The organism is Streptomyces sp. NPDC026377 (genome assembly GCF_055567715.1).
The window spans coordinates 1-55,938 of the sequence record NZ_JBVHPV010000017.1 but is presented as its reverse complement, the minus strand read 5'-3'; the positions used below and the strand labels follow the sequence as shown (position 1 = coordinate 55,938).

Sequence of the window (55,938 nt, the reverse complement as noted above, 5' to 3'; positions counted from 1 at the left end):
AGGGTGATCTCGACGCGGAGCGGCAGGTGGTCGGAGGCTTCGCTGTCGAGGACCCGCGCCTGCCGGGCGGCGACGGTGGACGAGGCGAGGACGTAGTCGATGCGCTTGCGCGGGTTGCGGACGTCGAAGGTGTATCCCGCGCCCTCCCCCGCCTTGCGCCACACATCGCCGAGGAGCCGGGTCAGCACGCCGACCTCCCCGGCCGCCGGTGGGGCGTTGAGGTCGCCCATCAGCACGGTGGGACGGCTGGAACCCTTGATGACGTTGCCGACGGCGTCGGCCTGGGCGAGGCGTTCGGCCTGCGAGGTGTGCTCCAGATGGGTGTTGAGGACGCGCACCGCCGTGCCGTTCACGTCGATGTCCGCCTCCAGCAGACCGCGTTGCTCACCCTGGCGCGGGCGGGGCAGCGGGGTGTTGTGCGCCGCGACGACCGGGAACCGGGACAGGATCGCGGTCCCGTACTCCCGGCGCGGAGCTCCGGCCTGCGGCGGGTCGAGGCTGAGGTTGGCGCCGTAGACCACCTGCATCCCGAGCCGCTCCGCGAGCCAGCTCGCCTGGTCCACGAAGTCGCTGCGCGCGTCGTAGTGCCGGTCGACCTCCTGCAGGCCCACGACATCGGCACCGCTGTCCTTCACCACCCCGGCGATCCGGTCCAGTGCGAGGGTGTTGTCGGAGTCCGCGCCGTGGTGGATGTTGTAGGTCAGTACGGTCAGGGGCTGAGGTGCGGCCGCCGCCGAGGACGTCGGTGTGACGGCCAGGGGGATGAGCATCAGGGCGAGGGCCAGCGCGGGCCTGGCGCACACACGGATCACGGAACACCTCTGTCTTCTTCGAAGTCTGCGGAAGTCGTCGTACGGGGCCGCGCACGACCCGGAGCATGCCGACACGCCCTGACGGGTGGGGGCTGTCCGGGACCGTCAGAGCGACATCGGCGCGGGCGTGGGCGGGACGGGATGGGTTCGCTGCCTTGCTGTCTAACTCCCCGCTTACCGAGCAAGGTTGACAAAAATCATCCGATCGGATGGAAATTCGCCCTCGCGGCACGGGTGGAGCGACGACAGCGAGGAGCTTTTCGGCGCCTTGCGGGCGGACCCGGTCCCGCCTCCCGGGGATGCCCTCAAGATCCACTTTGACCGTGCACGGTCAACGCTATGATCCGTGCGCGCGTACCCGGCCGACCGGGGGGTCGGCTTTCCGCCAACGGGTACGCGCACCCCCCTGACCAAGGAGAAACATGACCTCACAGGTCGCACGGGCGCCGGGGCGCCCGCAGAGCGTGTGGCACCGTGCCCTCGCCATGGCCGCCGGTCTGATCATGGCCATCGGCACCCTGCTCTTCACCGGCACCACCACCGCCCACGCGGACGACGCGCACGAGCTCACCTACACCCTGGCATCCGTCGACAAGGGGTCCGCCGAGCCCGCGGCGTGGCAGGTCGCGGCGATGGCCGAGTGGCGGTTCGCGCAGTACTTCGCCTTCGACACCGACTGCAAGGGGCAGCTCAAGCCCGGCGCGAAGTGCATGCTCTCCTACCTCGGCACCGAGAACCCGGTGCAGGCCACCGACGTGTACACCACCGGTTTCCGGCTGGTCTCGCTGCCCGGACACTCCGAGGGCGCGGGCCGCGCCATCGTGTTCTGGATCGAGCGCACGGACAGCGCGCTGCTGCTGCACGTACGGGCGGACGGGCCGTGGAGCCTGAGCGAGTGGCTCACGTACAACACGCCGGTCGCGAAAATCATCTGGGACCAGTACGCCAAGAACCTGTCGTACGGGATCACCCACGGCGAGTGGCACCAGTGGGCGTATCCCGACGGCTTCCTCGAACACCTCGACTCGCAGTGCCGCTACCCGGTCGACCTGGCGCGCAACGCCCACATCCCCTGCGAGATGGGGCACCTGTACTGGCCGTGGCAGTACGGTCCGCCGGACGGGCAGAACACCTGGGGCTGCGCCGCCCACGGCGGCGCGGTCTCCCCGGCCGCGAACCGGGCGATCGACGCGGCGTGTTCGCAGGTCGCGGCGGGCACCTGGTACAGCTGGGGCGGTGGCCACGGCGCCTCGCCCGGCGCCTCCTACGGGTGGGTGGACCAGTCGGATCCCGAACGCAGCAGGAACGACCCGTACCGCAAGGGTTTCGACTGCTCGGGCCTGGTGCGGTGGGCCTGGTCGCAGGCGGTGGGATACGACGTCATGGGCAACACCACCGCCGCGGGCATCTTCAGCCTGCCCGGCCAGCGGCTCGGCACGGACACCTCGGCGCTCAGCCCCGGCGACATCGTGTTCTGGGGCAGACGGTCGGTGCACCACGTCGCCATCTACCTCGGCGCGGGAAAGATCGTCGAGGCACGGGAGTCCGACACCCATGTGATGGTCTCGGACCTCAACAGCCACAACATGGGTGACTACGCCGGTGGCCTGCGGTTCATGGGCGGGGCCGGTTCCGGCAACCACATGACGTGGGGCACGGGCATCAACGTCCGCTCGTCCGCCTCCCGTTCGGCCTCGGTTCTCACCACCTTCCCCGGCCCGACGGCGATCGCGATCGACTGCCAGAAGCACGCCGAGACGGTCACCGCCGAAGGCATCACCAACGACGTCTGGTCCCATCTGCCGGACTACGGCGGCTGGGTCAGCAACATCTTCGTCAAGGGCGCCTACTGGCTCGACGGTGTGCCCGACTGCGGCGGCGCGGGCGGCTCCGGGGAGCACTCGACCTGGGGCGACAGCGTCAACGTACGCTCCACACCGTCGCGCTCCGGCTCGGTGGTCACCACCTTCTCCGCACCCACCGCCATCCACATCGACTGCCAGAAGCACGCGGAGTCGGTCACGGCCGAGGGCATCACCAACGACGCCTGGTCGCACCTGCCCGACCTGGGCGGCTGGGTGAGCAACATCTTCGTCAGGGGCGCGGCCTGGCTCGACGGTGTGCCGGACTGCGGCGGCGGCACCTCGACCGGCTCCAACGGCACCTGGGGCACCGATGTGAACACCCACGCCCACCCCACCACCACGTCCGAGGTGAAGAGCACCTTCTCCGGGCCCACCCCGGTGAAGATCAGCTGCCAGAAGCACGCCCAGTCGGTGACCGCCGAGGGCGTCACCAACGACGTGTGGTCGTACCTGCCGGACTACGGGGCGTGGATCAGCAACATCTACCTCAAGGGCCCGGCCTGGCTGGACGGGGTGATGGACTGCACCCGGCCGCCGGCCCTGGACCCGGACACCGGTAGCGGGGGCGGCACCAGCGCGGGCGCCGACGGTATGTTCAGCACCTGGGGCACCGGGGTGAACACCCATGCGCGCCCGTACGTCACCTCCGACGTGAAGAACACCTTCAGCGGCCCGACCCAGGTCAGGATCGGCTGCCAGAAGCACGCGCAGACGGTCACGGCCGAGGGCGTCACCAATGACGTGTGGTCGTATCTGCCGGACTACAAGGCGTGGATCAGCAACATCTACCTCAAGGGCCCGGCCTGGCTGGACCGGGTGATCGACTGCACCCGGCCGCCCGCCCTGGACCCGGAGACCAGGGCCTGACCGCTGTGCGGTGACGGCAAGAGGCCCGGGCGCCCGCTCCCTTAACGGAGTGGACGCCCGGGCCTTTCGTTGTTCGCGGGCCCGCGGCCTCAGAACGCCGAGGTCCAGCTGTGGCAGCCTCAGAAGGTCAGGCTCCAGCTGTCGATCCGGCCGGTGTCACCACCCGCGTTGTCGTTGACCCGCAGCTTCCACGTGCCGTTGGCCACCCGCGCGGAGGCGTCGACGGTGTACGTCTGGTGGATGTCGTCCGCGCTGCCGCCGGTGTGGTTGTGCAGGGTGTACACGGTGCCGTCGGGGGCGACGAGGTCCACCTTCAGGTCACCGATGTAGGTGTGCACGATGTTCACCCCCACCTTGAGTGCGGCCGGGGCGTTTCCGGTCACCCCGGTGACGGTGAGGGGACTCTCCACGGTGGTGTTGTCGTTGACGGCGACATCCGCCGTGTTCTCGAAGTACTTCCCCGGCGGGACGGTGGTGCCGACCGCCTTGAGCGCGTCGACCTGGCCCTCGCCGAAGAACGCGTTCTTCGCGGTGGTGCCGGTGCACCGGCTGTCCGACGGGCAGGCGACGTCGTTGGCCTGGACGGCCAGCTTGTCGCGGAGCTGGGCCGGGGTGAGGCCCGGGGTGGCGCTCGCCAGGAGCGCGGCCACACCCACGACGTGCGGGGAGGCCATCGAGGTACCGCTCTTCGTGCCGTACTTGCCGCCCGGCAGGGTGGAGTAGACACCGCTGGAGCCGTCGCCGCCCGGGGCCGCGACGTCGATGACGCCGTTGCCGAAGTTGGAGTAGGACGCCTTCACGTTGCCGCTGCCCATCGCCGAGACGGTGACAACGCCCGGCAGCTCGGTCGGGATGTCGAGGCAGGCGTTGGTGATACGGCGGGTGGTGGGCGTCGAGTCGTTGGGGCTCTCGGTGTCGGTCGTCTTGTTGGCCAGGTCGTAGTCGGCGTTGCCCGCGGCGGCGACCTGGAGGGACCCCTTGCCCTCGGCGTACACCTGGGCGCGCCGCACACCCTCGATGATGGCGGCCTGGTCGGCGTTGTCCGGGCAGTTGAACTGCCACGGATCGGTGTAGTAGCTGTTGTTGGTGACCTTGAAGCCGTGGTCACCGGCCCACACCAGACCGCAGACGGTGTTCTCGGCGTAGAAGAGGGTGGAGCCCGGCTCCGCGAGACGGACCGAGGCGATCTTCACCCCCGGGGCGACGCCCACCACGCCCTTGCCGTTCCTGGCGGCGGCGATCGTGCCCGCCACGTGCGTGCCGTGGCTGTCGACGTCGCGCCAGGCCCCGGCGCGGGTGTCCGGCTTGCCGTAGGCGCAGGAGACCGAGTCGGCGGTGTCGAAGTTGGCGGTGAGGTCCTGGTGCTGGTCGTCCACACCGGTGTCGAGGACGCCCACCTTCACCGACGACGATCCCGTGGAGACGGCCCACGCCTGGTCGGCCTTGATCTGGCTCATGTCCCAGCGCACCGGCTCCCCGGCCGGGGTGGTCGACTGCGCGGGGTTGGCGGGGAGCGCCGGATTGTAGGCGTCGGCCGGGACGTCGGCGGTACGGGTGGCGCCGACCTGCTGGACTCCGCTGACGCCCCGCATGGTGGCGGCGAAGGTGCCGGAGGCGGAGTGGGCGACGATGACGCCGATCGCGTCGAAGGAGGAGAACACCGTGCCGCCGTTGGCGGTGACGGCCGAGCGCACCGCCGAGGTGTCACCGGGGGCGGTGATGACCAGGTAGGCGCGGGTGCCCGCGGCCCAGGCCGCCGTGGTGCGGGCCGTGACCGACGCGGCCGCGCGGGCCGGGCCGGTGGCGGACGGGGCGACGGGCTGGGTGCTCGCGAGGGCGGGAGCCGCGAAGGTCAGCGCGGCTCCGAGGGCGACGGCCCCGGCCAGGAGGCGTCGGGGGCGTCTGGATATGGGGGGTATCAATGCGTCCTCCGATGACCCGGCGGGCACGGGTGGCACCTACCGGGTCGTACGAAACGAGTGGTGGACGCAAGATGTCAGATGATCAGCCGGGGAGGGAAGTGTCTTTCACGGTCCGGGTGTTCATCTGCGGCGCTCGCCCCGGCCCCCCACGCACATGATCGCGGCGCTTCGGGCCGGAGCCGGCCCCATTGCCGCGTTGAGCGGGGGGGGGAGGCGTCCGGCCGGTGGGTCAGCCGGCGCAGTAGGTGTCCCGCTCCGGTCGCTCCCCCGTGGTGAGGAAGGCCGTGACCGCGCGGTCGCCGCACGCGTTCCCGTTGTCCAGGTACATCCCGTGGCCGCCGTGGTCCACCGTGACCATACGGGCCCTGTCGCCCCACGCCTGACGCATCTTCAACGCGCCGAAGTAGGGCGTCGCGGGGTCGCGCAGCCCCTGGATCATCAAGACGTTGGACGGGCCGTCGTCGGTGATCCGGACCGGCTTCTCGGCGGGTCCCTCCTTGGAGAAGGCGCAGGGCACGATGTTGACCGGGCTGCCCGCCGTGAGGGGGTGGCGGGCCCGGTCGGCGGCGACCGCCCGCTCGTACGAGGAGATGGACTTGGGCCAGCTCACGTCGTTGCAGAGCACCGCCACGGTGGCCGCCGCGTCCTGGTCGCTCATGGGCTCGGCGAGCGGCGGGGGCAGGACCGGGGTCGCGCCGGGGTCCTGGGCCTGCTGGATGAGGCGCGCCAGCATGGGGAAGGAGCGGTCCGAGTCGAACGCCAGCTGAAGCGCCTGGCGCAGGTGGTTGCCGGTGAGTGCGACACCGTCCGTGGTCGTCCGCCTCGGCCGCACGTCGAGCTCGGCCGCCAGCGCGAGGAACAACGGCCGTACGTCCGCGGCACGTTGGGCCACTCGCAGCCCCTGGGCGTCCCTGGCCGGGTCCGAGGCCCACGCCGCGAAGTCCGGGAAGCGGATGTCGGCCGCCGGTGCCATGTTCGCCAGCCAGCCGCGTTCGACGCGGCTCGGGTCGGGGTCGCCGTTGCTGTCGAGCACCCAGCGGTCGGTGTGCTGCGGGTACGACTGCGCGTACACCGCGCCCACGTAGGTCCCGTACGAGACGCCGTACGCCGAGAGTCTGCGCTCGCCGAGCGCCTGGCGGAAGCGGTCGATGTCGCGGACCTCGTTACGGGTGGTGAAGCTGCGCAGTACCGCGCCCCCGTTGCGTTCGCAGGACTCGGCGACGCGGCGGGACCTGGCGGCGTTCTCGCTGATGTCACCGCCGGGTCCCGGCCAGGACCGCAGGTTCACCAGCATGCGGTCGTCGGCGGCGAGCCCACAGCTCGCCGTGGTGCTGGCGCCCACGCCGCGCGGGTCGAGGCTGACGATGTCGTAGGCGTCGCCGGTCTTCTCGCGCAACGCGGCTCCCTGCTCGGCCAGTTGCCGCACTCCGGAGCCGCCGGGCCCGCCGGGGATCACCAGCAGGGCCCCGCGCCGCTTGTCCGTGTCCCGACTGCGCAGCCGGGACACAGCGACGGTGAGGCCGTGGCCCCCCGGGTGGGCGTAGTCGAGCGGCACGGGCAGCGAGGCGCACTCCTGCCCGCTCACGGCGTCGTCGAAGGCGCAGGGCTTCCAGTCGAGGACGGGCGATCCGGAACCGGCGGAGCGGGCCGGGGCGGCGGTGGCGGTGGCGGTGGCGGTGAGGACCGTGGTGGCGGCCGCGAGGGAGAGGGCGAGCGCAAGGCCTCTGGTGCGGTAAGTCGTCATGTGACAAGGGTGGTTGAGGGCCGCACGTGGTCCCATCCGGCAGGCAGGCCGACCGGAGTGGGGTTATCCCCCGGGCTGCCCGGCAGGGGGACCGGGGGACCACTTGCGGCCCAATTCCGGGCAACCCCGGGACGTATGCGGGTCAGCGTACGATCTGGTCGCCGTCCGGCACGTCCTCGACCGTCACGATGGCGCGCGGCTGCCTCAGCCCGAGTGCCACCGCCTCCGCCAGTCCCTCGAAGTCCCGGCCCGCGGGCTGCGGTACCGCTTCCCCGTCGCCGTACGCCTCGATCGCCCGTGTGAAGTAGCCGGGGTGCCAGGCGCCCACGGCGCCCCGGACCTCGACGGCGGCGACCCGGCGCCCTGCCACGGCCTCGCGCAGCGCGGGCAGGACCGCGTCGGACCGCAGTTCGCCCGGCACCTGGAACAGGCTGGCGTGGGCACCGGCCAGTCCGCCCCCGCGCAGCCGGACCGTCACCGTCAGACAGCTGGTGACGGAGGGGTAGGTGAGCACGCCGCCCCTGGCCACCTCCCTGACCTGCCCCTCGGTCACGGTGGCGGTGGCGGGCGCCACGTGGGCAGGCAACGCGGCCCCTGCACTCCGTGGCTGCGCCGGGGCCGGGGCGGTCGCGACGGCCGCGAGGAGGGGCAGGGCCAGGGCGAGTACCACGGCGCGTGATCCGGTACGGGGTAGGGAGGTGTGCCGGGGCGTTCGGCGGGAGGACAAGAAGGCTCCTGTTCGAGGTGGGACGTGGACGGGCGACCAACGCTCGCGTCGGTTGCCCGGCTCCCATCATCCGAGGTCGGGGCGGTGGAGAACAAAATGGCCCGGCGCGGCCCCGGCCGGGGTTGCGGCGCCGGGCCACCGCTCGGCCCCGCGCGGCCTGCCGGAGCCGCCGCCGTTCCCCGGCCCGGGGCCGGGCCGGTCCGGCCGCGTCGGGGGGCGGAGATCCACGGGTATCGACAGAAGACACCTGGGTCGTCCACAGTGGCCTCCCGTCGTCGTGACACGAGCCAGCAAGCGCCGAGGAGCCACCGTGACCCAGTGGGCAGGCCGGACCGCCGTCGAGATGGCCGAGGCCGTCCGGCGGAAGGAGGTCACACCGCGCGAGGTGGCCGCCGACCACCTCGCGGCGATCGCCGCGCGGAACGGGCGCGTCGGCGCGTTCCGCGTGGTGCGCGCCGCGGCCGCGCTCGCGGAGGCGGACGCGGTCGGCGCCCGTGCCGACCTGTCCCGGCTGCCGCTCGCCGGTGTTCCCGTGGCCGTCAAGGACAACCTGCCGGTACGCGGCGAGTCGACCCGCAACGGCTCGGCGGCCACCCCCACGACCCTCGCGGCCGAGGACCATGTGACCGTCGCCCGGCTGCGGGCGGCGGGCGCTGTGGTGGTGGGCCTCACGCACGTACCGGAGCTGTGTGTCTTCGGAACCACCGACGGGGTCCACGGCATCGCCCGCAACCCCTGGGACCCGTCGCGTACGGCGGGTGGCTCGTCCGGGGGCGGCGCGGCGGCGGTCGCGGCGGGCCTGGTGCCGCTCGCGCTCGGCAACGACGGTATGGGGTCCCTGCGGATACCGGCCGCGCACTGCGGCCTGGTCGGACTCAAGCCCGGCACCGGGCGCGTTCCGGCCGACCTCGGCGGCGGCTGGTTCGGGATGTCGGAGAACGGCCCGCTGGCGACGACGGCCGCCGACGCACGGCTGATGTTCTCGGTGCTGGCGGGCGAGACACCGCGCGGGGACGACGAACCGGCGAGCCCGTCACGCCCGCTCAGGATCGCCGTATCCACGCGCAGCCCGATCGCGGGGGTGCGGGTGAGCGGCGCGCACGCCGCCCTCGCCCGCCGGGCGGCCCGGGCGCTCGCGGCGGCCGGCCACCGCGTCCGCGTCGCCCATCCGCCCTACCCCCTCACGTTCGGCGCGGTCGTCCTGGCCCGCTGGACGGGAGGCACCGCGCAGGACGCCGAGGGACTCGACCCGCGCCTGCTCACTCCGCGCACCCGGCGCCACGCGGCGATCGGCCGGGCCGCGGGTCGGCTCGGGATGCTGCGCGCGGACCACCGGGGCGCGCTGAACCGGCGGTTGGCGCCCTTCTTCGAGGAGTACGACGTCCTGCTGACGCCCGCGCTGGCCCGGCGCGGCCCGGCGGCCGACGCCTGGCACGAGCGCGGCTGGCTGGCCAACGTCGCTGTCAACACGGCCTGTTCGCCGATGACCCCGCCGTGGAACCTCTCGGGGCACCCCGCTCTCTCGATGCCGTTCGGGTCGCTGCCGACGGGTCTGCCGGGTTCGGTCCAGCTGGTCGGCCGCCCGGGCTCCGAGCACCGACTCCTCGGCCTGGTGGCGCAGCTGGAGGGTTCACACCCCTGGAAGCGCACCGCGCCGGTCACCGGTCGGGGCCGGGCGTGACGGTGCGCGCGGCTTGACTGAGAGCGCGTACGAGGACTGCGGCGTCGCCGAACCCGCGGTGTCGGCTGACGATCCGACGGACGGTGAGGTCGCGCGACGCTCTCACCACCGGTGTCAGCGCCCACGCGACCGACCCGGTACGAGCCGCGCGGCTGTGGCGGCTCTCCGCCGGACTGACCGGGGTCGACGCGTTCGCGCGGAGCGCCTGACGGGGAGGGGCGGTCCGGGCCCCCGGGCCGCCGCGCCCGCGCCTGAAGCCCTGCCTCCTTTACGTAAATGAAGCTTCAACCGTCCTGGCACGCCCACGAGTTGGCGGGAACTCAAGATGACTGGCGTCCCGCGCGCATGACATGATCACCTTCGCGTTACTCCCGAGTAGCGACCCCCCTCCTCCCATCCGAAGGTCACCATCTCCGTGCGCACGTTCACCACCCGCCTCCTGGTGCCGGGCCTGGCCACCCTGGCCCTCGCCGCCACCGGCTGCTCCTCCTCCGGGCACAGCGACGCGGCACAGCCCGGCAGCACCGCCACCATCGCGGTGGCCGCCGACGACACGCGGCAGCTAGACGTGGCCGCCGCGCCCCAGGAGCCGTCCGCGCCGACGGCGGTGGCCCGCCCCGGCACGGGCCAGGGCCGCCCGCGGACGTCCTCGCTGAAGGTCGCCTCCTACGACCGGACGAGCCGACGGGCCGTCATATCCACGGCCCCGCGGCGTCCCACCGGCGCACCCGGCCACTCGCCCGCGCCCGCGCCCGACAAGCCCGTCGCCGTCGGCGACGTCATCGCCAGCGCCCCGGCGCCCGGCGCCCCCGACGGACTGCTCGCCAAGGTCACCGAGGTCGGCAAGAAGACCGACCGCGGAACCGAGGTCAGGACCGCCCCCACCACGCTGGCCTCCGTCCTCAAGGACGACAAGGCCGACGGCAAGGTCCCGGTCGACCCGTCCTCGGTGAGGGTCGAGCCTCTGATGAAGGGCGTCACCTTCTCCTGGGCCAAGGGCAAGGGCCTCACCTTCGGCCCCAAGGGCGCCAAGCTGCCCCTCGGCAACCTGCGCCTGGACGTGAACGCCGCCGTCGACACCGCCGAGGACGCCCCGGCCTCCGCCGGCGCCTCGGTCTCCGGCTTCGTCCAGCTCGCCCCCGAGGTGGAGTTCTCGTACGACGGCGGTACCGGTGCCGGGCCGCGCTCCGCCTTCCTCGGCATGAGCGGCGACTGGTCCTCGCAGTGGGCGCTCAAGGGCCGCGCCGCCGCCACCACCGGCGCCCCCAAGCGCATCCCGTTCGCCAAGCTGCACAGCGCGCCCGTCATCCAGGTCGGCCCCGTCCCGGTCGTCGTCAACCTCGACCTGACCTGCTACGTCCAGGTCGAGGCGGACGGCCGCGTCACGCTCGACGTGGCGCAGGACGTCAAGGGCGGCTTCCGCGTCGGCGGCAGCTACGCCTCCGGCAAGGGCTGGAGGCCGGTCAGCACCTCCGCCGTGCACAGCTCGCCGGTGACGGCCACCGTGACCGCGGCCGGACGCGTCAAGGGCGCCATGGGCGCGGAGGCCTCCGTCGGCCTGTACGGGGCCGTCGGCGTCAGCGCCGACTTCGCGCCCCACCTGCGCGGCGAGGCCGACGCGAAGGCGACCGCGTCGACCGGCGGCAAGGCGTCCGTATCGGGTGCCTGGGCCGTGTACGGCGGGTTCGACCTCAGCGGACGGCTCCACTTCCAGCTGTCCCTGTTCGGCACGCCGGTCTTCGAGCGCCGCATCCCGCTCGGCGCGCTGCACCGTGAGTGGCCGCTGGCCGAGGGGCACGCGGCGCGCTAGGGCGCGCACTCGTCCGGCGGGGGGCCCACGAGGTGCGGGCCCCCCGCCCCGTGGCGCATTCTTGCTGTACCACCTACCGCGCGGCGCGCGGACGAGGGCAGACGAGATGACCGAGAGCGCCGAGAGCCGGCGCCGGGCGCCGGGAAAGCTGACCGCACTGCTCACCGGGGCCGTGGCGGAGGGCATGCGCGCCGTCGGCGGCCATGTGGGCGGTGTGTACCTGCGCTCCAGCACCCCCGGGCTGCTGCGGCTCGCCGTGCTGGCCGGGCTGCCCGGGCCGCTGTTCCGCCCCTGGTGGCGCATGCACGTGGACCGCCCCTTCCCGGTCGCCGACTCCCATCGGCTCGGCGTCGAGATCCAGCTCGCCGACCCCACCGAGACCATGCGCCGCTACCCCCAGCTCGCGGCCGGGCTGCCGTTCCGCTTCGGCTCGGTGTACGTACCGGTCGTCGGGGCGTCGACGGCGTACGGGGTCCTGAGCGTGCTGTGCCCCGCCGCGCCGGACGCCACCTCCGCGCCCCGGGACCGCGACCGCCTCACCGAGGCCGCCCAGGGCCTGGGCGCCGCCCTGCTCGACCTGGAGGCGGAGGGACCGGCGGTCGTCTGGGACGGCGAGCCGCTGTGCGTACCGCCCCCGTCCGACGGGGCACCGGCCGACCGTCCGGCCGGGGAGCACGCCGCCGACCAGCTCCCCGAGGGTGTCTTCACCCTGGACCGGCTGGGCCTGATCAGCTACGTCAACCCACGCGCCGCCCTGCTCCTCGGCCACCCCCGCAGCGAACTGCTCGGGCAGCCCCTCGACCACGCCGTGCCCTGGCTGGCGCAGCCCTCCTGCCAGGACCACCTTCGCGGCGCCCTGCTCTCCAGGGACCCGGTGCACTTCCAGGTCAGACGCCCGCAGCCGCCCGGCGCGGACCCGCGGACCGGGGAGGGTTACGGCGACCGGCTCGCGCTGTCCGTCTACCCCGGCCCCGACGGGCTGACGTTCACCGCGGTCCCCGTGGGCCGGGAGGCGGACGCCGCCGGGTCCGCCTCCACGCCCGGGGCCGCTGCCCGCGAGGGACGGGAGCCCGGCCAACCGCCGTTCGGCCCGCCGCCGGCCCCGGCGGCACCCGACGGCCTTCCCCCCGCGCCCGCCGACCGGGCGGGTGGCGCGGAATCCCTCTACCCGCCGGTCTTCCTCGCCCTGGCCCTGAGCGAGGCGGTCACCGCCCGCCAGGTCTCCGCGGTGGTGATGCAGGAGCTGCTCCCCGCGTTCGGCGGCCGCCGCCTCGCCCTCTATCTGCTCCAGGACCGGCACCTCTATCTGGCCTGGGAGAGCGGCTTCCCCCAGGGCTTCCTCGACCCCTTCGACGGGGTCGCGCTGGACGTGCGGCTGCCCGGTGTCGACACCCTCACCCACGGCCGCCCGCTCTTCTTCGAGTCGATGGAGCAGCTCGCCGCGGCCTATCCCGGCATCCCCCTCGACGCCGAGGAGGGCGCCCGCGCCTTCCTGCCGCTGATCGCCTCGGGGCGCCCGGTCGGCTCCTGCATCCTCGGCTTCGACCGGCCGCGCGGCTTCAGCCCGCAGGAGCGCACGGTCCTCACCGCGCTCGCCGGTCTCATCGCCCAGGCCCTGGAGCGGGCCCAGCGCTACGACACCGAGGCCGCCCTCGCCCGCGGGCTCCAGGCGGCCCTGCTTCCCCACCGTCTGCCCGCCCACCCGCGGGTGGAGACGGCGGGACGGTATCTGCCCGGCACCCAGGGCATGGACGTGGGCGGCGACTGGTACGACGTCGTGGAGGCCGGGGACGGTCTGGCGCTGGTCATCGGCGACGTCCAGGGGCACGGGGTGCAGGCCGCGGCCACCATGGGCCAACTGCGCAGCGCGGTACGGGCCTTCGCGCTCGGCGGGCATCCGCCCGAGGAGGTGATGAGCGGCACCAACCGGCTGCTCATCGACCTCGACCCGGGCCAGTTCGCCAGCTGCTGCTACATCAGGCTCGACCCGCTCACCGGCGAGGCGCGGGCGGCCCGCGCCGGGCATCCGCAGCCGCTGCTGCGCCACCCCGACGGCCGGGCCGAGGTCCTGGACCTGCCCGGTGGTGTGGTGCTGGGGGTGGCCCCGGACGCGGTGTATCCGGTGGCGGACCTGCGCCTGGAGCCGGGCGCGGTGCTCGCCCTGTACACCGACGGGCTGGTCGAGCGGCCCGGCACCGACATCGACGAGGGCGTGGAGCGGCTGCGCGCGTCGCTCTCCCGGGCGGCCACGCCCACCCGGCGCACCGGCCCGTCCCTGGGCGGCACCGCGGACCTGCTGATCGAGGAGGCCCGGCTGGCCACCGACCGCCCGGACGACATCGCGCTCCTGCTGACCACCCGCCGCGCCCCGCGCTGACGCGCCCCGCCCGGCGGACCGTGACCTTCGCCGCAAAGCGTGCCCGCCCGTTGTGGACAGCCCCGGGAGCTGATCGAGTACGTACGGCAACGCACGAGCGCGCCGCGCGACCGTCCGCCGAGCGGGAGACCAGGAGAACGCCCCATGACGACCGGGTACTTCACGTCCGTGGACGACGTCCGCACGCGCCTGGCCGAGGCCGGTTATCTGGCGTCCCCGGCCGTGGCCACCACCGTCTTCCTCGCCGACCGGCTGGGCAAGCCGCTCCTCGTCGAGGGCCCGGCGGGCGTCGGCAAGACGGAGCTCGCCAAGGCGGTCGCCCAGGTCGCGGACGCCGGACTCATCCGGCTCCAGTGCTACGAGGGCGTCGACGAGTCCCGGGCACTGTACGAGTGGAACCACGCCAAGCAGTTGCTGCGCATCACCGCGGGCCGCGACGAGTCGTGGGACGAGGCCCGCACGGACATCTTCGGCGAGGAGTTCCTGCTGCCCCGCCCCCTGCTCACGGCCATCCGTGGCAGCGATCCCAAGGTCCTCCTCATCGACGAGGTCGACAAGGCGGACGTGGAGGTCGAGGGGCTGCTCCTGGAAGTCCTCAGCGACTTCCAGGTCACCGTGCCCGAGCTGGGCACGATCACGGCGACGCGCCGCCCGTTCGTGGTGCTCACCTCCAACGCGAGCCGCGAGCTCTCCGAGGCCCTGCGCCGCCGCTGCCTCTTCCTGCACATCGGCTTCCCCGAGGAGGAGCTGGAGCGCCGCATCGTACGGATGCGGGTGCCCGGGCTCGACGGGGCGCTGGCCGCGTCCGTGGTGCGGGTGGTGGGGGCGCTGCGGGCGATGGACCTGCGCAAGGCGCCCTCGGTCGCGGAGACCGTCGACTGGGCCCGTACGCTGCTGGCGCTGGGCGCGGGCACCCTCGACGAGAACGTCGTGCGCGACAGCCTGGGCGTCCTTCTCAAACACCAGGACGACGTGCTGAAGGCCGCCGCCAAACTCGACCTGGACGCCGTGTGACCGCGCTGCCCGACCGGCTCACGGATCTGGTCCGCACCCTGCGCGCCCACGGGCTGCGGATCGGCCCGGGCGAGACGGTCGACGCGGCGGCCGCCCTTGAGGTGCTGGGCTTCGACGACCGCGAGCGGATGCGGGAGGGGCTGGCGGCGGCGCTGCTGCACCATGAGGGGCAGCGGGCGGTCTTCGACCCCGTCTTCGACCTGTACTTCCCGCTGCGCGTCGGCGCCCCCGCCGTCACCGGAGGTGACCCGGCGGACCTGCGCGACCGGCTGGCCGCCGCGCTCGCCGCCGACGACCGGGCGGCGCTGGGGCGGCTGGCGGCCGAGGCGGTGGACGCCCTCGGCGGATACGGCGCCTCGCCCGGCCCGGACGGTTTCTCCGCGCACCAGACCCTCGACCGGCTGCGCCCGCAGACGCTGCTCGCCCGGGTGCGGTCCACCCTCGCCCAGGAAGCCCAGGACGCCGGCTTCACCGACCGGCTGACCGACGACGAGATCCGCCGCCGCATCCAGCTCTTCCGCGAGCAGGTGGGCACCGAGGCACGCCGCCGGGTGGCGGAGCGGCGCGGCACCGACGAGATCGCGCGCCGCGCCCTGCGGCCCACCGCCGACCGGGTCGACTTCCTGGTGGCCGGTCGCGCCCAACTCGACGAGCTGCGCCGGTCGGTGCAGCCGCTGGCACGCAAACTGGCCACCCGCCTCGCGGCGCGCCGGCGCCGTGCGGCCCGCGGCCGTATCGATCTGCGCCGCACCCTGCGCGGTTCGCTGTCGACGGGCGGCGTCCCCATGCGCCCGGTCCTGCGCCGCCGCCGTCCCGTACGCCCCGAACTCGTCCTGCTCTGTGACGTGTCCGGCTCGGTCGCCGGGTTCGCGAACTTCACCATGCTGCTCGTGCGGGCGCTCCACGACCAGTTCGCCAAGGTGCGGGTGTTCGCCTTCGTCAACCGCGTAGACGAGGTCACCGGGCTGCTGCGCACCGGAGCGGCGGACCCGGCGGGCCTGGGCGGGCGCATCGCCGGGGAGGCGGCGGTGACCGGCTGGCACGACAGCAGCGACTACGGCACCTCGCTCGGGGAGTTCGCCGAGCGCTACCTGGACGCGGTCGGCCCGCGCACCGCCGTCTTCGTCCTGGGGGACGCCCGGACGAACATGAGCGACCCCAACCTCCCGGCGCTGCGGCGCATCGCGGAGCGCGCCCGCCGGGTCTACTGGCTCAACCCGGAACCGGCGTCCCTGTGGTCGACCGGGGACTCCGCGGCGCTCGCCTACGCCGAGGTGGTCGAGATGCACGTGTGCCGCAACGCCCAGCAGCTCGGCGGCCTCGTCGCCCGGCTCCTGCCGGTGTGACGCGCCCGGCCCGGCCGCCGGCCGGCGCTAGCCGCGGGCGGGTTCGATGTTCTGGTTGGCGTGGAAGAGGTTGTGCGGGTCGTAGGCGCGCTTCACCGCGGCCAGCCGGTCGTACTGGTCGCGGTAGGTGGCCCTGACCCGCTCCTGGCCCTCCCCCGCGCCGATGAAGTTCACGTAACTGCCGCCCATGGAGTGCGGGTGCAGCTCCTCCCAGTAGTCCACGCACCACTGCCGGACGGTCTCGGCGTTGGCCGGGTCGGGGTCGATGCCGCCGATGACCCCGGACCAGACGGCGTCCCGGTAGCCCCAGGCGGTGTCGCCCGGCTTGACGCGGTGGGCGGCGCCGTCCACCGGGTACAGGTGCATGGTCGACAGGTCGGTGGGAATGCCCTCGGCGTACTTGGCGTGGACGTCGACGGCCCCGTCGGTGATCCGGTCGAAGAACGCGCCGCGCCAGTACCACTGAAGGCCGGCGGGGATCAGCTCGTCGAACATGCTCTGCACCATGGGGTACGGCATCGGCGCGGTGAAGTGGAAGGCGGGCGGGCCGGGTTCGGCCACCGGCGCGAACACCTTGCCGGCCTCGTCGGGATCCCCGGTCCAGCACCACACCACCCCGCACATCTTCTGCCCGTGGATCTCCTCCGGGAACGGCGGCCCCGGCGGGACGACGAGCACCGCGAAGAACCCGTTCAGGTCCTCGGGCGCCTGCGGCAGGAACTCGCGGTACCACCGCAGTACGTCACCGATGCGGTCCAGCGTCCACACGGTGACGCCGAGCACCACGGTGTGCACCGGGTGCACCGAGAAGGTGAAGGAGGTGACGACGCCGAAGTTTCCGCCGCCGCCGCGCAGCGCCCAGAACAGGTCGGGGTGGCTGCGCTCGTTCACGGTGACGAAGCTGCCGTCCGCGAGCACCACGTCGGCCGCCAGCAGGTTGTCGATGGTCAGCCCGTACTTGCGGGTCAGATGGCCGTGGCCGCCGCCGAGGGTCAGCCCCGCGACGCCGGTCGTCGACATGATGCCGCCGGGCGTGGCCAGACCGAACGCGTGGGCCGCGTGGTCCAGGTCGCCCATCAGGCAGCCGCCGCCGACCTGCGCGATCTCCGACGAGGGGTCGACGCGCGCCCAGCGCATGGGCGACAGGTCGAGGGTGACCCCGTCGTCCACCAGGCACAGGCCCGCCCCGCTGTGCCCGCCCCCGCGGACCGCGAGTTCGAGGCCGTGGTCGCGGACGAAGTCGACCGCGTCGACGACATCGCCCGCGTCCGCGCACCGCACGACCGCGGCCGGCCGCCGGTCGATCATCGCGTTGTAGATCGTGCGGGCCTCGGTGTACCCCGGGTCCTGCGGGCCGATCACCGGACCGCGCAGCACGGTCCGCATCGCCTCCAGCGTCGTGCCGTCCATGACGGTCTCCCTTGCCGTGGCACGGCAGGCGAGGTCCGTGTACGCGCGGGCCCGCCCGGCCCTTTCCCTGCTGGGCCGCCGGTGGGTTCTCGCGCGCCGGTGCCCCGGCGCCCCCACGGGTCTCGGCCGCTGACGGGCGCCACAGGGCTGACACCTCAAGCGTCTCCCCGCGGCCCGGGACACGCAATCCCCGGCCCGCCCCGCCGCCCTTGGAGATGACCGGGCCCGGCCACGGGCGCACGATGGGGGCATGGACGCCCGTTTCGGTGACATCAGCACCCCGGGCCGGATCGCCGGGCCGGCGGAGGGCATCAGCCCCGAGGAGCTCGCCCTCGCGGCCCGCAACCACGGCCTGCCCCTGGAGGCCCTGCGCTACGACGTCACCCCGCCCGGGCTGCACTACGTCCTGGTGCACTACGACATCCCGTACGCCGACCCGGACACCTGGGAACTCACCGTGGACGGCCGGGTGCGCAGCGCGCTCACCCTGGACATGGCGGCCCTGCGCGCCTTCCCGGCGGTCACCCACCGGGTGACCATGGAGTGCGCGGGCAACGGCCGGGCCCTGCTCTCCCCGCGTCCCGTCAGCCAGCCGTGGCTGACCGGAGCGGTGGGGACCGCGGAGTGGACGGGGGTGCCGCTGCGCACGCTGCTGCTCGCCGAGGCCGGGGTGGAACCGGACGCGGTGGAGGTGGTCTTCACCGGCGCGGACCACGGCGTCGAGCGCGGTGTGGAGCAGGACTACCAGCGCAGCCTCCCCCTGGCCGAGGCCCTCGGCCGGGACCCCGAGGTGCTGGTGGCGTACGAGATGAACGGCGCCCCGCTGCCGCCGCAGCACGGCCGTCCGCTGCGGCTGGTCGTGCCGGGGTGGTACGGCATGGCCCACGTCAAGTGGCTGCGCGCGATCACGCTCACCGCGACCCCGTTCACCGGCTTCCAGCAGCAAGTGGCCTACCGCTACCGGCAGTCGGCGAAGGAGCCGGGCGACCCGGTGACCCGGATCGCCCCGCGCGCGCTGATGATCCCGCCCGGCTTCCCGGACTTCATGTCCCGCACCCGTGTGGTGCGCCCCGGCCGCGTCCTGCTGGAGGGCCGGGCCTGGTCGGGGCGGGCGCCGGTCACCCGGGTCGAGGTGAGCACGGACGGCGGGCAGGGTTGGTTCGAGGGCGAACTGGCCCCGGCGGTCGGACACGGCTGGGCCTGGCGCCGCTGGCGGGCCCTGTGGACGGCCACCCCGGGCAGCCACGTCCTGAGCGCCCGCGCCACCGACGCCACGGGCGCCACCCAGCCGCTCATCCAGCCCTGGAACCGCGGCGGCTTCGCCAACAACCTGGTTCAGCGGATCGAGGTGTTCTGCCCCGAGGACGGCTGAGCGGACCGGACCTCGGGTTCAAGAGGGCTTGGTGGCCGAGAGCGCGGTGACCTTCACCTTGTTGTCGCACTCGGCGAACACCCCGTCGTCCAGGGCCGTCTGGTGACGCCCGGCACCCGGCACCCCGAGGACCAGGGTCGGGTACGAGGACGGCTCGGCCCCCGACACGCAGTACCCGTCGGCCTCACCCTGGACCTGCACGAACGTCAGCTTCGTCCAGGCGCGGCCGCCCGGGGCGAGCAGGACCGTGGAGGCGGTGCCGACAGGGGTGACGGCGAGGGGGGTGTTCTTGTCCGGGGCGCCGTTGCCCGCACCGGCCACCGTGACGAACCCCTTCACCGAGCAGGGGTGCGCGGAGGTGTTGGCGAAGCCGACGACGGCCGCGCCAATGCCGGTGCCCTGGGGGCGGTCGGCCGCCTGGTGGGCCGGGGTGACCTTCAGGTCGGTGATCGCGCACTTGGGGGCCGCGTGCCTGGGCTTGGTGCTGCCCGCGGTCCCGGGGTGGGTGGGGTGCTTGGTGGTGGGCGCGGTGGTCTGCGGTGTGGCTTTGGCGGTGGGGATCACCGGGGACGCGGCGGCGCCCGACCCGGATCCGCTGCCGCCACCGGGCTCGCAGCCGACCACCAGGACACCGGCCACCGCGGCCGTCGCCGCCACCGTCATCACCCGACGCATATGTGAGTAGTCCATGACTCCCCCGAGGATATGGCCGGTACACCCCGGCACTCGCCGAACAACACACCGGGGCGGCGGCGATGGTTCGCGCGGACGGGAAGGTGTGGCACGACGGTGACAATCCGCCGCCCGAGACCTGCGGACGCACCCGCCCCCGCCCGGTCACCGGGGCCGCCCCGCTCTCCCCCGCGGGTTGACACCCCCTCGGCCCCGACCCCATGATTCCACTAGTCAACTAGTGGAATCATGGAAAGGGGGGAGGCAGTGCCCGACATGAACGCTCCTGGCGCGGCCGACACCCGCTGGGCCCTGGAAGCGCGTGGGCTGGGGAGGAAGTACCGACGGGGCTGGGCCCTGCGGGACTGCACCTTCCGGCTCGCGGCCGGCCGCATCTGCGGCCTCGTGGGACCCAACGGCGCCGGAAAGAGCACCCTGCTCAACCTGGCGACCCGGCTCGTCCGGCCGAGCACCGGCGAGCTGCGGATCTTCGGCATCCCGGCCGGCTCCCCCGCCGCACTGCCCCGGATCGCGTATCTCGCTCAGGACAAGCCGATGTTCAAGCGCTTCACCGTGGCCGAGTCGCTGCGGCTGGGCCAGGAGCTCAACCCGGGCTGGGACCAGGCCGCGGCCGAGCGCATCGTGCGGGGCGGGCCCGTCCCGATGAACGCCAGGATCGGCACCCTCTCGGGCGGCCAGCGCACCCGAGTGGCCTTCGCGCTCGCCTTCGGCAAACGGCCCGACCTGCTGCTCCTGGACGAGCCGATGGCCGATCTCGACCCGGTCGCCCGTGACGAGCTCAGCTCGCTGCTGATGTCCGAGGCCGTCGAGCGCGGGACCACGGTCCTGATGTCCTCGCACATCCTCGGCGACCTGGAGCACATGTGTGACCACCTCCTCGTCCTGGCCGAAGGACGGGTCCGGATGGCGGGCGAGACGGACGAGCTGGTGCCGATGCACACCCTGGTCACCGGTGTCACCACCGACCGGGGCCTGCCCCCCGCCCTGCGCACCCACACCGTGATCGAATCCCGCACCGCGGGACGGCAGTTCACGGCGATGGTCCGCACCGAGGGCCCGCTCACCGGCAACTGGCAGCTCGCCGAGCCCAGTATGGAAGAAGTGCTGCTCGCCTACCTCCGCAACCCCCAGGCGCCCGCGCTGCTGTCCCCGGCCGCCGCTCCCGGCCACCAGGAGGAGTACGCGATATGAGCACCCTCACCCGTCCCTCCGCCACCGGCGAGCCGGCCCGCACCCGGCCCAGGAGGCTGCGCGGACCGCTCTGGCTCGTGACGCGCCAGCACCGGGCGGTCCTGATCGTCTGCGCGGCGGCGACCGTGATCGGCGCGGCCCTGATCATCCACCAGCGCGGCGCCATGCTGGACGAGGCGCACGCGGCCGGCTGGCCCGCCACCGCCGTGGACGACTTCGACGGCGCCCGGCGCATGCGGATGTCGGACACGTTCAACGACTTCGCCACCTACGCGGGGTATCTCCCGCTGCTCTTCGGCGTCTTCCTCGGCGCCCCCCTGCTCGCCGCGGACCTGGAGAACGGCACGGCACGGCTGGCCACCACACAGTCGGTGCCCCGCTCGCGCTGGCTGCTGTGGAAACTCGGCTTCGCGCTGAGCCTCGTCCTGGTGACCACCGCGGTCCTCGGAGCGCTGCTGACCTGGTACTGGCACGCCGCGCGGCCGTTCGTCTCCAGCGACTGGCTGGACGGGACCATCTTCAACAACACGGGGCCGGTGCTGCTCACCTCCGCGCTGTTCACGACCTCGCTCGGCATCGTCATCGGCGCGCTGGCGCGCCGTGCGGTGACCGCGATGACGCTGACCTTCTTCGGCGCCTTCGCCTTCTCGGTGGCCTTCGACTACATCAAGCCGCACCTCGCCACACCCCGCCGGGTCGCCTTCCCCCTGGACACTGCCCAGCCGGCGGTGCTGGACGGCTCGGTCCAGGTGGACCAGTGGATCGGCACCGCGTCCGGCAAGCTCTACGGCTGGGGCACCTGTGTCCATGACGCGAGCCCGGAGCGCTGCCGCGCCCAGAAGGGCATCGTCAACAGCGTGTGGGACTACTTCGGTTACGACCAGATGGCCACCCTCCAGTGGACCGCGGCCGCTCTGCTGACCGCGGGAGCCGCGGGCCTGCTCGCACTGGCCGTGTGGCGCACCCGCAGCCAGGCGTTCTAAGGGCGTCCGGCCCGGCCGGGCGACCGGCCGGGCATAGGCTGTACGCCACCGTACGCAAGGGAGCCGCGCCCCGGATCCCGTGACGTCCGGGGCGCGAACGGCAGGGATTCCAACCGAAGGAAGGCAGGTGCGATGGTCGCGTTCCGTGTGGACCGCCGCGGCGGCCTGCCCGCCTACCTCCAGATCGTCCACCAGGTGGAGCAGGCGCTGCGCATGGGCGCCCTGGCCGAGGGCGACAAGCTGCCGACCGCGGCCCAGGTGGCCGCCACCACGAAGGTCAACCCCAACACCACCCTCAAGGCCTACCGCGAACTGGAGCGCGCCGGTCTGGTCGAGGTGCGCCAGGGTGCGGGCACGTTCATCACCCGCTCGCTCGCCACCCCGCAGACCGCCCCGGAGTCTCCGCTGCGCGCCCGGCTCGGGGAGTGGCTGCGCGAGGCGCGGGCGGCGGGCCTGACCGAGGACGACGTGACGACGCTGTTCGACGCGCTGCTCACCGAGGTCTTCCCGGCGAGCACGCCCACCCACACCCCGGCCCGCTGAGCGCCGCCCGGCCCGGCCGGGCGGCGCCCGCGTGCGGTTGCGGCTAGGCGGAGCGGCGTACGCGGGCCGCCTTGCGGGCCTCGGCGAGCTGCTGGGCCTCGGTGGTCCGCCGGCTTCCGCCGGAGCGGCCGGGGCGGCCCGGGGTGGTGCCGATGCCCCGGAACGGGGCTCCGCCGCGCTTGGGCCGCTCGGCCGCGGGCGCGTTGCCGATCGGGACGCCCGACGGCGCCTGGGCGCCCGTGATCCGGTTCAGCTCGGCCTCGCCGGAGCGGACCTGGGTGATCTGCGGCCGGATGCCCGCGTCCGCCATCAGCCGGGTCATGTCGCGGCGCTGGTTGGGCGTGACCAGGGTGACGACGCTGCCGGACTCACCCGCGCGGGCAGTGCGGCCGCCCCGGTGCAGGTAGTCCTTGTGGTCGGCGGGCGGATCGACGTTGACGACCAGGTCGAGGTCGTCGACGTGGATGCCACGGGCCGCCACGTTCGTCGCCACCAACGTGGTGACCTGTCCGTCCTTGAACTGGGCCAGGGTGCGGGTGCGCTGCGGCTGCGACTTGCCGCCGTGCAGCGCGGCGGCCCGTACACCGCTGCTCATCAGGTGCTTGGTGAACTGGTCGACGGCGTGCTTGGTGTCCAGGAACATGATCACCCGGCCCTCGCGGGCGGCGATCTCCGTGGCGGTGGCGTACTTGTCGGCGCCGTGCACGTGCAGCAGGTGGTGCTCCATCGTGGTGACCGCCGCCGCCGAGGGGTCGACGGAGTGGACCACCGGGTCGCTCAGATAGCGGCGCACCAGCAGGTCCACGTTGCGGTCCAGGGTCGCCGAGAACAGCATCCGCTGCCCCTCGGGACGGACCAGGTCGAGCAGCTCGGTGACCTGCGGCATGAAGCCCATGTCGGCCATCTGGTCGGCCTCGTCCAGCACGGTGATGTCCACCCGGTCCAGCCGGCAGTCACGGCGCTCCACGAGGTCCTTGAGGCGCCCGGGGGTGGCCACGACGACCTCGGCGCCCGAGCGCAGCGCCCCGGCCTGCCGACCGATCGACATCCCGCCGACGACGGTGGCCAGGCGCAGCCGGAGCGACCTGGCGTACGGGGTGAGCGCGTCGGTGACCTGCTGGGCGAGTTCCCGGGTGGGGACGAGGATCAGGGCCAGCGGCTGCTTGGAGTCGGCGCGCTTGCCGGCCGTACGGGCCAGGAGCGCGAGGCCGAAGGCGAGGGTCTTGCCGGAGCCGGTGCGGCCCCGGCCGAGGACGTCACGGCCCGCGAGGGAGTTCGGCAGGGTGGCGGCCTGGATGGGGAACGGCTCCGTCACGCCCTGGTCGGTGAGCGCCGCCAGCAGCGGGGCGGGCATGTCCAGGTCGGCGAACGCCTCGGCCGCGGGCAGCGCCGGGGTGACGGTGACCGGCAGGGTGAATTCACCCTGCGGGGCGGCGGGGCGCCGACTGCGGCCCGCGGAGCGGCTCTGGGCCTGGGCGCGGTAGCGGGCGCCACCGCGTTCGGCGCCGCCGGATCCGGATCCGTTGCGGGCGCCGTAGGAACGGTCATTCGTGCGAGCTGATCGGTTCATGCAGAACCTTCCTCGATATGGCACGTATCGAGGAATTCGCGGCAGATATGACTGCCGGGGAATCGCAAGAACGAGCCGGAAGAAAAGACGAGAACGAGCCCGGTTCGGCCGCGTCGTCGCGGGCCGCCGCCGGGCCTCGGAATACCTGCCGTGCGCCGGCCGGCGGGAACGGTCCCGGCGGGGCGGTGGCGCGTGCGGCGGTACCCGGTGTGCCGCGCGTCGTGGAGTGCCGTCCACGGCACGCCGGACACGCGCCGCAGGGCGGCGTGTCCTGGAGACAGCAACGAGCTGGGGCCCGTACACAAGGTGCGGGCCCCAGCTGCGTCATACCTGCGCTTCAGTGGCGTCAGGCGGGGGTGATGTTCTCCGCCTGCGGGCCCTTCTGGCCCTGCGTGACGTCGAAGTTCACCTTCTGGCCTTCCTGAAGCTCACGGAAGCCCTGGGTGGCGATGTTCGAGTAGTGGGCGAACACGTCCGGGCCGCCACCCTCCTGCTCGATGAAGCCGAAGCCCTTTTCCGAGTTGAACCACTTCACGGTGCCAGTAGCCATGTCATATCTCCTTCGGGGCATTGCCCTTGGGATCCACACTGTGTGAACCCCGGCGTCGCCGCGATGATTACCCCGTCCGGAAAGCCCCGGAAATACAAAAGTGCCCGGCGGAAGATTGCCCGCCCAGGCACTTGAAGTCTTTGGGAACCACAACTGCAACTGAGATCAACAGTAGCACGGGTCGGCCGCCGCGTACAGCAAATGCCGAACTTTTCAGCCGTACGCCGCAGAATCCCTGATCCGCCGGGGAAAGCACGCCCCACCACGCCCCCAACCCGGCCACCCGGCCCTTTGCTTATGTAAAGCATACTTTCGGGGGTACGGGGAGAGGATGCGGGGCGACTCCCGGAAGGCGCCCCGGCGCGCCCCGCGCCTGTGCCAGAGTGGTGCCGTGCTCCCCGAGGCCCCGCGGTCCCCCGTCCTCACCGCCGACTTCACCTCCCCCGCGCAGTGGGTCGCGGGCCGATCCTGGGCGTATCCGGACGGCGGCCCCGTCAACCCCGGCGACGACAAGCTCGACCATCTGGTCCCCGACGCCGAGTACAGCCGCAGCGGCACGTTCCTGGCGAGGCGCCGCGCCGACGGCGCGTGGAACACGGGGCTGCTGACCACCGAGGGCAGCGACGAGGACTTCATGGTGCGCGCGGGTGACGTCCTGGAGGCCCGGGTCCGGCTGCCCCGCGAGCAGGGGGCCTGGCCGGCGATCTGGACCTGGCGGGACGGCGGCCAGGAGGTCGACGTGTTCGAGTACCACCCCGACAACCCCGACCTCCTGGAACTGACCAACCACGTCCGGGACGCCCACCACTCCCACCGCGACCCCTCCGTCGCGCCCGGCGCGCTCCTCGATCTGCGGGTCGAGTTCGGCGCGCGCTCGGTGACGTGGTGGGTGAACGGCACACCGGTCTTCGCCGACCACAAGGGGGTGGGCCGCCGCTGGCACGCCCACCTCATCGTCAACCTCTCGGTCAGCGCGGGCCGTTTCCACCCGCGTCCCGCTCCCGAGGTCTCGGAGATGTCGTTCGAGGTGCCCGCGCTGCGGGTGTACCGGGAGCCGTCAACCACCGTATGAGAACGGCTTCGTGACACCTCGTCACCCGGTCGACGTCCGACGGCGCCTCAGGCGCGGGCGTCCGTACGGAAGGTGACGTCCTTGCCGGAGAGGGTCGCGGTGAGTCCGTCGGGTGTGGTGGTGACGGAGGTGAGCGCCAGACCGTCCGGGATGCCGTCGAGCCTCACCTCGCGCTCCAGCATCCCCGTGACGATCGTGCGCATCGCCTTGGGCAGACCGTCGTCCACCTTCACGGACCGCAGCTTGAGCGTGCGCCCGTCCGCCATCTCCACGCGGGCACTGGCCCCGACCCCACCGATGAGCGGCAGCGTGGCGGTGGCCGCCACGCGCGGCTCGGCCCCGGTGCTGTCCCGGCTGTAGCCGATGTCGATGCCGAGCGCGCCGGAGAGGTCCCGGTAGGAGACGAAGGCGGTGGCCCTGGCGGAGGCGGCGTGGGCCTCGGAGGCGTCGGAGGAGCGGCGCAGGTGGTCGAGTTCGACGTTCAGCTTGGTGATGGGGAGCCGACCGCCGTCGCGGCCCGCCGGTATGTCCGATGCCTCGATGTCGACGCGGTCGAGGGTGCCCCCGGCCAGCTGGGTCAGTACGGGGAAGCCGTGCACCCGCACCTGGGGTGCGGACGGGAGCCCCTGGGCCTCCTGGAACGCGTCGGCCGTACGGTGTTCCGTCCAGGCCGCGGCGGCACGGTCCCCGGCCACGCCCAGTCCCGCGAGCACGACCACGGCGACGGCGTACTTGCGCCATCCCCGCAGGGCCCGTCCGGCCGCGGCACGCGCCTTCAGCACGGGGCCCCCTCGCCGGGGACGGGGTGCGCGCAGATCCCGCACGCGGCGCGGAAGGCGCTCAGGAGCGGGGCGCGCAGCAGCTCGTCCGGGATGTCCTGACGCGCGGCGACGGTGCTGACCAGGCCGGTCACGGCCAGCTGCGCCCGGATCGTGCCCACCAGGTCGTCCGCGTCGGCGAAGGCGGCCAGGGTCTCCGTGCGGTGGTCGCCCAGATCCCCCATGCCCTCCACTCCGGCGAGCGCCCCGGGCAGCAGCGGCAGCCCCGAGTTGAAGAGCAGGGCGAGCCGCGAGCGGTGGCGCAGGGCCAGATCGACCAGGTCGGCCGAGGCGCGCAGGCGCCGCTCGGGCCCCTGCGGCAGGGCGCCCCAGGTGGCCCGGAGCGCGGCGAACTCGGTCAGCGGACCGATGAGCGTCGCGGCCAGCAGCCGTTCCTTGGAGGGGAAGCGGTGCAGCAGCCCGGTCTTGGAGTAGCCGACCCGGTCCGCGATCTCCTGCACCGAGGTGCCGAGGTAGCCCTGGGCGGTGAAGAGCGCGGCGGCAGCCTCGACGATCTCCGCGTCGAGTTCTGCGCGCGTCGGGCGTGGCATGCGGTCCTCCCCTGAGCCTGGTCACGTCACCGTAACAGACCATCTGGTCCCAGATGGACCAGGTGGTCCGCAGCGGTGGCGTGCGGCCGCAGAGAGGCGTCGATCAGATCAGTACGGGCCGTTCACGTTGTCGATCGAGCCGTACGTCTTCGCCGCGTAGTTGCACGCGGCGACGATGTTGGCGACGGGGTCGTAGCTGTCCGTCGACGTACCGGGCACATGGAAGGCCTGGAAGGTGGGGTCGATGACCTGGAGGAGCCCCTTGGAGGGGGTACCGGCGACGGCGTTGGAGTCCCAGTTGTTGATGGCGAAGGGGTTGCCCGACGACTCGCGCATGACATTGCGGTAGATGCCGTCGTAGGAGCCGGGGATGCCGTGCTGGGCCATGATGTCCAGCGACTGCCGGATCCAGCCGTCCAGGTTGTCGCCGTACGTCTTCGCCACGGCGGCGGTCGCCTGCTGGGGCGGCGTGCCCGTCCGCGCCGAACGGTCGGCCCGGGCCGGGGTGGCGGGGCGGTCGGCGGACGCGGCCTTCGCCTTCTTGCCCACCGCCAGCTGGAGGCCGGGGTGGATCAGCGCCGGGTTGCCACCGATGGCCTGGCGGTTGTCCTGGTAGAGCTTCTTCCAGCCGCCGCTCACGTCGAGGTCCTGGGCGATCTTGGAGAGGGTGTCCCCGGCGACGACGGAGTAGGTCGTCCCGGCCGCCTTCGCCGCGGGGGCCTTCTTCGCCACGATCGGCTGTGCGGACACCGCGCCCTTGGCGGCGACGGCGGGCGCGGCCTTCGGGAGCCCGGCGTGCGGGGCGGCCGAGGGCGCTGCCCCGGCGCTCGTCGCGCCGATCACCGGAATGATGAGCGCGGCGCCGCCCGTGCCCGCGGCGGCGATGCCCCGGGTGAGGGTGCTGGACTTGGGGCGGCGGTGCTTACCCTTTGCAGGCATGGCGAATTCCTCTCCTTCGCCTGCGAGGTGAGCTGTCGGGTTCGGGCGAGAGCTGCCCGGCCGCGCTGCACGCGGCTTCACCCCGAGCCGTTCCGTCATCCGGATCCGGCGACTACCTGGGTCCCCCGCTCCTGCCTTTTCGTGTGTGGGAGGTATCCGGACAGCGGCAGGATTCGGCGGTCCATCCGGATTTGAGCGTGACCGTAATCGAATGGGCCCGACGGAAACAAGAGCTCGAATTCATTCCGACACCGGAGAGAAAGATCCAGCAGGGCCGGGGATACGGGCTCCCTTCTTCCCGTATCCCCAACTCGCCTTCCGGGAAAGGGAATGAGGACGTCATGATCGGCCTGCCCACACGGACCCGGAGTGACTCACTTCACTTCTTCGGGCGTCTTGGGGAGGGATTCCTGGGCGCATCCACCGAGAAAGAACCGGCACCGGCCGCACCCAAAAGAAAGGCTAAGCCCCTTTATCATTCCCAATGAATAGATTGACGACATAAAAGCGAAACAGGCCGTCGGTGGTTCATATCGGACATCTGGGCAGGCCTCGGCGGACCTGGCCGGGCCCGGGCGGCCTCAGACGGGCGTCTCCAGCAGGGCCGCCTCCTCGTCGGTGAGCCGCAGCCCGCCCGCGGCCACGTTCTCCACCAGGTGGTCCGGGTTGCCCGTGCCGGGGATGGCCAGCACGTGCTCGCCCTGCCGGAGTGTCCAGGCGAGGCGGATCTGCGCGGGCGTCGCATGGTGCGCGCGGGCGACCGCGAGGACCGCCTCGCTCTCCCCGGCGCCCGTCTGCCCCGCGCCGCTCTCGCGCCCCTCGCCGGCGATGGCGAAGAACGGGACGAACGCGATGCCCTGCGCGCCGCAGAGCCGCAGCACCTCGTCGGAGCCCGTACGCCTGCTGTCCAGGCCGTACCGGTTCTGCACGCAGACCACGGGCGCGATCGCCTGGGCCTCCGCCAGGTGCTCGGGGCCGACGTTGGAGATGCCCAGGTGGCGGATGAGCCCCGCCTCGCGCAACTCGGCCAGCGCCCCGAAGTGCTCCGCGAGCGAACCGGGCCCGTTCAGGCGCAGGTTGACCACGTCGAGGTGGTCGCGGCCGAGCTGACGCAGATTCTCCTCCACCTGGCCGCGCAGTTGGTCCGGACGGGCCCAGGGCAGCCAGGCGCCGGAGGCGTCGCGTCCCGGACCGACCTTGGTGACGATGACCAGATCGTCCCGGTAGGGCGCGAGCGCCCGGTTGATGAGCTCGTTGGCGGAACGGAGCCGGGAGAAGTAAAAGGCCGCGGTGTCGATGTGGTTGACACCGAGTTCGACCGCGCGCCGCAGCACGCCGAGGGAGCGCTCGCGGTCGCTCGGCGTGCCGAGGTCGAACGCGGCGCTCCCGGTCAGGCGCATCGCGCCGAATCCCAGGCGGTTGACCGACAGGTCACCGAGTTTCCAGGCGCCCGCGGCCGCCGCGTCGATCGTCTCCGTAGTCATGATCGCAGTGTGCCATCCGCACCCATGCGATCGGAACGCCCAACTCCACGGAGTCGACGCACTCCTGGGAAAGGTACGACCGGAGAGCTTTCTTGCCGCCATCACCCTCAACGGGGCGCGTTTTGACTTCGACTACCGCGCCTTTCCCCCTTCCCTTCTCTTCCCTTCACCTTTCCGCACAAGGACGGCCGAACATTCGCGCCGCATCACGTGAATTCACGGCAACGCGGTGAGGCGGTAAGGGGACTGTTTACTCCGCGCGCCACAGCGCGGGGACGTTCGGGGGTTCCCAGCCCGGCTGGGCGGTGTGTGCCTGGAGGCAGACGTACCCGCGACCGCCATAGGCGGCGCGGTCGCCCGAGCGGTAGGCGGTGCCGACGGACCAGGTGGTTCCGGGGGGCGGGCCGGTGGGGGTGGGGGTCGGTGACGGCGACTGGGCCACGTCCAGGACGAAGTCGAACGCCGCCTCCTTCGCGCCGCCCGCGTCCCGTACGGTCATCAGCAGGCGGGCGTCGAAGATCGAGTCGGTGTTGTTGCGCGGCTCGCCGGGGAAGTACAGCTGGGTGGTGAGCACCGGCCGGCCGGGCGCCTGGGCCTTCACATGGATGTGGCGGGTGCGGCCCGGGTAGAGGCCCGGCACGATCGTGGTGAGCTTGAACGCCCCTCGCGCGTCCGTGTACTGGTGCCCACGGAAACGGAAGCCGGTGTTGTCGTAGGCCCCGTTGGTGTCGGCCTGCCAGAAGTCGAGCAGTACGCGACTCAGCGGCAGGCAGGCCCGGCCGAAGACGTATCCGGTGACGGTGAGGCGGGTGCCTGGGGTTCCCGGTTCGAGGAGCGAGGTGCGTTCCGGGGAGTTCGGTTTGAAGTACGGGCCCTCGGTCTGTGCCGGGGTGGGGTGGTCGCCGTCGTCGCACGGCGGGGTGAGCTGAGGGGCGGTGCCGCTGCCTGCGGCGCCTCGGGCCAGGGCGGGCACCCCGGCCAGGGACACGGGCACGGCCACTCCGGCCGCGAGCGCGGCCCGCAGCACGGTCTTGCGGCTGGGCCGGGGGCGCCCGCCGTTGTCCGTGGGGCGGTTCTCGTCACGCCTGGTCACGTCGCTGTCGCCGTCCATGGCTGCTCCTTGGGGGGGAGGGTTGGGGACGGCTACGACGCTAGGCGGACGATCGTGTCCGGGCGATGGACGCGATGCGGTGGTCGTGGTGATAATCCCCGCCGCCGCGCCGGAAGTCACCGGGGCTGGTGCCGGTCTCCCGGCGGAAGAAGCGGCAGAAGTAGGCGGGATCGGTGAACCCGACCCGTCCGCCGACCTGCCGTACCGTCAACTCGGTGTGGAGCAGCAGCCGTTTGGCCTCGTGGGTGCGGGCCTGGCGGATGAGCTCACCGGGAGTGCGGCCGGTGGCCTCCTTCACGGCCTCGGTCAGATACCCCACGGACACCCCGATCCGCTCCGCACACGCCCGTACGGACGACGGCAGGTCGTCGGCCCGCGCCAGCAGGGCGGTGAACCGCCCCGCGACACCGCTCGCGCGGGCGAGGTCGTGACCGACGGGGGGTGCGGGCAGTCGCGCGGCCCGTACGAGCAGGACGTGCAGCAACGCGCGCAGCACTCCGTGGAACCCCTCGGCCCCCGTCCGGTACTCCTCGTACATCTCCCCCACCAGCGAGGAAGCCCAGCCCTCCGCCTCGCGGTCCAGCTCCAGCCAGGGGCGGGGCCCGAGTCCGCGCAGCAGGGCGACGTCGTCGGGGTGGTCGAGCAGGAAGTCCTCGGTGAAGAGGATCACCCATCCCTCGGGCCCGTCCGCGCACTCCCACTGATGGACCTGTCCGGGGGCGATGACGCACAGGTGCGGTGGCCGCAGCGCGAACCGGGCGAGGTCGAGCACATGGGCGCCGGTGCCGCCGGTGATGTGCACGATCTCGTAGAAGGTGTGCCGGTGGGGGAAGTCGGCACGGGACATCGCGCCGATGGTGTCGAAGGTGCCCATGGCGAAGGGCAGCGAGTTGGGCATCGGCACTTCCAGCCGGTGCAAGGGCGGCACCCCGCCCTCTCCCCCACACCCGTCCCCACCCGCCCCCGGCAACACAGCCGCCCCACGCATCCCCACTCCCACCCGTGACCCCACACAACTACCTGGTGCAGACCACTGAACCCGAGCCTCACGATGCCACGCCCGAGGGGGATGCGGAACACCGCCGGCAACCGCCGGGGCGCCCCTGCACCCCCACCGTCCACCATAATCAAACAAAATCTTCCAACAAAGGTGTTCAGTTTCTCGCCGCTGAGGCGTAGGTTCCGTTCCGATCAGTTCGCTCGACGAAGCGGGTACGCATGCAATCTCTGGCCGCAGGGCTCCGGCTCCCCACCAACGGGCTCGACTACACGATTCTGGCGATCTACTTCGTCGTCGTTCTGGGCATCGGTTTCGCCGCCCGGGCGAGTGTGAAGACCAGCCTCGACTTCTTCCTCTCCGGGCGGTCGCTGCCCGCCTGGGTGACCGGGCTCGCCTTCGTCGCCGCCAACCTCGGGGCGACCGAGATCCTCGGGATGGCCGCCACCGGTGCCCAGTACGGTGTGGCGGTCGTCCACTGGTACTGGATCGGCGCCATCCCGGCCATGGTCTTCCTCGGCCTGGTGATGATGCCGTTCTACTACCGCTCGAAGGTCCGCTCCGTGCCGGAGTTCCTGCTCCAGCGGTTCGACGCCTCCGCGCACCTGCTCAGCTCGGCCCTCTTCGCCTTCGCCGCGATCCTGATCGCGGGCGTGAACCTCTACGCCCTGTCGATCGTCGTGGAGGCGCTGCTCGGCTGGCCGCAATGGGTGGCCATCGTGGTGGCCGGGCTCTTCGTCCTCGCGTACATCACCGTCGGCGGACTCTCCTCCGCGATCTACAACGAAGTGCTCCAGTTCTTCGTGATCCTCGCCGCGCTCATCCCGCTGGTCGTCCTCGGCCTCAAGCGCGTCGGTGGCTGGGGCGCGCTCAGCGACGACCTGGAGGCCGCGCACGGCCACAACTACCTCACCGCCTGGGGCGGCACCGGCATCGGGCAGAGCAACCCGCTCGGCGCCAACTGGCTGACGATCATCCTCGGGCTCGGCTTCGTGCTCTCCTTCGGCTACTGGACCACCAACTTCGCCGAGGTCCAGCGCGCGCTGTCGGCGAAGAACCTCAGCGCGGCCCGGCGCACCCCGCTGATCGCCGCCTTCCCGAAGATGTTCATCGTCTTCCTGGTGATGATCCCGGGGCTGGTCGCCGCCGCCCTGGTGCCGAAGATCGGCACCCCGGGCTCCGACCTGACGTACAACGACGCCATCCCGTACCTGATGCAGGAACTGCTGCCCAACGGTGTGCTCGGCATCGCCGTCACCGGTCTGCTCGCCGCCTTCATGGCGGGCATGGCGGCCAACGTGTCGTCGTTCAACACCGTCTTCACCTACGACATCTGGTCCAAGTACGTGAAGAAGGACCGGCCCGACGCGTACTACCTGCGCTTCGGGCGGCTGATCACGGCCATCGGTGTGCTGGCCTCGATCGGCACCGCCTTCATCGCGTCCAGCTTCTCCAACATCATGGGATACCTCCAGACGCTGTTCTCCTTCTTCAACGTGCCGATGTTCGTGGTCTTCGTCATCGGCATGTTCTGGAAGCGCGCGTCCATGAAGTCCGGTGTCTGGGGCCTGGTCGCCGGCACCACGGCCGCGATGGTCAACTACTTCTGGATCTACAAGCAGGGCGTCGTCTCCATCCCCACCGACCAGGGCGCCAACTTCGTCTCCGCGATCGTCGGCTTCGCCGCCGGCGCGATCACCATGGTCGTGGTGACGCTCTTCACCGCCCCCAAGCCCGAGGCCGAACTCGCCGGTCTGGTGTACGGGACGGTCTCGCCCGGTCTGGAGGAGGCGCCCGGCGAGGGCGACGGCGCCTGGTACCGCAGGCCCGCGCTGCTCGGCTGGGGAGCGGTGGTCCTCGCCGCGCTCTGCTACGTGCCCTACTCGCTCTGATCGGAGGCCAGGACCATGTCTGAACTGCAACGCGAAGTCTCCGAGCTGGAGAAGAAGTCCGCCACGGCGGCCCGCCTCTTCGACATCCGCCGGATCATCGGCGGGCTCTTCACCCTGTACGGAGTGATCGTCACCATAGCCGGGCTGACGGCCTCCGACGCCGACCTGGACAAGGCCCAGGGCGTCAACATCAACCTCTGGACCGGCCTCGGCATGCTGGCCCTGGGCCTGTTCTTCCTGGTCTGGCTCTGGCTGCGGCCGCTCGCCCCACCCGTCCCGCAGGACGGCGAGGACGGGCCGGAAACGGTCTGACCCACGGCTCGGCTCGGGCGCGCGGGGCCCTCCAGGAGGGTCCCGCGCGCCCCTCTCCTTCTCCTCCCGCTCCCCCTCCGCCTCCCGCGCCCCGTCACATTTCCCCGTTCGATTCCGTCAGGGAAGTGATCGCGAAAGCCGGCCGGGGCGGTTCCGGGGGCACACGCGGAACGAGGAAGTAGGGAAAGAACCATGACGACGAGCGCTCTCGCCGAACTGCGGTCACAGGTGCGCGGCCGTGTCCTGCTGACCGGTGACGACCACTTCGACCAGGCACGACAGCCGTGGAACCTCTCCGTTCAGCAGCCCGTGTCGGCGGTCGTCGAGGCGGCCGACGCCGACGACGTCGCGGCCGTGGTGCGGTACGCGGCGGCAGCGGGGCTCGTCGTCGCGCCCCAGCCCGGCGGCCGGGGCGCCAGCGGTGACGTGGAGGGCGTGATCCTGCTGCGCACCGGCAAGCTCGACGAGCTGCACGTCGACGCCGCCGCCCGTACCGCGCGCGTGGGCGCGGGTGTGCTGGGCGGGCAGGTCCAGGCCGTGGCGGGCCCGCACGGTCTGACCGGGCTGCCGGGCAGTTCCCCGCTGGTCAGCGTGGTCGGCTACACCCTCGGCGGCGGGCTCAGCTGGTTCGGGCGCAAGTACGGCTGGGCCGCCGACAGCGTCACCGCCTTCGAGGTGGTCACCGCCGACGGCGCCCGCACCCGGGTCACCGCCGACTCCGAGGCCGACCTCTTCTGGGCGCTGCGCGGCGGTGGCGGCGACTACGCCCTGGTCACGGCGATCGAGTACGACCTGCACCCCGCGCCCGCCCTCTTCGGCGGCCGGGTGGTCTGGCACGCCGGCCAGGCGCCCCGCGTCCTGGACGCCTTCCGCAGGATCACCGCGGACGCGCCGGACGAGCTGACCGCGTGGATCAACCTCCTCCAGATCCCGAACGGCCCCTCGCTGGTCACCATCGACAGCACCTTCCTGGGCGAGGAGGCCGAGGGCCGGGCGCTGCTCCGCGCGCTCGACGAGATCGAGGGCGCCAACACCGACACCCGGGGCATGCTGCCGGTGGCCCAGCTGGGCGAGATCACCGGCGAGCCGACCGAGCCGGGTCCCAGCGCGACCCGCGCCGAGCTCCTGACCGACCTGGACGACAAGGTGGCGGCGGCTCTCCTCGCGGAGCCGATCGACCCGCTCTTCGGTGTGCACATCCGCCACCTGGGCGGCGCCTTCGCCACGCCGACGGAGAACCCGCAGGGCCCGCTGACCGAGCCGTACACGCTGTCCATGTTCGGTGTGCCGTTCTCGCCGGAGCGCGGGGCCGAGATCGCCGCCCGCCAGGAGGCGCTGGTGCAGTCGGTCGCCCCGTACATCAGCGGACGCAAGCCGTACACCTACCTCTCCCCCGGCGACACCGCCGCGACGGCCTTCAGGCCCGAGGCGCTGGCCCGGCTCCAGCAGGTCAAGCGCGACCGCGACCCGCGCGGCGTCTTCCGCAGCAACTTCCCGGTCCTGGGCTGACCCCCGCGAGCGAGCACGGGCGGCGCCCCACGGTCGTGGCCGTGGGGCGCCGCTGTGCGGCCGGGGACGGTCAGGACAGCTTGCCGTCGTAGTCCGGGAGCTTGAAGGTGCGCTCGGCGTGGCCGCCCACCAGGTCGGTGGCGTTGTTGCCGATGTTGGCGATGATCGTGTAGCCGCGCGCCTCGATCTCGGCCCGCTTCTGTGTCTTGTACGTGCTGACCTCGTGGAAGAGGTCCGGCAGATCACGGACGTACAGACCGGTGACCGGGTAGCCCACCGCCTTGAGGTTGTACGAGGTGAGGGACTCGATGATGCCGGGGCGGGCCGTGACGAAGAAGACGGCAGCGCCCTGGGACCCCGCCTCGCGCACCAGGCCGCGGACGGAGTCGATGGCCGGGGTCGGGAACGTCCAGAAGTGGTGGAAGTCCGTCTCCAGCGAGGTGTTGTCGATGTCCAGGACGATCGCCGGCTTCTCACCCGCGGGCGAGGCGGCCATGCGCTCCTTGAGGTAGGGGCGGGCGGTGTCCACGACGCTCTGGACATCGCGCAGCCAGGCAGCGTGGTCGACGCCTCTGAGCGCGGCGGTCCCACCGGATGCGGAGGTGCGGGCCACGGCGGAGTACGGGGCGGCGGCCGGCGGGGAGGCCGCCTGGGAGGCGGTCGGCGCGGCGAGGAGTGCGGTCGCGGCGGCGGCCACGGTGACGGCCGTGCGCGTGGTCCAGGCAGTGCGGGGCATGGGGGGTCGGTGCTCCTCTGTCGCGAGGGTGGGAGTCCGGTGCAGGGGTTCTGACAGGTGCAGGGACTGGCCCGGCCAGCGGTTGGCATGTTCACGACCAACAATGATCAGCCCCTGGCTCAATGTCTACCGGTCGGTAGGAAACTTCTCGTTGCCGGGGGATGAATCCACGGGAGGGGCACCGGCCGCCACACAGGACCGCCGCATGCGGAAGCCCAGCGGCCGGATCCAGCCCCGTTCCGTGCGTCGGGAATTTAATTTCCTACGTCAACTGTTGGTATATACATCGAGCCGGACGCGGCTCGTCCCGACGCCCGACAGGGCGGACCGACGGGTCCGCCACCCCCAGCAGCGAGGCACCATGAACCCCACCCCGGAGCAGCCCGCCGACACCGTGGCCCGGCTGCGCGCCACCTTCCGCACCGGTCGCACCAAGCCCGTCGAGTGGCGCACCACGCAGCTGCGACGGCTGCGCGAGATGCTCACCGAGCGCGGCGCGGAGCTGGTCGAGTCGCTCCACGCCGACCTCGGCAAGAGCCCGGCCGAGGCCCAGCGCACCGAGATCGGCTTCGTCGTCCGGGAGATCGACCACACCCTGGAACACCTCGCGGGGTGGCTGCGTCCCGAGCCCGCTCCCGTCCCCGAGCACCTGGGCGGGGCGACGGCCTGGACGCAGTACGACCCGCTGGGCGTCGTCCTGGTCATCGCGCCCTGGAACTATCCGGCGCAGCTGCTGCTCACCCCGGTGATCGGCGCCCTGGCCGCCGGGAACGCGGTCGTGGCCAAGCCCAGCGAGCTGGCTCCGGCCACCTCCGCCGTACTGGCCCGCCTGCTGCCCGAGTATCTCGACCGGGATGCGGTGGCCGTGGTGGAAGGTGGCATTCCGGAGACGACGGCGCTGCTGGCCGAGCGGTTCGACCACATCTTCTACACCGGCAACGGCACCGTCGGCCGTATCGTCATGGCCGCGGCCGTCCAGCACCTCACGCCCGTCACCCTGGAGCTGGGCGGCAAGTCCCCGGCCTTCGTCGACCGGGACGCCGACATCGCCACCGTCGCGGGGCGGCTGGCCGCGGGCAAGTTCCTCAACGCGGGCCAGACCTGTGTCGCGCCCGACTACGTCCTCACCGACCCCGAGACCGCCCGCGCCCTCGAACCGGCGCTGGCCCGGGCGATCGAGGCGCTGTACGGGGAGGACCCGCAGGACTCCGCCGAGTACGGCCGGATCGTCAACGAGCGCCACTTCGACCGCCTGAGCGGCCTGCTCGGCTCGGGCCGTCTCGTCACCGGCGGCCGGGGCGACCGCGCCACCAAGTACCTCGCGCCGACCGTCCTCGCCGATGTCGACCCCGCGTCGCCGGTGATGCGGGAGGAGATCTTCGGGCCGATCCTGCCGATCGTGGTGGTGCCCGGCCTGGACGAGGCGATCGACTTCATCAACGACCGCGACAAGCCGCTGGCGCTGTATGCCTTCACCGAGTCCGACACCACCCGGGAGCGCCTGGCCGCCGAGACCTCCTCGGGCGGCCTCGGCCTCGGGCTGCCGCTGGCCCATCTCACCGTCTCCGACCTGCCGTTCGGCGGTGTCGGCGAGAGCGGCATGGGCAACTACCACGGCCGCTACTCCATCGAGACGTTCAGCCACCGCAAGGCGGTGCTGGCCGCCGGGTGACCGGGGGCGGGTGGGGGCCGGAACGGATCTCCGTTCCGGCCCCTTCGCCGTCCGCGCCGACTACGCCGTCCAGGCCGTCTGCGCGCGTGGTTCACGCGGGGCCGTAGAGCGCGGTGAGTTCGGCCGCGAGCCCCGCCAGGCGTTCCCGGGCCTCGGGAGGCTCCAGGATCTCCACGCGCGCCCCGAGCCCGGCCAGTTGCGCGGCGACGACCTCCGGGGACGGGCCGTCGATCTCCATCTCCAGCCACCCGTCGTCCCGCCGCCCGCCCAGGCGCAGCCGGCCGCCGAACAGCATCCCGAGGACCCGCTCGGCAGCGGGCTCGGCCCGTCCCCGGACGGTCGCCCCGCGCATCCGCTCCTCCATGGGCGCGGCCAGCTCCCGCCAGACCGTGGCCAGGTCGAATCCTTCCGGGCGGACGACGCGATCCCCGGTCACCTCGACGGAGGTGACCCGGTCGAGCCGGAAGATCCGCAGCCCCGCGGGGCCGGGGCCGGATCCGGTGCCCGCCGCGCCAGAGCCCGGCTCCTCCCTCTCCGTACCGGCCACGAGGTAGGGCACTCCCGCCTTGGTGACGATGCCCAGCGGGTGAACCGTGCGGATACCGGCCGGGCCGCCGGGGCGGGTGTATCCGAGCCGGATCCGCAGACCGTCCACCACCGCCCCCTGGAGGGTGTCCAGCAGGAGCGTGCCCGCCGTGACGGGCAGGCGCGACCAGTCCGTGCCGTCCGTCGCGGCCGCCCCGGCCGCCGCCTCGGCGTCGGACCGGAGCGTCGCGGGCAGTGCCCGGATCAACTTCCGCAGCGCGGTCCGCAGTTCGGGTGAGACCGCGGATGGACCCGCGACCAGGAACATCGCGCGGATCTCGGCGGCGGTCAGACCGGAGAGATCCGTGCGGGCGCCGCCGACGAGCGACCAGCCGCCCCCTCGGCCGTGCTGCGAGTACACCGGGATGCCCGCGCTCGCCAGCGCCTCCAGATCGCGGCGCGCGGTGCGTTCGGACACCCCCAGCTCCGCCGCGACCTCGCGCGCCGTCACCCGCCCCCGTGTCTGCAGGAACAACAGGGTCGCCACCAGTCGATCGGCTCTCATGCCGGTCATTCTCTTTCGGAAAGTGGCCAGGAGATGGCCAGTTCTGTTCCGAGGATGAGGACAGACCGAGCGCGGACGGATCAGCGGGACGATCGCGGGCCGCACCGCCGCGCCATCGCCTCACAACCACCAGGGAGAGAACATGATTGTGGTGACCGGAGCCACCGGGAACGTCGGACGACACCTCGTACGGCACCTCGCCTCGGCGGGCGAGCGGGTGACCGCCCTCTCCCGCCGGGCCCCCACGGGCGACCAGCCCGCCAACGTGCGTTTCCAGCAGGCCGATCCGGCCCGGCCCGAGAGCCTCGAGCGCCCGCTCGACGGGGCCGAGGCGCTGTACCTCCTCGTCCCCGGGAGCGGTGACGGCCTCGACCCGTACGCCATCCTGGACACGGCGCGAGCCGCCGGGGTCCGGCGGCTCGTCCTCCAGTCCTCGCAGGCCACCGCGACCCGCCCGGACTCCCCGGCGCACGGCCGGCTGCGCGCCTTCGAGGACGCCGTACGGGGGTCGGGCCTGGAGTGGACGGTCCTGCGGCCCAGCGGATTCGCCTCCAACGCCTTTCTGTGGGCGCCCTCGATCCGCTCCGAGCGGACGGTCACGGCACCCTTCGGTGACGTCGCCCTGCCGGTCGTCGATCCGGCCGACATCGCCGCGGTCGCCGCCCTGGCCCTGTGTGCGAGGAGCCACGCGGGCCGGACGTACGAGCTCACCGGGCCGGCCCCGGTCTCACCCCGTGAGCAGGCGCGGACGATCGGCGACGCGCTGGGAGCGCCGGTGCGGTTCGTCGAGCAGAGCCGGGCCGAGGCGAGGGAGACGCTGCTGCGATTCATGCCGGAGCCGGTTGTCGAGGGCACGCTCGGCATCCTCGGCGAGCCCACGCCCGGGGAGCGGCGCGTCAGCCGGGACGGGGAACGGCTCCTGGGCCGGGCCCCGCGTTCGTTCGCCGACTGGGCGGCGGAGAACGCCCCGGCCTTCAGCTGACGGCGTCCGGGGCGGGCGCGGGCGCGGCACCGTCCCGGGGCGCGGGGATGGCCGCGTCGTCCCCGTCGCGGGGGCCGGGCGCGACATCGTGGCCGGGGCCGGACGCGGCCTGGTCGCGGACGGCACCGGGCCGGGTCCGGCCCGGCGCTTCGGTGGCCGCGGCGGTGCGCACCGCCCACCGCTGCTCGACCCTGGCGAACCGCCAGTACGCCAGCGCCGCCGCCCACACCGCGACGAAGAGGCCGACGATGATGAACCCGACGTTGTCCAGGTCGAGGCCCGCGACCCACCCGGTGACGGCGTCCCGCAGATCCAGCTTCTCGTGCAGCACGCCCACCAACTCGATCGTGCCGATCAGGAAGGCCACCGCGATGGAAAGACCGGTGATGGTGAGGTTGTAGAACACCTTGCGCACCGGGTTGGAGAACGCCCACTGGTAGGCGAAGTTCATGAAGGTTCCGTCGATGGTGTCGAACAGGCTCATCCCCGCCGCGAAGAGCAGCGGCAGACACAGCACCGCGTACCAGGGCAGCCCGGCGGCGGCGCCCGAGCCCGCCATCACCATCAGGGTGACCTCGGTGGCGGTGTCGAAGCCGAGGCCGAAGAGGAAGCCCAGCGGGTACATCTGGCCGGGCCGGGTGATCGACTTGGTGAAGCGCCCCAGGAGGCGGTTCATGAACCCCCGGGAGTCCAGGTGCTGTTCCAGCTCCGCCTCGTCGTACGTCCCGGCGCGCATGGCCCGGAACACCCGCAGGATGCCGACGAGGGCCAGCAGGTTGAGTGCGGCGATGAGGTAGAGGAACGATCCGGAGACGGTCGTTCCGACCAGGCCGAGGGTCTGGTGGGTGGGTGAATCGTCGTTCATCAGGGTGCCCGCGAGCTGGGCGCCTCCGGCGACCAGCGCCGCCATGACGACCACGACGCTGGAGTGCCCGAGGGCGAACCAGAAGCCGACCGAAACCGGGCGCTTGCCGTCGGCCATCAGCTTGCGGGTGGTGTTGTCGATCGCGGCGATGTGGTCGGCGTCGAAGGCGTGCCGCATCCCCAGGGTGTACGCGGTGACGCCGAGTCCGAGGCCGAACGTCTTCGAGCCGACCTCGTAGTGCTCGGGCACCACGAGCAGGAAGAGGATGCCGAACGCGACGACGTGCAGGGCGGCGATCACCGCCAGCAGCCATGCGGTACGTACGGTGTCCTCACGTCGCCAGTGGAATGTGGCGGCAGGGGTGGGCAGGGTCATTCGTTCACGCTCCAGCACCTCGTGGATCATTACGCGAGATGCCGTGGCCGGTCTCCTGGCTTCCGGGTGTCGCACCGTCCCCGCCTTCCCAGCGACCTCACGGCCACCAGTGGCACAACGGGACGGGCTACCCGAAGCCGTTCATGGCCTGAACGACATGGGGCCCGATCACAGTGGCGAGGGCCGCTCCGGTCTTGCACCGGTCTTCCCGAACACCACGGCTCGCCAACCGTAGGTGCGACCCGCCCCACCTGCAAGTCTGGCTGCGGGCGCGGGTATTGCAGATCACATTCCGGGCAGGACGTCGGGGCACCCGGCCGGGTTGCGAGCGGCACCCGTGGTGTCGGCCGCGGCCCCCGGCCGGGGGCCGTCGGCGCTCCACCCGCCTCTCAGACGCAGGAGTGGTCGAGCAGACCGGCCCAGGTGCGGGGGCCGACCAGGCCGTCCACATCATGGCCGCGGTAGCCGCAGACGTACTGGAAGGACTTGACCGACTTGGTGGTCCCGCTGCCGAAGATGCCGTCGACGCGGGTGCGGAAACCCTGGTCGGTGAGCCGCTGTTGCAGGAACCTCACACAGGTTCCGGTGTCGCCCTGCGAAAGGAACGGCCTGCTCTGCGCGCAGCCGGCGGCGCTCGACGCGGCCGGGGCGGCCGCCTCGGCGGGGGCGAGCATGCCCGCCCCGCCCAGCACTCCCGCGCTGACCAGCGCGACGACAAGGATCCGTACCTGTTTCATGGGGCCTCCCGTTGGCAGGGCGACGACGTGTGGCGTGCACACGTGTCGCCGGGCTGCGACGGCGGACCGGTGCGCCGCCGCCGGAAGGGCCACGCTAGGGAGAGGGGTGGCCGCGAGGCGTCGCACAGGGGGTGGAGATATCTCCTGCAACCAGAGCGGTAGGCGGCCCGGCCCTCCACCCGGTGCGGCAGCCGAGCCGCGCCTGCCGGTCGGAAGGTCGCACGGTCCGGCCCCGTGCTTCTCCCTCCGCCTCAGGACGCCGGTGTGGGCCCCTCGATCTGTTCGCTGATCCACTGCATGCTGCTCGCGTCCATCCCCTTCACATACGTCACCGCGTTGTGCCGTCCGCCCCGGATGACTTCGAGGTGGGTATGGATGGGGCCCTTGTTTCCGTAGGTGGCGATGTACTTGTTCACCTTGGGGATGACGGACGACTCCTTCGTGCCGTACTGGAAGGCGAGGTACACGTCCGGTCCCCTGGCCGCGATCAGCCGCTTGGAGAGCACCTCGGGGTTGTTCTCCGCCTTCTCCTTGGGGTGGCCGTTCCACAACGGGGAGTCCGGGACGATGTCGGGGCCGGAGGCGATGACGGCCTTGAACTTGTCGGGGTGCTTGAGGACGGCCTTGAGGCCGGCGAAGCCGCCGGAGGAGGAGCCCATGAAGGCCCAGCCGTCGCGCGACTTGATCGTGCGGAAGTTCTGCCGCATGAGGTCGGGCACGTCCTCGGTCAGCCAGGTGCCCATCCTGGGCTGGCCGGGGATGTCACTGCCGTCCCAGTAGAGACCGCCGTCGTCCGGCTTGGGGTTCAGCACCGGCATGGCCAGCAGGAACGGTTTGCCCTTGCCCTCGTCGGCCCACTTGGAGATGGACGACTCCAGCTTGAGGTTGTTGTCCATCCAGTAGTTGTTGGGGAAACCGGGCCCGCCGGGGAGGGCGATCAGGACGGGGAAACCGCTCTTCTCGTACTTGGGGTCGTCGTACTGCTTCGGCGCCCAGACCCACACCTTGCCCGTGAAGCCCGACTTCTTGCCGGTGATCTTCACGACGCCGACGTGCGTGCCGTCACCGAGCGTGCTGGAGATCTTGAAGTCGGCGGCGGGCCCGGTCGGCATCAGGGTCTTGGAGTCCACGGGCTTCTGCGGCGCGGCGCCGGGTTTGCTGTCGATCTTGCCGTACGAGATGGGATCGCCCTTGTCGGTGAAGGGGGGTATCTCGAAGTAGCTCATGACCGGCCACGCGATCGCCCCCACCAACCCCACGCAGACCACCACGAGAAGCCATCGCCGGGCCTTGGAGGCGCGGCGGTGGCCCCGGGACTCGTACGTCTCGGCCCCGTCCCTGGTCCTGGTGGTCGCGTGCGACATCGATGACTCCGGCTTGCTGCGGCCCCTCGGGGCACGACGGTCGTGTTCCGCCTCCGGGGATGGACAAAACAGATGCAAGGGTTCCAAATTTGCCAAACTGTGATCAACGTTTGACGGGGAGCGGACCGACACGGACAGTAACGGAACACCGGATCGCCACGCCCGACGCGCCCAGGCGGAGCAGATCCGCGAGCGGCTGGGCTGACCACTGGGGTTGGCGGCGCGGGGCGGGAAACGGCCCCGGAATACGGAACCCGCACTGACGACTCGTCAGGTCACCGGAGCAACAGATCCGCGACCGGGGTCGGCACCCTCCGTGGGGGTCCGCCGTCCGGGTCCGGATCCCGGACGGCGCCCACGGACGGGTTGCCGCCCCGGACCAAATCCTCGCGGGCCCAGGAACCCCAGTCAATCCTCTGGTTTTCTTTCGAACGCCCAAGGAATACCTTGGGGTTTTATGACTCTCGATGATCTCCGCGTCTTCGTCGCCGCCTGCGAGACCGGCAATCTGAGCGCTGTGGCGCGCGATCTGTCCCGTACGCAGTCGGCGGTGAGCCAGCACGTCAAGCGGCTGGAGGCCGAGCTCGGCCTGCCCCTCCTGGAGCGGCGCCCCCGCGGGGTCGCCCCCACCCAGGCGGGGCGGATCCTCCAGCAGGCCGCCGCGCAGGGCATCGGCCACATAGAGCTGGCTCTGCGTCAGCTCCGCCAGCTCGGAGAAGGCGTCGGCGGCACCGTGCGGATCGCCACCGGGGCCACCACCGTCCGCCACTTCATGTCCGACGCGGTGGTGCGCTTCCGGGGCGCGCACCCCCACGTCGGCCTGGAGTTCCGTACCGAGAACTCCAGCCGCGCCTGCGTCGACGCGCTCGCGGCGGGGGACTCCGATCTCGCCTGGATCACCATCGGCCCGCCCGTACGGGGCATCGAGCAGCGGCCGGTCATCGAGCTGCCCTGGGTCCTCGCCGTCCACGCGGACGACCCGCTCGCGGACAGGAGCAGTGTCGAACCGGCCGACCTGGCCGCGATCCGCCACATCCAGCTGCCCGCCGACTCCCGGTCCCGGCACCACCTCGACCGGCAACTGACCGGTCTGGACGTCAGCCTGGCCTCGACCACCAGCGTGGCGGACTGGGACACCGCGATCCTGCTGGCCGAGCTGGGGCTCGGCCACGCCGTGGTGCCGGCGCTGCCCGGGTGGACCGCCTCGGCCCCGGGCGCCGTGCGTTTCGTACCGCTGCCGGCGCTCCCGCCGCTGGCCGCGGGCTGGGCGGTGCGCCAGTGGGACGCGCTGGGGCCGCTCGCCCAGGAGTTCGCTGGCACCGTCGTGGACACGCTCACGGGCACGGGGTGACGGGGGGCACCGAACGGGTGCGAAAACTTTCTCCGGTTCGTCGGCAACCCCGGCCCGCGCCGCACGTCGTCAGGGGTGAAGGGCGTCGTCCGACGCCCTTCGGCCGACCTGGAGACGTACTACGTGAACACCACGAAGCACCAAAGCCGCACCTACGCGCGCGGGGCCGCCACCGCCGGACTGCTGGCCGCGCTCGCGCTGCCCGCTCTGGCCGGTACGGCCCACGCCGACGGCGGCACGCAGCCGCGCCACCTGGCCGGCAGCGGCCCCGCCCCGGCGTCCGCCGAACCGACCCTGGCGCCGTCCACCGCGCCCCAGCGCCCCGCACCCGCCAAGCCTTCCGTTTCCCCCGGCGGGCAGCCCTCCGCCGCGCCCAGCACGCCCCCCGGCACACCGGAGCCCGCGGCGCCCCCGACGAAGGCCCCGGAGGAGGCTCGGCCCAGTGCCGAGCCCTCCACCGCACCCTCCTCGTCGACGCCCCAGGACGAGCTGGCCCATACTGGCTCGTCCAAGACCAACACGGTCCTGGGTGCCGGAGCGGGCGCGCTGATCGCCGCGGGCGCCGGGACCGTCTACGCCGTCCGGCGGCGGCAGAACCACTGAGGCGCAGGACGGCCCCGCCGTGCGGGGCCGCGCCGTTCCACCCGAGGAAGTGATGGAGTACACCGCCGTCCGGTATCCGGCGCCGCCGGGGCGTCTGGGCCCGCGCGCCTTTCTGCACTGGCTGCTGCGCCGGGACCGGCTGGCCACCGGCCCGGAGCGCCCCGCCGTCCTCGGCGGGTACGGCCCGCTCGGCGGGTACGGCCCGCCCGCCCCGCGGCCGACCGTCAGCGAGCTCTACCACGCGCACCGGCTGCGCATGGTGCACCTCGCGGTGATGCTCGTGGACGACCGGGCCACGGCCGAGGACGTGGTGCAGGACGCGTTCACCGCGCTGTACCGGCGCCACGGCGAGGAGATCGCCGAGGTCGACAACGCGCTCGCCTATCTCCGTACCGCCGTGGTCAACGCGGCCCGATCGGTGCTGCGCAGGCGGCGCACGGCGCGCGCGTACACCCCTCCGCACGAGGCCGACGCGCCCTCCGCCGAGGAGCGGGTCGTCCTCGACGAGGAGCACCGCGAAGTACTGGCCGCGCTGGGGCGGTTGAGCGCGCGGCGCCGTGAGGTGCTGGTGCTGCGGTACTGGGGCGAACTGACCGAGGCCGAGATCGCGCAGACGCTGCGGATCAGCCGCGGCTCGGTGAAGTCGCTGGCGAGCCGGGGCCTGGACGCCCTGGAGAAGATCTTGAAGGAGCGGTCGTGAGAGGAGTGGGGATGAGCGGCGGGGAGAGTCCCGAACGCCCCGTCGAGGCACGGCTGCGGCGCGCGCTCGCGGCCCGCGCGCAGACCGTGACGGTCCGCGATCTGCGTCCGGCCGATCCGCCGGGCCCGCATCTGCGCCGGACCCCGCTGCCCACGTGGTGGCCGCGCACGCCGGGTCTGCGCCGCCTCGCCCTGCCGCTGGCCGCGCTCGCCACCGCGGCGGCCGTGGCGTTCGGGTACCTGGCCGTGGAGCCGGGTGGAGCACCGGACCACCAACTGCCCGCGGCCACTCCGGGCCCGGTCTCCCCGCCGCCCTCGCCCCGGCCCTCCCGGGCGGAGTCCCCCCGGCCGGAGCCCTCCACGGCGCCGACGAAGGAGCGGCGGTCGGCCCGGCCCTCGGCCCCGGCCCCGGGCGGCACCGCCCCCCGGCCGAACACCGGCGCGTCCCCCCGGACGCCGCCGCAGAAACCGACCGGCCGCCCCTCGCTCCAGCCCTCCCGCGCGCCGTCGTCGCCAACGGCCCGCTGAAGCCACCCGGGCCGACCCGGCGGCCCACCGGCACTTCCGCACACGCACACCCACACGCACACCCACACGCACACGCACACGCAAGGGCCGTACGCCACCGGCACTGGCGACTCACTGAAACCACCCGCGCCCACCTGACGGCTCCTTGAGCGCCGCGCCCCGCTCCCTCGCGGCGCTCCTCGGCCGCACCCGGGGCACCGTGCTGTGCGCGATCGCCGAACACCCGGGCCTGACCACCAGTCAGCTCGCGGCCCGGGCAGGCATCTCCCCGGCGAGCGCGAGCGAACACGCCACGGTGCTGCGGTCGGCGGGCCTGGTCGGCACGGCACGGGACCGCAACGCGGTACTGCACACCCCCACCGTCGCCGCGCTCGCCCTCCTCGACGCGTCCACCGCCGACACCGCCGGGCCGCGGCCCGCCACCCTGCGCGTCCGACCGGTCCCTGTGGCCCAGGTCACATAAGCGGAAAGTGTTATGGCCCCGCCCCCTCCCGCTCTCCCATGTGCCGGACACCCCGGCAGCACCGAAAAGAGAGCGGAGCCCCATGCAGCACCACGACGACCACCCCCACGGCCGACCCACGAACGACGGGCGGGCCGTGCGCCGACGTGCGCACCGGCAGCGGTCCCGACGAGTCGTCGGCACCGCCGTGGCGGGGACCGTGGCGGTCGCCGCCGTCGCCGGAGCGCTGCTGTGGCCGAACTCCGAGGACCCCGCCGAGACCGTACGCACCCAGGCGGCCCCGCCCGCCGGGCACGCGCTCGACACCGGGGCGGCCACGGACGCCTCCGCCCCATCGGCCTCCCCCTCGCCGATACGCTCCACCGCCCCCGCGAAGTCCCCCTCTCCCAGGCCGAAGCCGAGCCGCACCGCCGCCGCCTCCGGCTCCCCGCGCCCCGGCACCGGCGCCGGAACCGGCACGGGCGCCGGTTCGGGTACCACGACGACCCAGGGCCGGGCGGACGCCGGTCACACCCCGCGCAGGAGCACACCTCCGCGCAAGGACACCGCGCCCACCGGCGCCGCCGCCTCGTACGTCCAGCAGGTGGTAGACCTCGCCAACGCCGAGCGTGCCAGGGCGGGTTGCTCGCCCCTCAGGGCGGACCGCCACCTGAACACCTCCGCCCAGGCGCACGCCGACGACATGGCTGCCCGCGACTACTACGAGCACAACAGCCCGGAGGGGCGCAACGCGGGCGACCGTATGAGCGCCGCCGGATACGACTGGCACAAGTGGGGCGAGAACATCCACCGGGGGCCCAAGAGCGCCGCCGACGCGATGCGCGACTGGATGAAGAGCCCCGGTCACCGCGCCAACATCCTGGACTGCGGGTTCAAGGACATCGGCGTGGGGGTGAACCTCAGCGGCAACGGCCCGTGGTGGGTGCAGAACTTCGGCAGCTGACCCGCGCCCGGCAACGGTGGGGCGCGGGACGGCAAACCGCCTCGGGACGGCGGACCGCCTCAGGGCGGCAAACCGCCTCGGGACGGCGGACCGCCTCAGGGCGGCAAACCGCCTCGGGACGGCGGACCGCCCAAGGACGGCAAACCGTCCCAGGACGGGGAACCGCCCCGGGACGGGAAACCGCCTCAGGACGACGGCCCCGCGAAGTCCTGCACCCACACCGTGCCGCCGGGCCCCGGCACGGCGGCCACGCCGGTGTCGCGGTAGCCGCAGTCGAGCATGTTCCGCTGGTGGATCGCGCCGTCCGTCCAGTCCTCGACGATCGCGGACGGGTCCGCCGTCCCCCGGTCCAGGTTCTCCGCCCAGGCCCCGACCGGATACCCGGCGCTCCGCATCCGGGCGTCGGCGTGCTGCCCCTCGGGGCCGACGTGGTCGTAGTAGTGGCGCGCCACCATGTCCCGGGCGTGCCGCTGAGCCGCCGCGGTCAGCCGCGGATCCATCCGCAGCGGGGCGCAGCCGGCCGCGCTCCGGCGGCTGTTGACCAGGCGCAGCAACTTCAGCTCGGGAGGCGCGGTGACCGGTGTGGGCCGGGCGGTCTTCGGAGTGGCCCTGGGTGGCGGGCTCGTCCTGGAGGGCTGCGGTACGGGTGGGGCGGAGGGGGACGGCGCAACGGTACTGGCGGTGGTCCGCGGCGCGGTGGGCGGCGCGGGAGTGGCCCGCGGACGCGGGTCGGGCCACAGCAGGGCGGTGCCGAGGGCGAGGACGGCCGCGAGCGCGAGGGCAAGCGCGCCCTTGACGATGTACGCGGGTGCCTTCGCCGGGGCGGCGGGCCCGGTCCCGGGGGCGCCCGGAACCGGTGAGGTGGACGCGACCGGCGCCATACCGGCACCCGGGACGAACCGCGCGGCCCCATACAGCGGCGCCAGCAGGGCGAGACCCGCGAGCAACCCCTCGGCGGGCACCAGACCCGCGCCGCGCCCGGAACAGATCCGGCAGTCACGGGTGTGTCGGGCGATCCGCTTGCGCCACACCGGGGCGGGGCGGCCGTCCCAGACGGCGACGGTCCGGGCCAGCTCGTCGCAGAGCGGCCGGGCCGCGAGCGCGCGCACCACGACCCGGCCCACCTCCAGCTGGGCCTTCATGCGCTGGACCCGGACGGCGGCGTGCTGCGGGGTGAGGGCCATCGCCTCGGCGAGTTCGGCGCGGGTCAGCTCGCCCGCCGCCTCCTGCCACCACAGGGCGAGGAGTTCGCGGTCGCTCTCGTCGAGCCAGCGGGTCGCCTCGGCCACCTCGCGGCGCTGCCCGGACAGACCGAGGCGCAGAATGGTGAGGTCGACGAAGTCCGGTTCCGGGGCGGCCGCCGCGGCCAGTTGCTCGGGTCCGGCCGGTGTCGTGTACTGCTGGGCGCGCCAGCGGTGACGTATCTGGTTCATCGCGATGGCGATCAGCCAGGACCGGAAGCGGGACGGCTCGCGCAGCCCGTCGAGGCCTTCCAGGGCATGGAACATGGTCTCCTGCACCACGTCGTCCACGTCGGCGTGGCCGTCCATGGCGCGGCCGACCACGTTGTAGACCAGTGGGAGGTAGTCGGCGACCAGCCGCTCGCGCGCCCGGGCGTCACCGGTCCGCGCGGCGCCCACCAGCTCCGGCATGGACGTGCTGTCCCTGTGCATCTGCTCCCTCACCCGCTGGCGTCGTCCTGGCGCTCCCGTCGTTCGGAGACCCCTGGCGGACCCGGGGATAACAGGAACCGGGCCCTCATTTTGTATGACGCCCCGCCCCGCCGGAATGCCCGCCTCCCTTTGCTTCGGTGTGCGGGATCTCCCGCGTTGTGCTATTGCCGCCGAAGGGAGACGCTGGTGGTGTACGCGGCCGGGGGTCACCGGTGCGCCGCAAGTGAGCACCCACCCGGTCGGGAAGGGGTGAGTTTCGTGCGCATGCTGTTGACCGCCCAAATGGACACCGAGAAGGCGAACGAGGCCATCAGGAACGGCACGATGGCGAAGACGATGGAAGCCGCCCTGGAGGCGATCCACCCCGAGGCCGCCTACTTCACGTCGCGCAACGGGTGCCGTACCGCCTTCCTCGTGTTCGACCTGGAGGACTCGTCGCAGATCCCGAAGACCGCTGAACCGTTCTTCCTCGAGATGGGCGCGAAGGTCGACTTCACGCCGGTCATGAACCAGGACGATCTACGCAAGGGTTTGCAGGCACTGAGCCGCTGAACGAGTGCGGCGGGCCTCCGCTCCCGGAGGGGAAAAGCACTCAGGAGGCGGGACCCGCCGGTGGGGCGCCCCTGACCGCATCGCGGTACAGGGCCCGGGTGGCGGCGCCGAAGTAGGCGCTGTAGGAGATCCGAGGGGTGTTGCCGCCAGTGTGGTAGCCGCCGATGACCCCGATGACGCCCCAGCCGTCCCATTCCGGCACCAGCATCGGCCCGCCACTGGTCCCGCCCACGAAGGCGTCGCAGGCGATGCGCGTGAACCTACCGGGATCGGCGGGGTCGTCACTGACCCACTTGGTGGTGCGGCTCCAGCACTCCAGCGGTTTCCGCGCGTTGCCGGGATAGCCGATCATACGGACCGGGAGGTGGTGGTAGCCGGTGCCGGTGAGCAGGCGGACTCCGCCCACCGCGTCCTGGAGGCGGGTGCCGTCCCGGTTGGGTTCGGTGCGCGCGAACCCGAAGTCGTAGGCGGCTCCGGCGTGCTCGCCCAGGTCGTAGTACGGCTGTGGAACGTAGACGCCGTCGCTCACCACGGGGAACACACCGAACGGCTTGAGTCCGTCGTGGTATTGCGGCACGAACGCGAGGCGGCGCCGGGGGGCGGGGCCCGCGTAGCCCTTCAGGCAGTGCCCGGCGCTGAGCACCAGGTCGTGGCCCGGGCTGCGGACCACCGACCCGCTGCAGGTGCGGCCGGTGCCCTGGACGTCGGTCCAGAAGAAGGTGCCCGCCTGGGGGATGCCGTCGAAGCTCCGGCTGGGCGGAACGCGCTCGCCGGGCCGGGGCCCGTCTTCGGTGGGCGCGGCCGTCGCTCCGGCCCCGGCTCCCTTCGCCGCCTCTGCGGGCAGCGCGGCGGCCATCCGCTTCGGGCTCCAGTAGGCGTCGAGCGCGGCGGCGTTCCGGCTCGCCCGGGCCGGGCCGCCCTCGTCGGCGGCGGCCGGGTTCGCCCCCGCGCCGGCCCCCGCGAGCAACAGGACGGCCGCGAGCGCGGCGGTGTGCCGAATGAGCCTGGTCCTACGCACCATCAGTTTCCTTCCGGGCGGACGCACATGACGACTCACCATAGGTGCGGCGCGTCACGGGCAGAAGTGTCCGCCGGGCCCTTCGGCCGGCGCGCCGGTCACGGGACGGCGACGGGCTCGGCCGCGCGTTCCAGCAGTCCGGTGCGCAGGGCGTCGACCAGCCGCCCGTCGGCGCCGAGCAGTTCGCGCGCGTAGGTGTGCACCGATCCGTGCTCGGCCGCGAGGCCGGCGAGGAAGAGGCGCATGATGGCGGCGGGGGCGCGGCCGTAGCCCGGCCAGGTGATCTCGCGGCCGGGGTGGGCGGCCCGCCAGTCGGCGATCAGGCGGTCGGTGGCGAGCCCGGTGAGGGTGAAGTCCTCGACGACGACGTCCTCGGGGACGCCGAGCAGCGTGAGCACGAGCGCCGCCAGCAGACCGGTGCGGTCCTTGCCCGAGGCGCAGTGGAAGACGAGCGGCCCGCTGTCGGGCGCCGCGATGACCCGCAGCGCCTCGCGCAGCTCCTCCACTCCGTCGTGCGCGACCTCCAGGAAGCGGTCGGCGAGGTACCGTCCGGTCTCCACGTCCGCGCCCAGGCTCGCCTGGTCGTACGGGCGGTGCTCGACGCTGAGGTTGCGATACGTCAGCGAGGCGTGCTCGGGGACGCGGCCGCTGCCCTCGATCTCCCACGGGTAGCGCAGGTCGATGACGGTCCGCACACCGAGGCCCAGGAAACGGTCCCAGTCCTCGCCCTGGAGTTTGCCCAGCGAGTCGGAGCGGTACAGCCGCCCCCAGCGCACGGTGGAGCCGTCCTCGGTGCGATAGCCGCCCAGGTCACGGAAGTTGTGCAGGCGCTCGAACGCGATGTGTCTGTTCACAGGGACGCACCCTACGGCCGTCACGGCGGTGGGGCCGTGGTGTGGATCACTGGACGTACCGTCCCGGGCCGGGTGGTGGGGTGGCACACCGGGTTGAGATCCTTTCGAGCATGGCCGAATGGGCAACCTTCGCCGTCGTTCCCGACAGCGGCGACCACGAGCGGTACGAGCTGTACGAGTCCCGCTTCGGGGCGGGCGGGCTCGATCTGGACCTGCTGGCCGGCCCCGAGGTCATACTGCCGTTCCTGCGCGCCCACGACCCGGCGCGCCACGGCTGGCTCGACGACGTCCGCTGCGAAGGGGCCGTCCTGGTCGATCCGTACCGCCGGGTGCTGCTCGTCTTCGTCCGGGACGGGCCGACCACCTGTATGCGCCACCGGGCCGCCGCCCTGGAGCTCCTGCGCCACGCCTGGCCGGGCTGGCAGGTGCGCTGGACCTTCGACGGCCCCGCGGAGCTGCGCGCCTATCTGGGCCTGGATCCCGACGCGGTACGCACCCCGGGGCGCGAGCCGTACGCGGGCGCGCCGCTCGCCCCCGGCGACGGGGAACCGGCCGAGGACGACCCGCTCGCGACGGTCGTCACCGTGGGCACCGGCCGCTGCCATCTGCTCACCGCCACCGGCGACCACCCGGTGGCCGAGGGGCCCGCCCTCCTCGAACGCCTCGCGTCGGCGCCGGACCACGGCCGGTGCGAACTCGCGGTGCTCGCCGGACTGCACGTCGACCCGACGCACCGCCTGGTGGGCTGGTGGCTGCTCGGTGCACAGGCCGGCGCCTATGAGATGGAGGCGCGCTGGCCGGGCTGGACGGTCGAGTTCTGGCAGGACCGCTGGCAGGAGCAGGCGCGGGCGGCGGGCGGCCGGTTCGCCCCGCCGCCGGTGGAGCGCCGCCAGGCCCTCGTCGACGTACGGGACGAGGCGCGCGAGCACTGGGCGGGGCGTGGGAACGCGGCGCCGCGCGGCCCGGCGCGGGCCCTCGGTCCCGGTCCCGTGTCCGGCAGCGGTTTCCTGCCGGACGTCCCGGCCGACCTCGCCCCCGCGGCCCTCCTCTCGGTCGACTCGGCCTGGCGGCGGGCCGTCAGGGAGGCGGGGTGAGAGGAGCCGTCCGAGCGGCGGCGCGTCCCGGCGCGCGCACGGCCGTTCAGAGCCTGTCCTTGAACCCCCGCCGTCCGCCCGCAGGGCGCACCGTGCGCCGAGCGTGCGTGCCGGGCGCCGGGGCGCGGACGGCCGTTCAAGGACAGGCTCTCAGGTCGTCGGCGTCCGGTTCTCCCGGGCACCGGCCCGCAGGTCGCCGAGGGCGAGGAGCAACGCGCCGACCACGAAGGCGAGCGACACCAGCAGCCCGTGGTCGTACGCCGCGGCCCAGCCGTCGTCCGACAGCCGCGCGAAGAAGACCGCCCCGACTGCGGCGATACCGACGGCGGAGCCGACGCGCTGGCCGGTCTGGAGGGTGCCGCCCGCGCTGCCCGCCGAGCGGACCGGGACCCGGGAGAGCGTCAGCGTCTGGTTGGGGGCGATGACCAGGCCGCTGCCGAGTCCGGCGAGGAGCAGGGGGGCCGTCATCGCCCACGCCGCCGACCTGCCCGGCGCCAGATGGACGGCGAGCGCCGTGGCGCCGAGCCCCGTGGCGACCATGACCAGGCCGACCGCGACCAGGCGGCGTCCGAAGCGGCCGACGAGGCGCCCGCCGATGGTGGCGGCGACGCCGGAGCCCACCGCGAACGGGGTGATGGCCAGCCCCGCCGACAGCGCGCTCAGATGCAGCCCGGCCTGGAGGTAGAGGGCGCTGATGAAGAAGATCGAGGTGAACCCGCCGAAGTAGAGCAGGATCAGGGCGCAGCCCAGCCAGTAGCCGCGCTCGCGGAACAGGGCGAGGTCGACGACCGGGGACGCGCCGCGGGCGCTCTGGCGCCGCTCCCAGGCCACGAACGCCGTGAGCAGCGCGGCGGACAGGACCAGGAGAAGCCACTTCTCGGGGCCGTGCCACTGCTGCGCCTGGACGAACGGCAGGAGCAGCGCCAGGACTCCGGTGCCGAGCAGCAGCACCCCGGCCGGATCGAGGGCGCGCAGCGGGATGCGGCGGGCGGACGGGGTGTCCGGGAGCAGTCGCCGGGCCAGCACCAGACAGCCGATCCCGAGGGGCACGTTGACGTAGAACACCCAGCGCCAGCCCTCCTGCGGGCCCGCCGCGTGGATGAGCAGCCCGCCCAGGAGCGGGCCCACGGCCGTGGAGATGCCGATGACGCTGCCGAGCATCCCGAAGGCACGGCCGCGTTCGGCGCCGCTGAACATCTGCTGGATCAGGGCCGAGATCTGCGGCGAGATCAGCCCTGCCGCGAGGCCCTGGACGGCGCGGGCCGCCACCAGCCAGAGGCTGGACTGGGCCGCCCCGCAGGCCGCCGAGGCGAGGACGAAGAGGGCGAGTCCGGTCATGAACACCGCGCGCCTGCCCCGGGCGTCGCCCACCCGCCCGGCGGGGACGAGGAAGAGGCCGAAGGCGAGGGCGTACCCGGAGAGCACCCACTGGAGGTCGGCCTCAGGGGCGTCCAGCGCCACCCGGATCGAGGGCAGGGCCACATTGACGATCGACACGTCGAGCAGCGTCATGAAGCCCGCCACCAGACACACCGCGAGCGCCCGCCAGCGGCCCCGGTCGGACAGGGGCTGGCCGGCGTGCCCGGCACGGACCGCCCGGCCGTCGCGACCGCTCTCGGAATGCGGAGCCACCAGCGGCCTTCTTTCTCACGCGGTCAGGGGGCAACGGTACGCATCCGCATGATGACGCAGGGGGCGTGCCGTCCGCGCCCTCCCGCGCCGGGCCCGTCGCGGTGACGGCCCGTAGCCCTGGCGAAACGTCCTCACGAGGGGATCATTGAGTCAGGGAGCGACGCGAGGCACCACGTCCACGTCCGCCGCCGCGCCGCACGCGACCCCGGTGGACGCAGGAGGATCCATGACCGCCCAGGTGAGGAGCCCCCGGGCCCGCTACCGGGAGCAGACGCGCGCCGAGATCAAGGCGGCGGCGCTGGAGCAGCTGGCCGAGGGCGGCGCGCAGGCCGTGGCGCTGACCCGGATCGCCCGGGACATGGGGCTCTCCGGACCGGCCCTCTACCGCTACTTCGCGGGCCGCGACGAGCTGCTGGACGAGCTGATGCGGGACGCGTACGACGATCTGGCGCACGCCGTCACCCATGCCCGGGGCTTCGGTGCGAGCGATGCCCGTTCCGTGCTGCACACCCTCGCCGACGCGTTCCTCGACTGGGCCACCGCGCAGCCGCACCGCTATCTGCTGATCCAGGGGACGCCGGTGCCGGGCCATGCCGCGCCCCCGGACACGGCGGAGCGCGCGCGGGCGGCCCTGGGCCCCTTCCTCACCGTCTTCGCCTCCGGCGACCCCAGCGAGGCGTTCCGCCCGACCGTGGAGGAGATGACCGGGTGGGTACGGGAGGACCCCTCGCTGGCCGCGTGGGTCGCGGAGCACACGGGGCTCTCCCCGTACGACGCCCGGGCCGGTACGGCGCTGGCGGGCGCGGTGCTCGCCTGGTCGCAACTGCACGGCACGGTCAGCCTCGCGGTGTCGGGCCAGTACGGCGGGATCGGCCCGAGGACCCGGACCCTGCTTCTGGCTCAGGCCGACGCGCTGGCGGACGCGTTCCGGCTGGCGTGACCCACGGCCGTCGGTGGGCGGAGTACGGCGGACCGACGGGGCGCGGGACGGGCGCGCCGACCAGGGCGGACCAATGGCCTCACCGTAGCGGAGAGTTGTTGCGCCTTCGACTAATCAAGGGAATGACTCATTGCGGTCTCGTTCACCCTCAACTCCTTGACGCCCCAGGTGCCTCCCAGTTGACTTCCAGCCACCTCGGCCGCGAGGACGCGGCCATGTCAGGGAGGCCTCTGGATGAACACCCGTATGCGTCGTGCCGCCGTGTCCGTGACCGCCACCACGATGGCCGTCTCTCTCGCCGCCTGCGGAAGCGCCAAGGAGTCCGGGGACACCGCCAAGAAGTCCGGCGCCAGGAAGGGCGGCGCCATCAAGATCGGTCTGCTCCTGCCGGAGAACCAGACCGCGCGCTACGAGAAGTTCGACAAGCCCCTCATCGAGAAGATGGTCAAGGAGCTCACGGCGGGCAAGGGCCAGGTCGTCTACGCGAACGCCAAGCAGGACGCGACGATCCAGACGCAGCAGGTCGACACGATGATCACCAACAAGGTCGACGCGCTGATCGTGGACGCGGTGGACTCCAAGGCGATCGCGGGCGCGGTGAAGAA

Annotated in this window: 50 protein-coding genes and 2 riboswitches (1 of these 52 only partly in view); of the genes, 27 read left to right on the top strand and 23 right to left on the bottom strand. The window is 72.8% G+C overall.

Annotated features, from left to right (window positions below; all coding sequences use genetic code 11):
* Nucleotides 1–812, bottom strand: partial view of an endonuclease/exonuclease/phosphatase family protein gene (locus ACZ4MU_RS28435; protein WP_467881959.1) — the 5' portion only. It extends 7 nt beyond the left edge of the window; 812 of the gene's 819 nt are visible here — the first part of the coding sequence; its start codon is at nucleotides 810–812; its stop codon lies off the left edge, out of view.
* A gap of 422 nt (nucleotides 813–1,234) precedes the next feature.
* Here ACZ4MU_RS28435 and ACZ4MU_RS28430 point away from each other — a divergent pair, with 422 nt between their 5' ends.
* Nucleotides 1,235–3,544, top strand: coding sequence for a C40 family peptidase (locus ACZ4MU_RS28430; protein ID WP_467881957.1), 2,310 nt, complete (start codon nucleotides 1,235–1,237; stop codon nucleotides 3,542–3,544).
* A gap of 119 nt (nucleotides 3,545–3,663) precedes the next feature.
* Here the strand turns inward: ACZ4MU_RS28430 and ACZ4MU_RS28425 are convergent, their stop codons facing one another.
* From ACZ4MU_RS28425 to ACZ4MU_RS28415, 3 genes are all read right to left on the bottom strand, one after another.
* Nucleotides 3,664–5,466: a S8 family peptidase gene (locus tag ACZ4MU_RS28425; protein WP_467881955.1), complete on the bottom strand. Its 1,803-nt coding sequence runs from the start codon at nucleotides 5,464–5,466 to the stop codon at nucleotides 3,664–3,666.
* A 229-nt stretch (nucleotides 5,467–5,695) separates the two neighbouring features.
* On the bottom strand, nucleotides 5,696–7,210 hold the full coding sequence (locus ACZ4MU_RS28420; RefSeq protein ID WP_467881954.1) for an alpha/beta hydrolase: 1,515 nt from the start codon (nucleotides 7,208–7,210) through the stop codon (nucleotides 5,696–5,698).
* Nucleotides 7,211–7,352: 142 nt separating this feature from the next.
* Nucleotides 7,353–7,796 carry a hypothetical protein gene (locus tag ACZ4MU_RS28415; RefSeq protein ID WP_467881953.1) on the bottom strand — a complete coding sequence of 148 codons (444 nt, stop codon included), beginning with the start codon at nucleotides 7,794–7,796 and terminating at the stop codon, nucleotides 7,353–7,355.
* A 451-nt stretch (nucleotides 7,797–8,247) separates the two neighbouring features.
* On the opposite strand from ACZ4MU_RS28415, the gene ACZ4MU_RS28410 reads away from it, so the two are divergent.
* The 6 genes from ACZ4MU_RS28410 to ACZ4MU_RS28385 all read left to right on the top strand — a co-directional run bounded on the left by ACZ4MU_RS28410 (nucleotide 8,248) and on the right by ACZ4MU_RS28385 (nucleotide 16,165).
* On the top strand, nucleotides 8,248–9,618 hold the full coding sequence (locus ACZ4MU_RS28410; RefSeq protein ID WP_467881951.1) for an amidase: 1,371 nt from the start codon (nucleotides 8,248–8,250) through the stop codon (nucleotides 9,616–9,618).
* Nucleotides 9,619–9,701: 83 nt separating this feature from the next.
* Nucleotides 9,702–9,827: a hypothetical protein gene (locus ACZ4MU_RS28405; protein ID WP_467881950.1), complete on the top strand. Its 126-nt coding sequence runs from the start codon at nucleotides 9,702–9,704 to the stop codon at nucleotides 9,825–9,827.
* Nucleotides 9,828–10,033: 206 nt separating this feature from the next.
* Entirely contained in the window at nucleotides 10,034–11,428 is a 1,395-nt protein-coding gene (locus tag ACZ4MU_RS28400) for a hypothetical protein (protein ID WP_467881948.1), read from the top strand.
* A 106-nt stretch (nucleotides 11,429–11,534) separates the two neighbouring features.
* Entirely contained in the window at nucleotides 11,535–13,805 is a 2,271-nt protein-coding gene (locus ACZ4MU_RS28395) for a SpoIIE family protein phosphatase (RefSeq protein WP_467881946.1), read from the top strand.
* 144 nt (nucleotides 13,806–13,949) lie between these two features.
* On the top strand, nucleotides 13,950–14,819 hold the full coding sequence (locus ACZ4MU_RS28390) for an AAA family ATPase (RefSeq protein ID WP_467881944.1): 870 nt from the start codon (nucleotides 13,950–13,952) through the stop codon (nucleotides 14,817–14,819).
* Nucleotides 14,816–16,165: a VWA domain-containing protein gene (locus ACZ4MU_RS28385; RefSeq protein ID WP_467881942.1), complete on the top strand. Its 1,350-nt coding sequence runs from the start codon at nucleotides 14,816–14,818 to the stop codon at nucleotides 16,163–16,165. The genes ACZ4MU_RS28390 and ACZ4MU_RS28385 overlap by 4 nt, the downstream gene beginning before the upstream one ends.
* A gap of 27 nt (nucleotides 16,166–16,192) precedes the next feature.
* Here the strand turns inward: ACZ4MU_RS28385 and ACZ4MU_RS28380 are convergent, their stop codons facing one another.
* Entirely contained in the window at nucleotides 16,193–17,575 is a 1,383-nt protein-coding gene (locus ACZ4MU_RS28380) for an FAD-binding oxidoreductase (protein WP_467881940.1), read from the bottom strand.
* A 250-nt stretch (nucleotides 17,576–17,825) separates the two neighbouring features.
* Between ACZ4MU_RS28380 and ACZ4MU_RS28375 the strand changes: the two genes are divergently transcribed.
* Nucleotides 17,826–18,947, top strand: a complete 1,122-nt coding sequence (locus ACZ4MU_RS28375; RefSeq protein ID WP_467881938.1) for a sulfite oxidase — start codon at nucleotides 17,826–17,828, stop codon at nucleotides 18,945–18,947.
* A gap of 18 nt (nucleotides 18,948–18,965) precedes the next feature.
* Here ACZ4MU_RS28375 and ACZ4MU_RS28370 read toward each other — a convergent pair whose 3' ends face one another.
* Nucleotides 18,966–19,637, bottom strand: a complete 672-nt coding sequence (locus ACZ4MU_RS28370; RefSeq protein WP_467881937.1) for a DUF4232 domain-containing protein — start codon at nucleotides 19,635–19,637, stop codon at nucleotides 18,966–18,968.
* A gap of 258 nt (nucleotides 19,638–19,895) precedes the next feature.
* Between ACZ4MU_RS28370 and ACZ4MU_RS28365 the strand changes: the two genes are divergently transcribed.
* The 3 genes from ACZ4MU_RS28365 (at nucleotide 19,896) to ACZ4MU_RS28355 (ending at nucleotide 22,357) form a co-directional block, all read left to right on the top strand.
* Nucleotides 19,896–20,831 carry an ABC transporter ATP-binding protein gene (locus tag ACZ4MU_RS28365; protein ID WP_467881936.1) on the top strand — a complete coding sequence of 312 codons (936 nt, stop codon included), beginning with the start codon at nucleotides 19,896–19,898 and terminating at the stop codon, nucleotides 20,829–20,831.
* A complete protein-coding gene (locus ACZ4MU_RS28360) occupies nucleotides 20,828–21,814 on the top strand; it encodes an ABC-2 transporter permease (RefSeq protein WP_467881934.1) in 987 nt (328 codons plus the stop codon). Before ACZ4MU_RS28365 ends, ACZ4MU_RS28360 begins: the two co-directional genes overlap by 4 nt.
* Before the next feature lie 132 nt (nucleotides 21,815–21,946).
* Nucleotides 21,947–22,357 (top strand): GntR family transcriptional regulator, encoded by a 411-nt coding sequence (locus tag ACZ4MU_RS28355; RefSeq protein ID WP_467881933.1) that lies wholly within the window; start codon nucleotides 21,947–21,949, stop codon nucleotides 22,355–22,357.
* Between the two features lie 43 nt (nucleotides 22,358–22,400).
* Here ACZ4MU_RS28355 and ACZ4MU_RS28350 read toward each other — a convergent pair whose 3' ends face one another.
* On the bottom strand, nucleotides 22,401–23,927 hold the full coding sequence (locus ACZ4MU_RS28350) for a DEAD/DEAH box helicase (RefSeq protein WP_467881931.1): 1,527 nt from the start codon (nucleotides 23,925–23,927) through the stop codon (nucleotides 22,401–22,403).
* A 346-nt stretch (nucleotides 23,928–24,273) separates the two neighbouring features.
* On the bottom strand, nucleotides 24,274–24,477 hold the full coding sequence (locus tag ACZ4MU_RS28345) for a cold-shock protein (protein ID WP_067161837.1): 204 nt from the start codon (nucleotides 24,475–24,477) through the stop codon (nucleotides 24,274–24,276).
* A gap of 391 nt (nucleotides 24,478–24,868) precedes the next feature.
* Here ACZ4MU_RS28345 and ACZ4MU_RS28340 point away from each other — a divergent pair, with 391 nt between their 5' ends.
* Nucleotides 24,869–25,549, top strand: coding sequence for a LamG domain-containing protein (locus ACZ4MU_RS28340; protein ID WP_467881929.1), 681 nt, complete (start codon nucleotides 24,869–24,871; stop codon nucleotides 25,547–25,549).
* Nucleotides 25,550–25,596: 47 nt separating this feature from the next.
* On the opposite strand, the gene ACZ4MU_RS28335 is transcribed toward ACZ4MU_RS28340, so the two are convergent.
* From ACZ4MU_RS28335 to ACZ4MU_RS28310, 6 genes are all read right to left on the bottom strand, one after another.
* Entirely contained in the window at nucleotides 25,597–26,331 is a 735-nt protein-coding gene (locus ACZ4MU_RS28335) for an LmeA family phospholipid-binding protein (RefSeq protein ID WP_467881927.1), read from the bottom strand.
* Complete coding sequence (locus ACZ4MU_RS28330) at nucleotides 26,325–26,918, bottom strand: TetR/AcrR family transcriptional regulator (RefSeq protein ID WP_467881925.1); 594 nt, start codon at nucleotides 26,916–26,918, stop codon at nucleotides 26,325–26,327. Before ACZ4MU_RS28330 ends, ACZ4MU_RS28335 begins: the two co-directional genes overlap by 7 nt.
* Nucleotides 26,919–27,026: 108 nt before the next feature.
* Complete coding sequence (locus ACZ4MU_RS28325) at nucleotides 27,027–27,857, bottom strand: transglycosylase SLT domain-containing protein (RefSeq protein ID WP_467881923.1); 831 nt, start codon at nucleotides 27,855–27,857, stop codon at nucleotides 27,027–27,029.
* A gap of 4 nt (nucleotides 27,858–27,861) precedes the next feature.
* Nucleotides 27,862–28,046, bottom strand: a riboswitch (cyclic di-AMP (ydaO/yuaA leader).
* A gap of 392 nt (nucleotides 28,047–28,438) precedes the next feature.
* Nucleotides 28,439–29,341, bottom strand: a complete 903-nt coding sequence (locus ACZ4MU_RS28320) for an oxidoreductase (protein ID WP_467881921.1) — start codon at nucleotides 29,339–29,341, stop codon at nucleotides 28,439–28,441.
* A gap of 250 nt (nucleotides 29,342–29,591) precedes the next feature.
* Entirely contained in the window at nucleotides 29,592–30,452 is an 861-nt protein-coding gene (locus ACZ4MU_RS28315) for a dioxygenase family protein (RefSeq protein ID WP_467881919.1), read from the bottom strand.
* Between the two features lie 40 nt (nucleotides 30,453–30,492).
* Nucleotides 30,493–31,380 carry a helix-turn-helix transcriptional regulator gene (locus ACZ4MU_RS28310; RefSeq protein WP_467881917.1) on the bottom strand — a complete coding sequence of 296 codons (888 nt, stop codon included), beginning with the start codon at nucleotides 31,378–31,380 and terminating at the stop codon, nucleotides 30,493–30,495.
* Nucleotides 31,381–31,670: 290 nt separating this feature from the next.
* Between ACZ4MU_RS28310 and ACZ4MU_RS28305 the strand changes: the two genes are divergently transcribed.
* The 3 genes from ACZ4MU_RS28305 (at nucleotide 31,671) to ACZ4MU_RS28295 (ending at nucleotide 35,162) form a co-directional block, all read left to right on the top strand.
* Entirely contained in the window at nucleotides 31,671–33,341 is a 1,671-nt protein-coding gene (locus ACZ4MU_RS28305; RefSeq protein WP_467881916.1) for a sodium:solute symporter family protein, read from the top strand.
* Nucleotides 33,342–33,356: 15 nt separating this feature from the next.
* Entirely contained in the window at nucleotides 33,357–33,653 is a 297-nt protein-coding gene (locus ACZ4MU_RS28300) for a hypothetical protein (RefSeq protein WP_467881914.1), read from the top strand.
* A gap of 192 nt (nucleotides 33,654–33,845) precedes the next feature.
* Nucleotides 33,846–35,162 carry an FAD-binding oxidoreductase gene (locus tag ACZ4MU_RS28295; RefSeq protein WP_467881912.1) on the top strand — a complete coding sequence of 439 codons (1,317 nt, stop codon included), beginning with the start codon at nucleotides 33,846–33,848 and terminating at the stop codon, nucleotides 35,160–35,162.
* A 70-nt stretch (nucleotides 35,163–35,232) separates the two neighbouring features.
* Here ACZ4MU_RS28295 and ACZ4MU_RS28290 read toward each other — a convergent pair whose 3' ends face one another.
* Entirely contained in the window at nucleotides 35,233–35,898 is a 666-nt protein-coding gene (locus tag ACZ4MU_RS28290) for an HAD family acid phosphatase (protein WP_467881910.1), read from the bottom strand.
* A 361-nt stretch (nucleotides 35,899–36,259) separates the two neighbouring features.
* On the opposite strand from ACZ4MU_RS28290, the gene ACZ4MU_RS28285 reads away from it, so the two are divergent.
* Entirely contained in the window at nucleotides 36,260–37,570 is a 1,311-nt protein-coding gene (locus ACZ4MU_RS28285) for an aldehyde dehydrogenase family protein (protein WP_467881908.1), read from the top strand.
* A 91-nt stretch (nucleotides 37,571–37,661) separates the two neighbouring features.
* On the opposite strand, the gene ACZ4MU_RS28280 is transcribed toward ACZ4MU_RS28285, so the two are convergent.
* On the bottom strand, nucleotides 37,662–38,660 hold the full coding sequence (locus ACZ4MU_RS28280; protein ID WP_467881906.1) for a helix-turn-helix transcriptional regulator: 999 nt from the start codon (nucleotides 38,658–38,660) through the stop codon (nucleotides 37,662–37,664).
* A gap of 142 nt (nucleotides 38,661–38,802) precedes the next feature.
* Here ACZ4MU_RS28280 and ACZ4MU_RS28275 point away from each other — a divergent pair, with 142 nt between their 5' ends.
* Entirely contained in the window at nucleotides 38,803–39,642 is an 840-nt protein-coding gene (locus ACZ4MU_RS28275; protein ID WP_467881904.1) for an NAD(P)H-binding protein, read from the top strand.
* On the opposite strand, the gene nicT is transcribed toward ACZ4MU_RS28275, so the two are convergent.
* The 3 genes from nicT to ACZ4MU_RS28260 form a co-directional block, all read right to left on the bottom strand.
* Complete coding sequence (gene nicT, locus ACZ4MU_RS28270; protein WP_467881902.1) at nucleotides 39,635–40,912, bottom strand: Nickel transporter NicT; 1,278 nt, start codon at nucleotides 40,910–40,912, stop codon at nucleotides 39,635–39,637. The two genes, ACZ4MU_RS28275 and nicT, sit on opposite strands and share 8 nt — an antisense overlap.
* A riboswitch (cobalamin riboswitch) is annotated at nucleotides 40,911–41,117 on the bottom strand. Its footprint overlaps the gene before it by 2 nt.
* A gap of 154 nt (nucleotides 41,118–41,271) precedes the next feature.
* Complete coding sequence (locus ACZ4MU_RS28265) at nucleotides 41,272–41,619, bottom strand: peptidoglycan-binding domain-containing protein (protein WP_467881901.1); 348 nt, start codon at nucleotides 41,617–41,619, stop codon at nucleotides 41,272–41,274.
* 251 nt (nucleotides 41,620–41,870) lie between these two features.
* Nucleotides 41,871–42,983, bottom strand: a complete 1,113-nt coding sequence (locus ACZ4MU_RS28260; protein ID WP_467881899.1) for an alpha/beta hydrolase — start codon at nucleotides 42,981–42,983, stop codon at nucleotides 41,871–41,873.
* 457 nt (nucleotides 42,984–43,440) lie between these two features.
* Between ACZ4MU_RS28260 and ACZ4MU_RS28255 the strand changes: the two genes are divergently transcribed.
* From ACZ4MU_RS28255 to ACZ4MU_RS28230, 6 genes are all read left to right on the top strand, one after another.
* Nucleotides 43,441–44,334 carry a LysR family transcriptional regulator gene (locus ACZ4MU_RS28255; protein ID WP_467881897.1) on the top strand — a complete coding sequence of 298 codons (894 nt, stop codon included), beginning with the start codon at nucleotides 43,441–43,443 and terminating at the stop codon, nucleotides 44,332–44,334.
* A 123-nt stretch (nucleotides 44,335–44,457) separates the two neighbouring features.
* Nucleotides 44,458–44,937, top strand: a complete 480-nt coding sequence (locus ACZ4MU_RS28250) for an LPXTG cell wall anchor domain-containing protein (RefSeq protein WP_467881895.1) — start codon at nucleotides 44,458–44,460, stop codon at nucleotides 44,935–44,937.
* 52 nt (nucleotides 44,938–44,989) lie between these two features.
* Entirely contained in the window at nucleotides 44,990–45,637 is a 648-nt protein-coding gene (locus tag ACZ4MU_RS28245; protein ID WP_467881893.1) for an RNA polymerase sigma factor, read from the top strand.
* Between the two features lie 11 nt (nucleotides 45,638–45,648).
* Nucleotides 45,649–46,164 carry a hypothetical protein gene (locus tag ACZ4MU_RS28240; RefSeq protein WP_467881891.1) on the top strand — a complete coding sequence of 172 codons (516 nt, stop codon included), beginning with the start codon at nucleotides 45,649–45,651 and terminating at the stop codon, nucleotides 46,162–46,164.
* 145 nt (nucleotides 46,165–46,309) lie between these two features.
* A complete protein-coding gene (locus ACZ4MU_RS28235) occupies nucleotides 46,310–46,627 on the top strand; it encodes a MarR family transcriptional regulator (protein WP_467881889.1) in 318 nt (105 codons plus the stop codon).
* Nucleotides 46,628–46,709: 82 nt separating this feature from the next.
* Nucleotides 46,710–47,570, top strand: a complete 861-nt coding sequence (locus ACZ4MU_RS28230; RefSeq protein ID WP_467881887.1) for a CAP domain-containing protein — start codon at nucleotides 46,710–46,712, stop codon at nucleotides 47,568–47,570.
* Between the two features lie 185 nt (nucleotides 47,571–47,755).
* Here ACZ4MU_RS28230 and ACZ4MU_RS28225 read toward each other — a convergent pair whose 3' ends face one another.
* Nucleotides 47,756–49,243 carry a sigma-70 family RNA polymerase sigma factor gene (locus ACZ4MU_RS28225; RefSeq protein ID WP_467881885.1) on the bottom strand — a complete coding sequence of 496 codons (1,488 nt, stop codon included), beginning with the start codon at nucleotides 49,241–49,243 and terminating at the stop codon, nucleotides 47,756–47,758.
* 258 nt (nucleotides 49,244–49,501) lie between these two features.
* Between ACZ4MU_RS28225 and ACZ4MU_RS28220 the strand changes: the two genes are divergently transcribed.
* Nucleotides 49,502–49,795 (top strand): hypothetical protein, encoded by a 294-nt coding sequence (locus ACZ4MU_RS28220; protein WP_467881883.1) that lies wholly within the window; start codon nucleotides 49,502–49,504, stop codon nucleotides 49,793–49,795.
* A gap of 40 nt (nucleotides 49,796–49,835) precedes the next feature.
* Here ACZ4MU_RS28220 and ACZ4MU_RS28215 read toward each other — a convergent pair whose 3' ends face one another.
* Both ACZ4MU_RS28215 and ACZ4MU_RS28210 read right to left on the bottom strand, forming a co-directional pair.
* On the bottom strand, nucleotides 49,836–50,816 hold the full coding sequence (locus ACZ4MU_RS28215; RefSeq protein ID WP_467881881.1) for a trypsin-like serine peptidase: 981 nt from the start codon (nucleotides 50,814–50,816) through the stop codon (nucleotides 49,836–49,838).
* Nucleotides 50,817–50,911: 95 nt separating this feature from the next.
* A complete protein-coding gene (locus ACZ4MU_RS28210; protein WP_467881879.1) occupies nucleotides 50,912–51,667 on the bottom strand; it encodes a tyrosine-protein phosphatase in 756 nt (251 codons plus the stop codon).
* 110 nt (nucleotides 51,668–51,777) lie between these two features.
* On the opposite strand from ACZ4MU_RS28210, the gene ACZ4MU_RS28205 reads away from it, so the two are divergent.
* The gene (locus ACZ4MU_RS28205) at nucleotides 51,778–52,761 is read left to right on the top strand and encodes a hypothetical protein (protein ID WP_467881878.1); all 984 of its coding nucleotides are present in this window, start codon (nucleotides 51,778–51,780) and stop codon (nucleotides 52,759–52,761) included.
* 150 nt (nucleotides 52,762–52,911) lie between these two features.
* Here ACZ4MU_RS28205 and ACZ4MU_RS28200 read toward each other — a convergent pair whose 3' ends face one another.
* A complete protein-coding gene (locus tag ACZ4MU_RS28200; protein WP_467882109.1) occupies nucleotides 52,912–54,327 on the bottom strand; it encodes an MFS transporter in 1,416 nt (471 codons plus the stop codon).
* Nucleotides 54,328–54,619: 292 nt separating this feature from the next.
* Between ACZ4MU_RS28200 and ACZ4MU_RS28195 the strand changes: the two genes are divergently transcribed.
* Nucleotides 54,620–55,333 carry a TetR/AcrR family transcriptional regulator gene (locus tag ACZ4MU_RS28195; protein WP_467881876.1) on the top strand — a complete coding sequence of 238 codons (714 nt, stop codon included), beginning with the start codon at nucleotides 54,620–54,622 and terminating at the stop codon, nucleotides 55,331–55,333.
* 234 nt (nucleotides 55,334–55,567) lie between these two features.
* The coding region (locus ACZ4MU_RS28190) for a substrate-binding domain-containing protein (protein ID WP_467881874.1) at nucleotides 55,568–55,938 on the top strand (371 nt) is incomplete at its 3' end.

What these genes read in the sequence shown, in the direction of transcription:
- ACZ4MU_RS28265 (WP_467881901.1), bottom strand. Translation starts at nt 41,619, where the DNA reads ATGAAACAGGTACGGATCCTTGTCGTCGCGCTGGTCAGCGCGGGAGTG.
- ACZ4MU_RS28370 (WP_467881937.1), bottom strand. Translation starts at nt 19,637, where the DNA reads ATGGACTACTCACATATGCGTCGGGTGATGACGGTGGCGGCGACGGCC.
- ACZ4MU_RS28195 (WP_467881876.1), top strand. Translation starts at nt 54,620, where the DNA reads ATGACCGCCCAGGTGAGGAGCCCCCGGGCCCGCTACCGGGAGCAGACG.
- ACZ4MU_RS28295 (WP_467881912.1), top strand. Translation starts at nt 33,846, where the DNA reads ATGACGACGAGCGCTCTCGCCGAACTGCGGTCACAGGTGCGCGGCCGT.
- ACZ4MU_RS28360 (WP_467881934.1), top strand. Translation starts at nt 20,828, where the DNA reads ATGAGCACCCTCACCCGTCCCTCCGCCACCGGCGAGCCGGCCCGCACC.
- ACZ4MU_RS28305 (WP_467881916.1), top strand. Translation starts at nt 31,671, where the DNA reads ATGCAATCTCTGGCCGCAGGGCTCCGGCTCCCCACCAACGGGCTCGAC.
- ACZ4MU_RS28390 (WP_467881944.1), top strand. Translation starts at nt 13,950, where the DNA reads ATGACGACCGGGTACTTCACGTCCGTGGACGACGTCCGCACGCGCCTG.
- ACZ4MU_RS28325 (WP_467881923.1), bottom strand. Translation starts at nt 27,857, where the DNA reads ATGCCTGCAAAGGGTAAGCACCGCCGCCCCAAGTCCAGCACCCTCACC.
- ACZ4MU_RS28355 (WP_467881933.1), top strand. Translation starts at nt 21,947, where the DNA reads ATGGTCGCGTTCCGTGTGGACCGCCGCGGCGGCCTGCCCGCCTACCTC.
- ACZ4MU_RS28345 (WP_067161837.1), bottom strand. Translation starts at nt 24,477, where the DNA reads ATGGCTACTGGCACCGTGAAGTGGTTCAACTCGGAAAAGGGCTTCGGC.
- ACZ4MU_RS28215 (WP_467881881.1), bottom strand. Translation starts at nt 50,816, where the DNA reads ATGGTGCGTAGGACCAGGCTCATTCGGCACACCGCCGCGCTCGCGGCC.
- ACZ4MU_RS28420 (WP_467881954.1), bottom strand. Translation starts at nt 7,210, where the DNA reads ATGACGACTTACCGCACCAGAGGCCTTGCGCTCGCCCTCTCCCTCGCG.
- ACZ4MU_RS28255 (WP_467881897.1), top strand. Translation starts at nt 43,441, where the DNA reads ATGACTCTCGATGATCTCCGCGTCTTCGTCGCCGCCTGCGAGACCGGC.
- ACZ4MU_RS28285 (WP_467881908.1), top strand. Translation starts at nt 36,260, where the DNA reads ATGAACCCCACCCCGGAGCAGCCCGCCGACACCGTGGCCCGGCTGCGC.
- ACZ4MU_RS28300 (WP_467881914.1), top strand. Translation starts at nt 33,357, where the DNA reads ATGTCTGAACTGCAACGCGAAGTCTCCGAGCTGGAGAAGAAGTCCGCC.
- ACZ4MU_RS28245 (WP_467881893.1), top strand. Translation starts at nt 44,990, where the DNA reads ATGGAGTACACCGCCGTCCGGTATCCGGCGCCGCCGGGGCGTCTGGGC.
- ACZ4MU_RS28315 (WP_467881919.1), bottom strand. Translation starts at nt 30,452, where the DNA reads ATGGACGGCGACAGCGACGTGACCAGGCGTGACGAGAACCGCCCCACG.
- ACZ4MU_RS28365 (WP_467881936.1), top strand. Translation starts at nt 19,896, where the DNA reads ATGAACGCTCCTGGCGCGGCCGACACCCGCTGGGCCCTGGAAGCGCGT.
- ACZ4MU_RS28320 (WP_467881921.1), bottom strand. Translation starts at nt 29,341, where the DNA reads ATGACTACGGAGACGATCGACGCGGCGGCCGCGGGCGCCTGGAAACTC.
- ACZ4MU_RS28290 (WP_467881910.1), bottom strand. Translation starts at nt 35,898, where the DNA reads ATGCCCCGCACTGCCTGGACCACGCGCACGGCCGTCACCGTGGCCGCC.
- ACZ4MU_RS28395 (WP_467881946.1), top strand. Translation starts at nt 11,535, where the DNA reads ATGACCGAGAGCGCCGAGAGCCGGCGCCGGGCGCCGGGAAAGCTGACC.
- ACZ4MU_RS28275 (WP_467881904.1), top strand. Translation starts at nt 38,803, where the DNA reads ATGATTGTGGTGACCGGAGCCACCGGGAACGTCGGACGACACCTCGTA.
- ACZ4MU_RS28240 (WP_467881891.1), top strand. Translation starts at nt 45,649, where the DNA reads ATGAGCGGCGGGGAGAGTCCCGAACGCCCCGTCGAGGCACGGCTGCGG.
- ACZ4MU_RS28375 (WP_467881938.1), top strand. Translation starts at nt 17,826, where the DNA reads ATGGACGCCCGTTTCGGTGACATCAGCACCCCGGGCCGGATCGCCGGG.
- ACZ4MU_RS28280 (WP_467881906.1), bottom strand. Translation starts at nt 38,660, where the DNA reads ATGAGAGCCGATCGACTGGTGGCGACCCTGTTGTTCCTGCAGACACGG.
- ACZ4MU_RS28330 (WP_467881925.1), bottom strand. Translation starts at nt 26,918, where the DNA reads ATGCCACGCCCGACGCGCGCAGAACTCGACGCGGAGATCGTCGAGGCT.
- nicT (WP_467881902.1), bottom strand. Translation starts at nt 40,912, where the DNA reads ATGATCCACGAGGTGCTGGAGCGTGAACGAATGACCCTGCCCACCCCT.
- ACZ4MU_RS28230 (WP_467881887.1), top strand. Translation starts at nt 46,710, where the DNA reads ATGCAGCACCACGACGACCACCCCCACGGCCGACCCACGAACGACGGG.
- ACZ4MU_RS28205 (WP_467881878.1), top strand. Translation starts at nt 51,778, where the DNA reads ATGGCCGAATGGGCAACCTTCGCCGTCGTTCCCGACAGCGGCGACCAC.
- ACZ4MU_RS28430 (WP_467881957.1), top strand. Translation starts at nt 1,235, where the DNA reads ATGACCTCACAGGTCGCACGGGCGCCGGGGCGCCCGCAGAGCGTGTGG.
- ACZ4MU_RS28350 (WP_467881931.1), bottom strand. Translation starts at nt 23,927, where the DNA reads ATGAACCGATCAGCTCGCACGAATGACCGTTCCTACGGCGCCCGCAAC.
- ACZ4MU_RS28380 (WP_467881940.1), bottom strand. Translation starts at nt 17,575, where the DNA reads ATGGACGGCACGACGCTGGAGGCGATGCGGACCGTGCTGCGCGGTCCG.
- ACZ4MU_RS28260 (WP_467881899.1), bottom strand. Translation starts at nt 42,983, where the DNA reads ATGTCGCACGCGACCACCAGGACCAGGGACGGGGCCGAGACGTACGAG.
- ACZ4MU_RS28225 (WP_467881885.1), bottom strand. Translation starts at nt 49,243, where the DNA reads ATGCACAGGGACAGCACGTCCATGCCGGAGCTGGTGGGCGCCGCGCGG.